The following is a 56,191-nucleotide window of genomic DNA, read 5'->3' as shown; positions in this document are numbered from 1 at the left end:
ATGGCCGAAGGCAAGGCCTCGAAAGTCATCGCCCGCGAGCTCGGCATCAGCGACAAGACGGTGCAGGTGCACCGCCATAACGCGATGGAGAAACTGGGCCTGCATTCAGCAGCCGAGGTAGCCCGGCTGCTGATGGCGGGTGGGCAAATCTAAGCCCGCACGATGCGGGCAGGAAGCCCCTGCCGCACCGACGTGCCCGAGACGGGATCGACGAACACGTTCTTGTCGCCGCGGCTCGGATCCGTCAAGCCCAGGTCGTTCAGGTTGATGCCCGCGCCAATGGCCGGTTCGTCGGGCTGGCGCAGCTTGCCGATGCGGTGGGCGCGCGCGCCGTGTTCCTTGTGGCCGAAACTGTGTTCGACGGCGATCACGCCGCGCTGCACGCCATGGCGCAGCATCACCGTGGCCCTGGCCTTGCCGCCCGGCGTCTCCAGATAAATCTGGTCGCCATTTTCCAGCTTCAGGCGCGCCGCATCGTCGGGATGCACGGCGACCGGGTTGTCCGGATGGATGCCGCGCAAGCGCCGCGCACCGATGCTGTACGAGTTCTGCAGTGCCGATTTAAAACTGATCAACTCGAACGGCCATTCGCTGGCAGGGTAGGTTTTGCGCACGGGTGTGCCGTCGGCAAACGCCGCCACCCTCCAGGCGGGCGTACCGGGGAAACGCTTGCCGCTCAGGCTGTTCTTGCTCACGCCCAGGCCCTCGTTGTACAGCATCATCGGTTTCAGGTAGCGGTGCGTGGACCAGTCCTGCGGATACGGCGTCTCGTCGACGACCGGTGCGGCAGCCGCCGGTGCCTTGGCATTCGCCGGCGGCGGCAGGCGCAGGCCGAACATCTCGCCATAGCTCTGGTAGCGCCCTCCCCGCGCCAGCATGAAGGCCACCTTGCGCCACTCTTCCGGCTTCAGGGTGCGCTCCAGTTCTGGGCGGATGCGCGCCACGCCGGACAGCGCGATATCGTCGTCGCTCGCCTCAGGCACGGCCGTCTTGCCTTGCCAGGCGATGTTGGCGCCGCCGCGCAGATACCAGTCTTCCGCGCGCTGCAATGGGAAGCGCTGGCCCTCCATGTCCTGCAGGGCTTCCGGGCCGAAGCCGGGCAAGGCCATCGTTTTGGCCAGCGCGATGAAGAACGATTCCATGCAGATGCTCTGACCGTCCGGCGTTTTCTGCACGCGCGGTTCGACCACGGGCCAGCGCGCCGTGCTCATTTTGACGGGCATGCCGCCCCAGGCGCCGGCCCAGCCCCAGCTTTCATACAGCAAGGTATCGGGCAGCAGGTAGTCGGCAAACGCCGAGCTTTCATTGATGAAGGGATCGATGGCGACGATCAGGGGAATCTTCTTCGGATCGGCCAGCTCCTTGCCGATCTGCGCGCGCAAGCCCGTGATGCCGTAGACGGGATTGCAGCTCCACAGGATCAGCGCCTTCAGGGTGTACGGATAGCCGTTCATGGCGCTGGTGAGCCATTCGGTGGCCAGCGCGGGCGCGTTCGGATACCACGGCGCCCTGGCCGGATACGCCTTGCCCGCTTCCTTCTTCAGCTTGAATTCCGAGGTTTTTTCATACGGCACGTTGCGCCCGATGGGCATGCCGGCCGCCTTGATCTCGCCGTCGAAACTTTCGAGGTTGTAGCGCGGGCCGGGGCCCGCATCCTTGAAGCTGCCGCCGTTGATCAGGGTGCCGCCCTTGCGGTTCAAGTTGCCGATCAGGGTATTGAGCATGACCAGCGCATACGCGTTATAAAAGCCGGCGCCCGACATCATGCCGCCGTGCGCATTGACGGCGGCGCGCTTGCCGTGGCTGGTCAGTTCCCGCGCCAGGCCTTCGATGATGTCGCGGGGGATGCCGCAGGCGCTGGAATAGTCCTCCATGCTGTGGCGCTGCGCTTCTTCGTTCAGCATCGTCATGGCCGTCTTCAGGTGCAGCGGCGCGCCAGCCACGTCCAGCGGGCCGTCGAAGAACAGGCGCGCTTCGCCCTTGGCGGCATTGTGCGGCACGATCGCTTGCGTGGCCGCGTCGATCACGCAGAACGCGTCGCCATCCTTGTAGCGCTCCTCTTCCGCCAGTTCCACCGCGCCGATGTCCGACGCGCGCAGGTAGCGGCCGTCGCGCGGATGGCCCTTCTCGCTGATGATCAGATGCGTGGCGTTGCACCAGGCGGCTTCGCCTGCCGCTTCCGCCACCTTCAGGTTGGGCTGCACGAGGAAGTTGCGGTCATAGCGTTCGTGCTCGATGATCCAGCGGATCATGGCCATGGCCAGCGCGCCATCCGTGCCCGGCTTGATCGGCACCCAGCGGCTGCGGTCGCCCGCGGCCAGGCTGTCCGCATTCGTCAGCACGGGGTCGACGACGACGTAGCTGAATTCGCGCTTGCCCGAACGGGCTTTCGCGATCAAGGTGCCCTGGCGCTTGAACGGGTTGCCCGCATTACCGGGCGCCGTGCCGACGAAAATGCAGAACTCCGTGTTTTCCAGGTCCACTTTCGCATGCGGCATTTTCTTCATGTCGCCGAACATGGCGCCCGAGCCGCTGCGGTAGGCGCCGCCGCAATACGAGCCGTGGTTGACCAGGTTCAGACTGCCGTACGATTGCTTGAAAAAACGCGAGCCGAACGCCAGGCGGCCATCGTCGGTGCTGCACATCAGGCCCACCTGATTGACTTGCGGACCCAGTTCCGGCTGCGCCGGATCGATCGGTTTTTCCAGCTCGCGCAAGGCGCGCAAGCCCTGCACGTGGCCTTCGCCAAACAGGTCGCCGCCTTCCGTCACTTCCTTGACCAACTGGTCGAAGGCGATCGGCTCCCACTGGCCGCCGCCGCGCGGTCCCACGCGCTTCATGGGCGCCAGCACGCGGAAAGGCGACTCCATCTGTTCCAGCACGCCGTTGCCGCGGCCGCAAGCGGTGGAACGTCCCTTCAAGCCCTTTTCCTCGAAACGCGACAGGGAAATGAAGCTGTCGCGTATCGGGGTCTGGTACGGCAGCGCCGGATCGGCCGACAGGGGGCTGTACGGATTGCCCGCCACGCGCAGCACCTTGCCGCTTTTTTTATCCAGGCGCACGCGCACGCCGCAAAACGTGGTGCAGCCCATGCACATGGTGTAGCTGACCTGCTGGTCGGGATTGACCGTCAGTTTGCCCGTGGCCGTGTCGACGGAAAACTCGGGCGCCAGCGAATTGCCGTGCAAGCGCTGTACGGGTTTGTCCTTGCCCAGCGCGTGGTCGACCATGCGGCCGGCCGTGGTGGAAAAGCTGGCGGCAAAGGCGGCCAGCCCGCCGCCGATGGCGCCGTAGCGCAGCAGCTTGCGGCGTTTTTCTTTTTCGTCTTCAGGGACGTCGTTGCGGTCGTCGTTGTGTATTTGATCGTTCATTGTTGACTCCTCAGTGCGTGGCCATGGCGGGACGGCTGCGTGCAGCGACGACGCGTCCAGCCCATGGCAAAAATTCCAGCATCAGCAACAGCAGCGCGATCCACAGGCCGGCCGTGCCGATAATCCCCATCAAGCCGTCGTTCCCCATCGGCAGGTGGTAGTCGTACAGGCCCGCGCCCGTCTTCGGGATGTTCTGCCCGCCGATGAAAATCGTCCAGCGCATCATCCAGGCGCTGTGCAGCGCGATCAGGCCGTTGACGAGGCCACTCGTGGCGGGACGCCAGATGGCCAGGGCCATCGGCACGATCGACGACAGCACGGCCCAGACTGCCGTGAACTGCCATTGCGGCATGCCCGCCACCTGGGTAAAGGCCATGCTGTGGCTGGCGCTTACGCCGGACAGGCTGACGAACAGCCAGCCGCCGCCCAATGCCAGCACCAGCGCCAGCGACAGCGCCAGCGCGCGGTTCAAGGACACTTCGAGCGCCATGTCGCGGCCCGGCAGGAAACGGTTGAACAGCAGCGCCAGGCCCACCGCCCCGACAAAGGCCGTGGCGGCAAATTGCGCCGGCAGGAACGGCGTGAACCACAGTGGACGGGCGCGCACCACCATTACTTCCATGCCCGTGTACAGCCCCACCACGAAGGCGGCGAGCAGGGTGAAAACGGCGGCGGCGATGATGGCCTGGCGCGATGCGGCGCCGCCACGTCCCAGCAGGCGATAGGCAAAGGCCAGGCGGTCCTGACCCTGCCCCCGCGCGGCGAAGTCCCCGCGCAGCGCCAGCCACGCGTACAGCATCAGACAGCCCAGATACAGGGGAATGAAGAACGAACCCCACGACATCCACGACTGCGGCTGGAAGTAAATGTAGAAATGGTAGAAGCGGCCCGGCCCGTGCAAGTCGGCCAGCAACGCCACGGGCGCAGTCATGCCGCACACGAGGGACGCGAGCAGCGCGATGCGTCCCAGGCGTTCATACGCCTTGCGGCCGAAGACGAAGTACGGCAGGGTCAGCATGAAGCTGCCGTAACTGAGGCCGATGAGGAAAAAATACTGCACCGCCCACGGCAGCCATGCCGCTTCGCGCGTGACGTTGACAATTTCGGTGATGTGGCTGTCCATGGTTTATTTCCCGTGTTTGCTCGGTTGCCAAAGTGTCGCTTCGCCCTCGACGTGACCGGCGAAGCGCGTGTCCAGTCCCAGGTAAAACACGTGGGGCTGTGTGCCCTGCTCAGGCTTGAGCACCTTCACCTTGTTCTCGCTGAGCAGCTGATGCACCATGCTGTCCGGATCATTGAGGTCGCCGAAGATGCGCGCGCCGCCCACGCAGGTTTCCACGCAGGCCGGCAGCAGGCCTTCATCGACCCTGTGCGCGCAGAACGTGCACTTGTCGGCCTTGCCCGTCTCGTGGTTGATGAAGCGCGCATCGTAGGGGCAGGCCTGCACGCAGTAGGCGCAGCCCACGCAGCGGTCGCCGTCGACGACGACGACGCCATCCTTGCGCTGGAAGGTGGCGCCCACAGGACAGACGGGGATGCAGGGAGGATTGGCGCAGTGGTTGCACAGGCGCGGCAGCATGTAGGTGCCGCAGCGGTTCTCTTCCTTGACTTCATAGGTCGAGACGACGGTGCGAAAGCTGTTTTCCGGCACGGCGTTTTCCATGATGCAGGAGACCGTGCACGCCTGGCAGCCGATGCACTTCTGCACGTCGACCACCATCGCCCAGCGCTGGCCGCCTTCGCCCCTGGTGGCGGCCTTGCCTGGCAGCGGCGCGATGGCCGCCCCGATGGTAACGGCGGGCAAGGCGCGCAAGAAACTGCGGCGCGATTCGATCATGACACTCTCCTTGACGATGGGCGGCAAGCCCTTGTTGACTTGCTGCCATGATAGAAAAGAAGTTGCCGTACGGATATTGGGGTGATCGTGCGGGGGCCTAGATGATCATGCCGATTGACAGGACCGACAATGCGGAGTAGGTCGGATTAGCGGGGCCGCCGAGGCGCGCCAGCGCGTAATCCGACAACATTGTTGGCATGAAGTGTCGTGGTATCGCGCAGACATGTCGGATTACGCTGCGCTAATCCGACCTACGTCAGATTCCCCATGACCGCTTGCATAGGTAGGTCGGGTTAGCCGGCACGGCGTAACCCGACATGAAGCGTCGCGCGGGCATGTCAGTCCACGCAGTGACCGTTACAGCTCGTCGAGCGAATACAGCCGGCGATGCTCGCGGATCGCGTAGCGGTCCGTCATGCCGGCGATATAGTCGGCGATCTTGCGCGCCTGCTTTGTCACATCATCGCCGCTGATCTGATAATCGGGCGGCAGCAGGGCCGGTTCGGCCATGAAGCTGTCGTACAGTTCGCGCACGATGCGGCTGGCCTTCACGCGCATGCGGTTGACCTGGTAGTGGCGGTACAGGTTCGCGCGCAGGAAGCGCTTCAGCTCCGTCGCGTCCGTGCGCATGGCGTCCGAAAAACGGATCAGCGGCGGACTGGCGCGCACTTCGCTGACGTCGCGGGGAGCGGCGTCCGCAATCAGGGCCGTCGACGTGACGATCAGATCGTCGGCCAGGGCCGTGATCAGGCGGCGCAGGGTTTCGTAGATGGCGCGCCGGCCCGACAGACCTGGAAACGCCTGCTGCACGTCGCGCCACAGGCGGCCGAAGAATGCCACTTCTTCCAGCTGGGCGATGGTGATCAGGCCCGAGCGCAGGCCATCGTCGATATCGTGGCTGTTGTAGGCGATTTCATCGGCCAGGTTGGTCAGCTGCGCTTCCAGCGTCGGTTGCGTGCGGTCGATGAAGCGCTGCGCCACGGGACCCAGTTCGCGCGCATGCGCGAGCGAGCAGTGTTTTAATATGCCTTCGCGCGTCTCGAACATCAGGTTCAAGCCATCGAAGGCGCCGTAGTGCTCTTCCAGGGTATCGACCACGCGCAGGCTTTGCAGGTTGTGCTCGAAGCCGCCGTGCGCCTGCATGCACTCGTTGAGCACGTCCTGGCCCACGTGGCCGAACGGCGTGTGGCCCAGGTCATGCGCGAGCGCGATGGCTTCGACCAGGTCTTCGTTCAGGCGCAGGTTGCGCGCGATGGAGCGGCCCACCTGTGCCACTTCCAGGCTGTGCGTGAGGCGCGTGCGGAACAGGTCTCCCTCGTGATTGAGGAAAACCTGGGTCTTGTATTCGAGGCGGCGGAAAGCCGAGGAATGGATGATGCGGTCGCGGTCGCGCTGGAACTGGCTGCGCGAGGCGTGCGCCGCCTCGGCAAAGCGACGTCCCTGCCCCTGTGCCGAATGGGCGGCATAGGGGGCTAGCCATCCTTGGGCGAGGGCGTCTTCCGGCGTCATGGCTATTGCACTCCGGCGGCCAGGGTGGCCAGCACCAGTTCGTGCGGCGCGGACGTGATGCACGGGCTGCCCAAGGGTTTCAACAGGATGAACTTGATGGCACCGCCCTCGTTCTTCTTGTCCACTTCCATCAATTCCAGCCAGCGCTCGACACCGAGGTCCGGCGCTTTCACCGGCAGGCCGGCGGCGGCGACGAGCTTGCGCACGCGCTCGACGGCCGCCTGGTCGATATAGCCCATGCGGCAGGACAGGTCGGCCGCCATCACCATGCCGCAGCCGACGGCTTCGCCGTGCAGCCAGTGGCCGTAGCCCAGGCCCGCCTCGATGGCGTGGCCGAAGGTGTGTCCGAAGTTCAGGATGGCGCGCAAACCGCCTTCGCGCTCGTCCTGACGCACGACGTCGGCCTTGATTTCGCACGAGCGGGCGATCGCATAGGCGAGCGCACCCTTGTCGCGCGCCATCAGCTTGTCCATGTTCGCTTCGATCCAGTCGAAAAACGCGGCATCGATGATGGCGCCATGCTTGATCACTTCGGCCAGGCCCGCCGACAGCTCGCGCGCCGGCAGGGTTTCCAGGGTCGAGGTGTCGGCGATCACGGCGCGCGGCTGGTAGAAGGCGCCGATCATGTTCTTGCCCAGCGGGTGGTTGATGCCCGTCTTGCCGCCGACGGAAGAATCGACCTGCGCCAGCAGGGTGGTCGGCACCTGCACGAAGCCGATGCCGCGCATGTAGCTGGCCGCCGCGTAGCCGGTCAGGTCGCCGATCACGCCGCCGCCCAGCGCCACCAGCGTGGTCTTGCGGTCGCATTTATTGGCCAGCAGCGCATCGAAGATCTGCATCAGGCTGGCCCAGTTTTTATATTCTTCGCCGTCCGGCAGGACGATGCAGATCACTTCGCGGCCATCGCTGGCCAGCGCCGCCTGCAGGCGGCCCAGGTACAGCGGCGCGACGGTGGTATTGGTGACGATGGCCACCTTGTGGCCGCTGATATGGCGCAGCAGCGCATCGGCGTCGGCCAGCAGGCCGGGACCGATGGCGATCGGATAACTGCGTTCGTCGAGGTCTACGCTCAACAACATTTTGGATTGCTCGTTCATCGAAGGCTCTGCATGAATGACGCAGTTGGGCGAGGCCTCGCATTCGAGACTGGCCAGCTGCATCAGGATGGTCTGAACCATCGATTGTACGTTAGGACGGCCCGTGTCGATCACAATGTCGGCCACTTCCATGTAATGGGGCTCACGTTGCGCCGTCAATTCTTCCAGCTTCTTGCGCGGGTCGGCCGTCTGCAGCAGGGGGCGGTTCTTGTCGTGGCTGGTGCGCGCCAGGATGTTGCTGACGCTGGCGCGCAGGTACACGACCGTGCCCCGCTCCTTCAGGTAGGCGCGGCTGTCGGCGTTGAGGATCGCCCCGCCGCCCGTGGCCATGACGATCCCTTCCTGGGCGCTCAGGTCGCGGATGACCTCGGCCTCGCGCCGGCGAAAGCTGGCCTCGCCCTCGATCTCGAAGATCCACGGGATGGTCGCTCCCGTGCGTGCCTCGATTTCGTGGTCGGAATCGACAAAGCGCAAGCCCAGCTTGCGGGCCAGGATGCGCCCGATCGTGGTTTTGCCTGCGCCCATGAGGCCGACAAGAAAGATATTACTGTTGGAAATTTCGGACACTTTTTATATCAATCAGAAAATAAGCAGGCGCCGCCTCTACGGCGCCCGTTTCCCCTTACGTCAAGGACAGGAGAATGTCAGTCTAAACGGGTAACTGGTGGCGTTACCCAGCGGCGTCGTCACTGTTACATTAAACGTGCTGACCACATTCGCTACACAATTTGTCGGCGTCAGACTGTTAATTGTAACGGCATGCCGGCCTCCCTGGTTACCTTGAATGTTGCCTCCGGTACGGTCATCCACGCCAAGCGTGTTGTGCGGATAGATATTTTGTATGCTGTCCGGAGTAATGGATCCAACGCCATTGATCATATTCGTAATCGCGACCGTGGTCCCAGAGGGCATGGGGTTTTGATGCAAATCGCTGAATCCCAAGCTGAATTGACGCACTGCAGCGGCTGAAACGCTTCCAAGATCATAGGTGCTGCGATCCAGGCTTACCTGGGCCGACTGATCGAACAGCATGACATTCTCGGGACGGCTGCCGCTCAGGAAGATGGCGATCTTCGCGAACAACGTCTTGTTGCCGTCCGAAGTGCTGGCGCAGACGGTAGCAAGACCGGGCCACAGGCTGTCGGCCGTGCCGCCATTGCTGACATCATTGCAGGGCGTGACAGGTGGATTGGTCGCCACACGCGGGTTCTGGCTGCGGAAGTCGACCGAGCAGCCACCATTCATGGTAGTGCAGCCGCCCATGCTGGACGAGCCGATGGCGCCCAAATTGCTCTGAAATACCACCGGCGTGCCGTCAGGAACAGGGTTGCCCGCTTGGTCTGCCAGCAAGATAGTGACGGTCGTGGCAGGGGTGCTTAAGGGGCTGTCATACGACCAGCCTTCCACGCTAGACTTGACGGAGCTGAGCGAAAACGCCGTTTGCACAGGCAAACCCGTCGTTACTAGGATGGAATCGGACAAGGTGGAAATGCCAGAGGCCAGGCTGGCCTTAACACGGAAGGTGGTCGGGGTGGTGCCGGAATTCACGGTGGTGATGACGTCACCATTGGCATCCGTGGTGTCTTTCACTTTATTGAGCGTCATGCCAGGGCCGTTCAACAACGAAAACGTCACTTCCTGGCCGACCAGAGGTTTGTTGAAAGTATCGAATACGCGGAAAGTGAGCGTAGCCATTTCCGTGCGCGCTATGCCGCCCTGCCCTTGAATCACGATCGATTTTCCTACCGGACTGACGCTGGAAAATTGTACCGATGCCGGCGCGACGCGGCCGATCGGCAGCGTCGCGTGATACATGGAAGCGCTGCCCGCCACTGTGGCATTGACCATATCGTAGTCATTGCAACCCAGGTCGCGGAAAACAGCTGTGGCCTTGCCATTGACTACCGGCACGCCGCTGGTCACACTAGCCTTGCCGGCCTGCACGCAAGTCGAACTGAAATTTACCGTCTGGCCTGATCCTGTGTACAGGCTGGTGCCAGCCATGACATCAACCGTGACGTTGGTGGTGCCATAGGCCGGGATGCCGGCGGGCGAAAACCGCATGTTCTCGGCACTCAGGTCGGTGGCTCCCAGCACATAATTGATCTGGCTGCTGGCAACGGCACCATTGGCCGTCGTGGTCGCCCGCAACGTGGCGGCGCCGCTGGCCGACAGACTGAAAGGACGCAGCGTTACGCTGGCCGTACCTGTCGCATCGGTCAGTGCCGTCCCTACCGATGGTGACATCACTGCCATGGTATTGTCAGTCGAGAATGCCACCAACACGTCGCTGATCGGTTTTCCGTTCAAATCGGTCACCAACGCCTTGGCCGTTAGCGGCATGGCGCTCGACAGCGCGTTACTGGCGCTGCCGCCATTGAGCAGCGCCAGTGTCATTTTGGCGCCCGATGCCTGGGCCGTCTTGATTTCATAACTGGCGTCGCCGGTGACCATAGCGGTGCCTGCCGCGACAGTGGCCGTCAGCTTGCCGGCACCGGTGACCGTCGCATTCAAGGCCGAGACGGTGATACTGGCATAGCCCTTGGCGTCGGTCAGCGCCGTGCCGTTGGTCGATGACAACGTTACCAGCGCGGGGTCGGCCGAAAACGTGACCACGGCATTGCTGATAGGAACGCCATTTTTATCGTTGACGAGCGCCTTGGCCGTCAGCGGCGTCGTGCTGCTCAATGCATTGCTAGGCTGGCCAGCGGCGTTCAACAGGCTCACCATGACCGTCGCGGCCACGCCGCCCGTCGTGCCGCCGCTGCTGCCGCCATCGAGGGTCGGATCACCGCCGCCGCCGCCGCAGGCGGCCAGCAAAGAGCCCAGCGCCAGCATGACCAGCCAATTCGATACCCTACTCCAAGAAGTATTGCCAAAAGAAAAATTCCGCATAGTCGCCATCAGTCCGCTTTCGTTTGCATTGTTACTTAAACGTAAAGATGTGACATTAACGTGTTGCTGGCCGATCTGCCACTATTTTCGGCGTAATAAACACCATCAGTTCCGTTTTTTCTTGACTGCGGCCCGTGCTGCGGAAAAAAACACCAAACACGGGGATGTCGCCCAGCAGCGGCACCTTGCTGTCCGTGCCCCGTTCCGATTGCTGATAAATACCGCCCAGCACCACGGTTCCGCCGTCTTCCACCATCACTTGCGTGCGCACGTGCTTGGTGTCGATGGCGAAACCGGAGCGGGTTTCCTGGCCCACACTGTCCTTGTTGACGTCCACTTCCAGCACCACATTGCCGTCCGGCGTGATCTGCGGCGTCACTTCCAGGCGCAGGTTCGCCTTGCGAAACGTGATCGACGTGGCGCCGCTGCTGGTGGCCACCTGGTACGGCAGCTCGATGCCCTGCTCGATCAACGCCAGCACCTTGTCGGCCGTCACCACGCGGGGGCTGGAAATGATCTTGCCCCTGCCGTCCGCTTCCAGCGCGGACAATTCCAGGTTCAAAAAACGGTTGGCGGCCGCCGAAAACAGGCTCAGGGCGAAACTGGCCGGCTGCAAGCCGTTGATACTGGCGGCCGGCAAGTTGACGAATTGCGTGTTCGGCACGAAGGCGCCGCTGCCTGCCACCGTTTGCCCCGTCGCCTCGCCCACGCCCTGATACGTGCCGCCGATGGCCGCGCGGCGTCCGCTGCCGCCCAGCGAAAAACCGGGCACCTGGCCCGCCGCCAGCCGCTGGTCCGTAAAACCGAGGCGCGCGCCCAGGTTGCGGCTGAAACTGTCGTTCGCCTCGACGATGCGCGCCTCGATCATGACTTGTCGGGTTGGAATATCCGTCTTGGCGATCAGCTGACGGATCTGTTCCAGGCGCGCCGGCACGTCGGTGACGAACAGCTGATTCGTGCGCGGCTCGATCAGCACGCTGCCACGGCGCGACAGCAGCCGGCTGCGCCCTTCCCCCGCGTCCAGGCCGAACACGGTACGGAACGCTTCGGCTTTCTGGTAATTGAGCTGGAAGATGTTTGATTGCAAGGGTTCAAGTTCCGCGATCTGCGCGCGCGTTTCGAGCTCCAGTTTTTCGCGCGCGAGGATTTCCTCACGCGGCGCAATCCACAGCACGTTGCCATTGCGCCGCATGTCCAGGCCCTTGGCCTGCAGCAGCACGTCGAGCGCCTGGTCCCACGGCAAGTCGCGCAGGCGCAGGGTTACATTGCCCGCCACGCTGTCGCTGGCGATGATGTTTTGCCCGGACGCATCGGCCAGGATGTGCAAGGCCGCGCGCACGCCCACGTTCTGGAAATCGACGGAAATTTTGTCGCCCGCATACAGACGCGGCGCCGTCACCTGCACCACCGCCTCCTGGGCAAGGACACCGGCATGCAGACACAGCATGGCGGCCACGAGCATGCGGAGCGGCCTCATGGCGCCGCCTCGGGCAGGCTGGCCTTCGCCCCTGCCACCTGCAAGGCCAGGCTGCCGCGCCGCTCGCGCCAGGGGCCATCCGCCTCGCGCAGCAATTCACGGTACTGCACGGCCTGTTCACTGATGCCCGTCACCACACCGTGGTCTTGCCCCAGATACTGGCCCACGGCCACCCGGTACATGCGCTGGCCCGCCAGCAGCAGCGCGTTCAGGCGCCCGTCCTGTTGCACGCTGCCGACCATGGTGATGGCAGGCAAGGCCACGCTTTCCAGCGGCTCGCGCACCCGGCGCGGATCGGGTCCCGCCACGCCCCCACGCTGTCCGGGCGCGGGCGGCAAGGCATTAAATGGATCGGCCAGGGCGGCCGCCTCGTAAGGATGCGGCGCGACAGCGGCAAGCGGGCGCCATGCCGGCGCACTGCCCTGTGAAGGCAATGCCGCTTGCGCCGCCAGCTCCCCCGCTTCGGGCAAACGATACGCCTGCAGCACGGCATCCAGGGTCAACAAGCGATCCTTGCCAAGGGTCAAGGCCAGCGCATGCACCGTGACGATGCGCGGCAGGCGCGCCAGGTCTGCCAGCAGCGCGCCCATGGCGTGGTAGCCGCCACGCAACTGTATCGTGATCGGCAAGGCGACATACGGCGCTTGCGGCCGCGCCGCGCCCGGCTTGAACAGTGAAAATTGCAGCCCGCGCGACTGGCCGGCGGCATTAATGTCCGTCAACAGCGCCGCCATCGCCTGCTGGTCAGGCAGTTGCTGTTCCAGCAGGGCCAGCTCGGCGCCGGCCTGACGCTGCTCTGCACGCCACCGTGGCAACTGCTTTGCCCTGGCCTGCGCCGCCAGATAATCGGCGCGCAAGCGGGCTTCCTCACTGTGCGCCAATCGCACGGCCGCCATCAGTCCATCGAGCCATGTGGCATGCAGCAGGGCAGTCACCAGCATGCCGGCCAGCGCAGCGCAAGCAAGGCGCGCCGGCAGCGGCCACAGTGACGCGGTCTTCAAGCTCAGCATGATCAACCTCCACGACTAAGAGCCTATCCCAGTAGATGAATACATCTCTTGCAAGCGCCCCTCGGAAGCGGGGAGTCGTCGCATGGCTCGCCACGCGTCCTCCTCGGGCCTTGTCCGCGCTCCTGATGTGCTGCCTGCAAAAGACGCTCCCTACTGGGATAGGCTCTAAGATTGTCCAGCGGGTGCCAAAGCCAGCCGTATCGTCCATTCCACGGCGCCATCGGCCGCGCCGCGCACTTCCATCACTTCCGGCCGGGACCAGGGCGCGGCCTGCGCCAGCGCCAATAATAGTGCCGCGACCTTTTCCTGCGAAACGGCCTGCCCTTGCAGGCGCACCATCGCCGTTTCCTGGCGCACACTGTGCAGGGCGACGCCAGCCGGCATCGCCTGGGCCAGGGCCGCCAGCATGCGCACCCAGGCATCGCGCTGCTCTTGCAGACTGGCAATGGCTTGCTGGCGCAGCAGCAGGGCCGCCGTCTCGCCCTGCACGCGCTTGCCTGTGACAAGGACCGTATTGACTTGCTGCATGGCATGGCGCCAGCCCTCCTGGCGGTACAACTGCACGTCGAGCTGGTGCTGCAGCCAGGCGCCCGCCGCCAAGGCCGTCAGCAATCCCAACAGCGCCCCACCGGCCAGTTGCCACAGCAGCCGCTGAATACGCCTGCGGCGTGCCGCCTGGCGATACGGCAAAAGATTGATGCATGGCACTTCCGCCACGGCCTTCATCGGGCGTACCGGTGCATGGCCAGGCCCCAGGCCAGTTGATAGTTCAGGCCGCCGCCGGGCAAGGCTTGCCAGCCGCCCTGCGCGAGCGCCGCCTGCAAGGCAAGCGCCTCGCTATCCATAATGACGGGCGTCAAGCCGGCCGCCTTGGCCGCATCGAGACGGCGCTGCACGCTGGCGCGCCGCGCCGCCACCAGTAGCACGTCGATCTCGCTGCCGGTCTGGCCGGCAAGCGGCGGCGCAGGGCCGAGAATGAAAAAATCCAGGTTGGCGTCTTCCAGCGCAAACGGCATGTATTGTCCCGCTTCCAGTTCCACGAGGATTTCCAGTTGTTCCTCCGGCAATCCGGCAGGCAGGCGGATCGCATGCGTGATCAGGGCCGTGGCCGGCATGGCCAGCGCCACGCGCGTGCAGCCGCTGCCACTGTCGCGGCATGCCAGGCGCACGGCGGCAGCCAGGCCCTGCAGATCTTCGATCATGCCTTCACGCATTACTCCTGCCGCCAGCGCGGCGCTGCCGCAATGCCGGCACGCCAGTGTTCCCCGCCGGCGTATCAACTCGACCACGCGCACGGCGTCGTCCGCGATGTCGACGCCCAGCAAGCCGGTGCCAAGAAGACTGCTGATGGACATGTTTTTCATAGAGAAACGTCAGCGTGGAAGGAAGTCCTGCCATCCGCAAGCCTAGTCCCGGCAGCGCTGGCTTGTAAACGGATTTCACGCTGGTGTCTGCGGCGCGCGGCGCCTATCTGGCGGGGCCGTGATCTGGCGCAGGATAATTGTTACCAAATCCTGGTTGCCAGCGGGCCAATACACGCTTATATAGAGTATCGGCAAGTTTCAACACTCCCCCGGCAAGCGCCACGGCGCGCTGCCACCCCGGCAAGCTCGCTTATAATTGGCCGGCATAATTAACCGAAAGACATACGACGCATGACATCTTCAAAATCCGCTGGCCCCGCTGGCTCGAAGCCGCCCACCAAGGGCAGCAAACCCAAACGTTTCCTGCTGATGGCCCTGGCATCGCTGCTGGGCCTGGGCATCGTCGGCGTGTTGCTGGTGGTCTTCGGCCTGGCCATGGCCTATCCGAACCTGCCGGCGCTCGATACCTTGACCGATTACAAGCCCAAGATGCCGCTGCGCGTGTTCACGTCCGACAGTGTGCTGATCGGCGAGTTCGGCGAGGAACGGCGCAACATGGTGCACATCAAGGATATTCCCGATGTCATGAAGAAAGCCGTGCTGGCCATCGAAGATGACCGCTTTTATGAGCATGGCGGCGTCGATTACCTGGGCATCACCCGTGCGGCCCTGCACAACCTGACGGGCGGCGCCAAGCAAGGCGCCTCGACCATCACGCAGCAGGTGGCGCGCAATTTCTTCCTGTCCAGCGAACAGACCTTGAAACGCAAGGCGTATGAAGTCTTGCTGGCATGGAAGATCGAGAAAAACCTCAGCAAGGACCAGATCCTCGAAGTGTATATGAACCAGATTTATCTGGGACAGCGTGCCTACGGCTTCGCCTCGGCCGCGCAAATCTATTTCGGCAAGAATATCCAGGACCTCACCGTGGCCGAAGCGGCCATGCTGGCCGGCTTGCCGAAAGCGCCGTCGGCCTACAATCCCGTCGTCAATCCGAAACGCGCGCGCATGCGCCAGCAATACATTCTGCAGCGCATGGCGCAACTGGGCTACATCACGCCGGCGCAGTACGAAGAAGCGAAAAATGAAGAGCTGAAAGTGAAAACCGACAGCAGCGCCTTCGGCGTACACGCGGAATATGTGTCGGAAATGGCGCGCCAGCTGGTCTACGAGCAATTCAAGGAAGACACCTATACGCGCGGCCTGAACGTCTACACCACCATCACCAAGGCCGACCAGGACGCCGCCTACATCGCCTTGCGCAAGGGCGTCATGGATTACGAAAAACGCCACGGCTACCGCGGCCCGGAAGCGTATATCGAGATTCCGAAGACCAAGGCCGAAGCCGATGACGCGATCGAGACGGAGCTGGCCGACCACCCGGACAGCGACGACATCATCGCCGCCATGGTGCTGCAAGCATCGCCCAAATCGTTGCAGGCTGTCACCTCGGCCGGCGAGGAAATCACCATTACCGGCCCCGGCCTGACCTTCGGCGCGGCCTGGCTGTCGGAAAAAGCGGCGCCGAACCGCCGCATCAAGCGCGGCGCCGTGATCCGCGTCATGCAGGAAAACAACGCCTGGGTCCTGACGCAGATGCCGGAAGTGCAATCGGCGTTCATCTCGGCCAGCACCACGGACGGCGCCATCCGCGCCATGGTGGGCGGCTTCGATTACAACCGCAACAAGTTCAACCACGTCACGCAGGCGTGGCGCCAGCCCGGTTCCGCGTTCAAGCCCTTCATCTATTCCGCCTCGCTGGAACGGGGCCTGTCGCCGGCCACCATCATCAACGATGCGCCCATCTCGTTCGACGCGGGCCAGACGGGCGGCCAGGCGTGGGAACCGAAGAACTACGACAGCAAATACGATGGCCCGATGACCATGCGCAAGGGCTTGATGAAATCGAAGAACATGATTTCCATCCGCATCCTGCACAAGATCGGCGCCAAGTATGGCCAGGAATACGCGACGCGCTTCGGCTTTGACGCGGACAAGAACCCGCCGTACCTGACCCTGGCCCTGGGCGCCGGCAACGTGACGCCCCTGCAGATGGCGGGTGCCTACGCCGTGTTCGCCAACGGCGGCTACAAGATCAACCCGTACCTGATCGCCAAGGTGACCGATAGCGACGGCAATGTCCTGTCGCAAGCCAAGCCGGACCTGGCGGGCGAGGAAGCCAACCGCGTTATCGACGAGCGCAATGCCTTCATGATGAATAGCATGCTCAACGACGTCGTACGCTTCGGCACGGCAAACAAGGCCATGGCCCTGAAGCGCCCTGACCTGGCCGGCAAGACGGGTACGACCAACGATTCCATCGACGCGTGGTTCGCCGGCTACCAGGCCAAGCTGGTGGGCATCGCCTGGATCGGCTACGACCAGCCGCGCAACCTGGGCAACCGGGAAACGGGCGGCGGCCTGGCCTTGCCGATCTGGATCAGCTACATGGCGAAAGCCCTGAAAAGCATTCCCGTCGAGGAGCGCGCCGTGCCGGAAGGCCTGATCCGCGTGGGCGATGAGTACTACTATGCGGAAAATCCGCCGGGCACGGGCGTCGGCAGCCTGGAAGGCGCGGCGCGCGGTACGCCGGAAGAAGAAAAGGCGAAAGAAGCCGTGAAGAACGAGTTGTTCTGACGGCAGCGCATGGAGTAGGTCGGGTTAGGCCGCAGGCCGTCACCCGACACCACGCCGGCGCCAAATGTTGTCGGATTACGCAAGCAAAAAGGGCAGCCCATGCAGGCTGCCCTTTTTTATTGCGCGCGGCTAAAACAATTACTTCAATACCACCGGTGCGCCCGCCTGCTCGCTGGCCATGCCGGACAAGGCCGCAAACAGTTCCGAGCCGTCGCGCGTGTTGATCCACTCGTCGCCCACGCGCTTGTAATGAAAACCGCCGGAACGGGCGGCCACCCACATTTCGCGCATGGGGGCCTGGCTGTTGACGATGATTTTCGTGCCGTTGTCGATGAATTCGATTTCCAGCACATTGCCGCTGCGGCTGCATTCGACGTCGAGCACGTCTTCATCGTTCAGCCGGTCCAGTGCCGCCTCGATCTGGGTCAGGGTGGCTTCGGCCAGGGCCAGGAATTCCGATTCGCTCATGCTACACTCCAAAGATCTTAATCAAACCGTGATTCTAATCGTGAAGTCATCCTCAGCGTTTTATATCGGCATCGCCATTGTGGTTTCTAGCGTCCTGGCCGGCTGCGGCCAGCCCGGCCCCCTGTATCTGCCCAAGCCGCCAGCGGCCAAGGGTGCACCGGCCAAAGGCCCCGTCGAACCGGCCCCCGTGCCGCCGCCGCCCGTGATCGTGCCGGCGACCTAAACGGAGCGCACCGGGGCGGTGGCATGCGCCGCCCTGGCGTTCTTGACGCGCTTGCTCCAGGCGAAAACCACGCGGATTAACAGCAGTAGCGCGACGATACTGCCGAACAGGATCGGTTGCGCGAAATTGTGCTTGCCCGCCTTCATCCACCAAAAGTGCAGGATGCCGAGCGGCGCGATCACATAGATCAACCGGTGCAGCCACTGCCAGCGCTTGCCGCCCAGCCGCTTGACCATGCCGTTCGTGCTCGTCACGGCCAGCGGAATCAGCAAGACAAAGGCAATAAAACCCACCGTGATGAACGGCCGCTTGAGCACATCCTTCCACATTTCCTGCAGATCGAAAAAGTGATCGAACCATAAAAACGTGGTGAAGTGCAGCGCCGCGTAAAAAAACGCGAACAGGCCCAGCATGCGCCGCAGCTTGATCAGCCAATTCCATTGGGTGAAGCGCCGCAAGGGCGTCACCGCCAGGCTGATGCACAGGAAATACAGGGTCCAGTCGCCCGTGCCGCGCGTGATGAATTCCAGCGGCTCCACCAGTTGCCCCGTGTACGTCAGCCAGACCATGCGTGCAAATGGCAGCAGCGCCAGCAAAAAGATCAGGCTTTTCAGCAGCGACAACTGCCTGGTCGAGAGATTGAGGACCATGGTCTTTCCTTAAAAGAACTTCTTCAGATCCATGCCCGCGTACAAGGAAGCGACATCGTTGTAGCCGTTGAACATCAGGGTCTTGCGCTTGCGCGCGAGAAAACCGTCTTCGCCGATGCGCCGTTCGGACGCCTGCGACCAGCGCGGATGATCGACGTTCGGGTTCACGTTGGAATAAAAACCGTATTCGGACGGCGCCGACAGATTCCAGGACGTGCGCGGCTGTTCCTTGACGAAACGGATCTTGACGATGGATTTGGCCGATTTAAAGCCATATTTCCACGGCAAGACCATGCGCACGGGCGCGCCGTTCTGGTTCGGCAAGGTTTCGCCGTACATGCCCAGAGTCAGCAGCGCCAGCGGATGGTTCGCTTCGTCGATGCGCAAGCCTTCCGTATAGGGCCACTGCAGTACGCGGCTGCCCACGCCCGGCATCTGCTTCTTGTCGGCCAGGGTGATGAATTCCACGTACTTGGCATTGCCCGTCGGCTCGACCTTCTTGATGATTTCCGAAAAGGAATAACCGACCCACGGGATCACCATCGACCAGCCTTCCACGCAGCGCAGCCGGTAGACGCGCTCTTCCAGCGGCGCCAGCTTGAGCAACGCATCGAGGTCCAGCGTCATCGGCTTTTTCACTTCGCCTTCGATGCTGACCGTCCACGGCCGCGTGCGCAGGGTGCCCGCGTTTTGCGCCGGGTCGCTCTTGTCTGTGCCGAATTCGTAGAAATTGTTGTAGCTGGTGGCGTCTTTATAGGCCGTCTGCTTGTCCAGCGCCGAATAGGCGGGATTGAGCTTGGCTGCCAGCTTGGGATTCGTGCCTTGCGCGAACGCTTCGCGGCTGGCCATTTCCAGCAAGGCCGCGCTGGACATCGAGCCCAGCGCCACTTGCTTGATGAAGCTGCGGCGCGATTCGAACACAGCGCGCGGCGTGATTTCGGAAGAGTACGGCAACTCAATGCCGTTGGGACTGCGCTTGATCAACATGGCGGCTCCGGAAAAAGGTGATTGGATATACCTTACACCAGTTTTTCCGGGCCGTTCATGACGCTTCTGTCATGCAAAAATGAATTACAGCTTGCCGTAAGAGTGCAAACCTGAAAGGAACATGTTGACGCCCAGGAAGGCAAACGTCGTCACCAGCAAGCCCACCAGCGCCCACCACGACGCGACGCGGCCGCGCAAGCCCGTCATCAATCGCATGTGCAGCCAGGCTGCATAGTTGAGCCAGACAATCAGCGCCCACGTTTCCTTCGGGTCCCACGACCAGTAGCCGCCCCACGCTTCGGCCGCCCACAGGGCGCCCAGGATGGTCGCTACCGTGAAGAAAGCGAAGCCGACGGAAATGGCCTTGTACATGACGTCGTCGAGCACTTCCAGCGACGGCAGCCGGTCGACCAGGTAGCCGCTCGACTTGAGCAGGTAGGCCGCAGCCACCATGGCCGACAGGGCAAACGTGCCGTAGCCGATGAAGTTGGCCGGTACGTGGATCTTCATCCACCAGCTTTGCAGGGCCGGCACCAGCGGCTGGATTTCCGCCGCGTCGCGCGTGACCGTGTACCACATGAGGAACACGACGGCCGCCGAAATGACGAGCATGACGAAGGCGCCCAGCTGGCGCGTCGCATAATGCTGCTCATAATACAGGTAGAACATGGCCGTGATCAGGGAAAACAGGATGAACACTTCATACAGGTTCGACACGGGAATGTGACCCACGTCGGCGCCGATCAGGTAAGACTCGTACCAGCGCACCAGCATGCCCGTCAGGCCCAGCACCACGCCGGCCCAGCACAGCAGGGAGCCGACGGACGAACCGAATTCAGAACGCGCCACCAGGCCGATCCAGTAGAACAGGGTCGACAGCACGAACAGGGTGCCCATCCACAGGATGGCCGATTGGCTCGACAAGATGTATTTCAGGAAGAATTTCTGGTTCGCCATCTCCAGGTGGCCGCTATACAGTTCGATGGCGAACAGCGACAGCACGGCCGCCAGCGGGATCAGCCAGCGCACGGGCTTCCAGTACCAGCCCAGCCACGCGAACGTGGGTGCCGCGGCCAGCAGGATGGCCTTTTCATAGATATCCATGAAGGCGCCAAAGCGCATCAGGCCGAACAGTGAGGCCGCCAGCAAGCCGGCGCCGTACAGCCAATCGATCAGGCTCAGGCGCTTGAAAAATCCTGCTTCCTGCGTATATATTTGCTTGTTTGCCAATTCCATCATTTTCTCCATTCCCGGCGACGCGCAAGCGTCCCGAAACTCAGCCAATCCAACTCAGCGCAGCTTACGCCGATTGCGGCAGCTTTGCCTTCAAGTTCTCAAATTCTTTTTCAAAATCCAGCGTCTTGCGCTGCGTGCTCATGGCCATCAGGGCCTCGCTGCCGCCCTCGCCATCCTTGATCCACACCCACAGGCGGCGCTCGCGGATATAAAACATGGAAAATACGCCGATCACGAGGAACAGGCAACCGAGGTAGACCACGCTCTTGCCCGGCGAACGCGTCACCTGCAGCACGGAGGCCTTGATTTCCGTAAAGTCGTCAAGCTGCAGGTACACGGGCGCGCCATAGAAGAAGCTGTCGGACAGCGCATTCGTGGCCAGCTGCAGGAAGCGGCCGTGCTTGTCATCGGCCTCGACGGCTTTCAAGCCATCCTGGGCGCGTGCCGCCTGCCACAAGTCCCACAGGCTGCCATTGAGGATTTTCATGAAGATATCGGCCGCTTTTTCTTGCTCGGCGGCAGGGATTTTCTCCAGGAAACGAGAAATGGCGAGGAAACCGCCCTCTTGCCCGTTGCCGGCAAAAATGCCCAGGCTTTTCGCCGCCGATTCCTGCAACTGGCCGCGCAAGGCTTCCGCGTTCGCCTGCGGCATGGCGCGCGCCGCATAGCGGGCGGCGGCCTGCTGGCGCAGCGCTGGATCTTGCAGCGCGGCACGCAAACGCATCCACTCATTCACGCTGACATTGTCGTCGGCGGGAATGCGCAGATAGCTGAACGGGTCGCTGGGGTTGACGCGCATGCCGGCCAGGAACACCGTCGTGCCATCGACCGTGACGGGCTGCATATAGTTCTGGTACTCGCGCGCCTGGCCCGTCTTGTCGCGCAATTTGTATTGCACCGACGGCCCCACGTTCTTGAGATCCTTGTTGTTGGCGTTTTTCGCGGCCGATCCGAGGCGCTTATCGAGGCCGACGGCGAATTTATCATTGAAACTTTCCGCCTTGTTGACGGCGCGCACGTCCTGGCCGGCGCTGAGGTTTTCCACGTTAAACGGACGGAAACCCGACCATTCCACCGTGTAGGAATTGCCGTCGCTGCGCTCGAGCGGCGTGCTGCCGCCCACTTCGCCGCCGATATCGAAGCGTTTCGTCGTCTTGCCCGTCATGGGAAAACCCGTCAACTTGAGCTTGCTGCCGCCATCCTCAAAGCTGGACTGGTACAGGGCCAGGCCCTTGTACAGCAGCGGCTGGTTGACTTTGATGGTTGCAGGAAAACTTTCTCCCGTTGCATGGTCGGTGATGACGACATCGCTGGCGAACAGCTTGGGCATGCCCGTGCTGTAGAAATCGATGTGGAATTTCTTCAGCAGGATGGTGATGGGCAGATCCTGGATCAGCACGCCATCGGCCTGCGGAATGATGGCCGTGTTGCTCGACGAGCCTTCCGGGATCATGGTGTTGCCGCGGAAAGTAGGATTCGACAGGCTCAGACGGTGCTGGGCGGGAATGTCGGCGATCACGCCGCTGCCGGAAAACGGCGTCTTGCCAAAGAACCATTGCTGTACGCGGATCGGCATTTCCGAATCGAGCAAGCCGCCCACGCAAATGATGACGATGGCGCCATGGGCAAAGATATAGCCCCATTTATTCGCCGCGCCCCGCTTGGCCGCCACCAGGGTGGCGTTGTCCTTCTCGACCACCTTGGCCCCGTAACCGGCGTCTTTCAGGCGCATCACCATCTGCTGCGCCAGCACGGCGCGCGGCAGCGGCGCCTGCCATTCCAGCTTGTGGTGGAAATTGCGCAAGGATTGCTCGCGCACGGTTTCGCGCCAGCTGCGCATGTCCTTGAGCATCTTCGGCGCATTGCGCACGATGCACAGCGAGGTCGAGGCGACCAGAAAACCCATGATGACGAGGAACCACCAGGCCGAATACACGGAATACAGGCTCAGCTTGTCGAAGACGGCAAACCAGAACGGACCGAACTGGTTCACATAATTGGGCATGGGCTCGTTTTGCTTGAGCACGGTGCCGATGATGGAGGCGACGGCGATCAGGGTCAGCAAGCTGATGGCAAAGCGCATCGACGAGACCAGCTCGACGAATTCAGCCAGGCTGCGGCGTTGGGTCTTTAACTCGATTCCGGTCGTGCCAGTGCTCATACGTGGATACTCATACGGGATATGCAATCTTCAAGGAAATGTAGGCATGGAGCAGAGTGTTTCTCCGCGCAAGGCGGCAGCATACTCCTGTTTGGCCCCTGCCATGAAAAAGGGCAGCCTGTGGAAACGGCCGCCCTTGTTCACGCGCGCTGCTGCGCCTGGCAATCTCTTGCCACTATGGAAACTTACTTCAGGCCAGCGATATAATCGGCCACGGCGGCGATTTCGTCATCCGACATGCGGGCGGCGATGGTGTGCATTTGCGCGCTGTTCTTGCGGGCATCGGCCTTGGTGCTGCGGAACATCGTCAACTGGGCCACCGTGTAATCCTGGTGCTGGCCGGCGATGCGCGGATACTGGACGGGAATGCCATTGCCCGTCGCGCCATGACAGCTGGCGCAGGCGGCAACTTGCTTGGAAGCAATGCCACCACGGTAGATTTTCTTGCCCAAATCAATCGTATCCTTGTTTTTCGCGGCACCCGGCTTGGACAGCTGCGCGCCCAGGTAGGCGGCGATATTCTTCTTGTCGGCGTCGCTGAGCATCTTCGCGTACGTCGTCATAACGGGCTGGTTGCGTTCCGGCGTAGTGAAGTCGACCAGTTGCTTGTAGATATAGCTTTCGTGCTGGCCGGCCAGCTTCGGATTGACCGTGATGGTCGAATTGCCGGCCGCGCCATGGCAGGAGACGCAGGCAGGCAAGCCGCGCGCCGCATCGCCATCGGCGTACAGGGTAGCGCCCTTGGCAGCGTCGGCCTTGACGGCCGGTTTTGGTGCTTCGACCGCAGAGGCAGTTGCCGATACAGCCAGCAAAGCGAGCAGCATGGATTTGAACAACGGTGAAAACGCACGATTCATTCAGGCACCCTGAGACAGTGAGAAATTAGTGGTGGACATTGCCGCGCCCTGTGGATTTTTGCTTTATTTTCAGGGCCGCAAGCCGCATCGCTGCTACGCCGGCAACAATAAACAACCCCTTATTGTACAATAGCTTCTTGGCGTTATCGCTCCCTTATCGCTCCCTTTTGTTGCTTTACTACTCCCATGTCAAAACTCTGGCAAGCCCGCTTCTTTACGACCGTCAACCAATTGCGTGACCTGCCCGATACCACGGTGCCGGAAATCGCCTTTGCCGGCCGCTCCAATGCCGGTAAATCGACCGCCATCAACATCTTGTGTAATCAGAAAGGCTTGGCGTTCGCCTCCAAGACACCTGGCCGTACCCAGCACATCAACTACTTCTCCATCGGCGGCGCCCACGTGGCGCAGCACCGCAAGGATGCCACCATCGTCGAAGAGATCGAATGCCTGCTGGTCGACTTGCCGGGCTACGGCTACGCGGAAGTGTCGGGCTCGGCCAAATTGCACTGGCAGCGCCTGCTGGGCGATTACGTGCAGCGCCGCGAGCAATTGGCCGGTTTGATCCTGATCATGGATTCGCGCCGCCCGTTCACCGACCTGGACATCCAGATGCTGGAATGGTTCGCCCCGACGGGCAAACCGATTCACTGCATCCTGACGAAAGTCGATAAACTGAACCGTAATGAATCCGTGAATGCCTTGCGCCAGGCGAAAGCCAAGCTCGACAGCTACGTGGATGAAGACGGCGTCGGCTTCCCGTTCACCGTGCAACTGTTCTCGGCCCTGAAAAGAGTCGGTATCGACGAAGCCAACGACAAGATCATGGAACTGGCCGGCATCAGCGAAGACGGCGCGGCCCAGATGGTCGACCTGATCGAGATGGAAGACGACGTCGAGCCGCAATCCGACAAGCCGGCTTGATCGACATCAACGCTGCGTAAAAAAAGGCTGCCCGTTCACACGGTACAGCCTTTTTTATTGCGCGGGCGCCGGGCGCCTAGCGCCGTCCCGGGCCCGGGCGCTTCTCGGAAAAGAATTCCTGGCGCAGGAAGGCGCTCAGCTCGGCCGTGTCTTCCACGCGGGCGCTGAGGTTGACGTTACGCCCCAGGCGCCGTGATTCCCAGACGAAATCGCCGGGCTTTTCGGCACGGATCAGCTGGATCATCTTCTTGATGATGGCCGTCTCGATATCAGGCTCGTTGCCCAGTTCCACTTTTTCCTGCTTCAGCCAGTTGCGCTTGAAGTTGCCGTTCCAGCCCTTGAACTTGACTTCGGCACTGAACGAGGTCTGGTTGACGATGGAAAACACGCCGCCCGAATCCTCGCGGTCGCTGCCGGAATTGCGTCCCTGCGCGCCGGCGATATTCGCCTTGGCCACGCGCATGGCGCGGTCGTTTTCGCTTTCCTCGGCCGGCGGCGCGGGGTTCTGCGCCTCGCGCTGCTTGCGGCGCTGCTCGATCATCGAACTCATGTCTTCAGCGGGCGGCGGCGGCAACGGCACTTTCGATACCAGCGGCGGCGTGTACGTTTCCAGTTTCGGTTTATCGCGCGGCACGTCTTTTGTGACCACGCGCTTGCTCGGGGCCGGCGGCGGTTTCACCTTGGCCACTTTCGTGTCCTTCGGCTTGGGTGTGGGCTTGGGCTGCGGCTTCGGTTGCGGCTTGTCCTTCAGCGGCGCGATGTAGACCATCGCGCTTTCCTTCTTCGGCGGCGGAATCTTTTCGATGGTGTCACTGCGCAACAGGACATAGGCCGCCAGCAGCACGTGCAGCAAGACGGACACGCCGAGCGCAACCTTGCGCGTGGTGCTGGTCTTGGACCCGTAGGCCGGAGGTGGCTGGATCACTTGCCCGCAGGTGGGGCAAACATCGGAATCGGCAGCCAACAAATGGGTCGTGTCATGCAAAATGAATCGTGCTTTCTGTGTAGCGAAGAAATAACATTACAGGGCAGCCATAGTGCCAGAGTCCCTTGCTTTTGGGAACACTTCCTCGGCCTTTCCAACCCGAAGCGTACAGGATAGCGACATTCCTTGCAGCGCTGACCAGAGTACCCGAGCCGTCCCTTGACGGTTGTTACCGTATGTATCACTGCCCATACAAAACCGGCGCCCCATTCACGCAGAAATGGGGCGCCGGTCACGGGTCATCAGTCACGCATGCGCTCAAGCCTTGTTGTCGAGCGCCACCAGTTGCTCGTCCGTCATCGGCCCCGTGCCGCTGTACTTGTCCAGGAATAAATAGATGACCGGGGTGATGAACAGGGTAATCACTTGTGAAAACAGCAATCCGCCGACCACGGCCAGCCCCAGCGGCTGGCGCAGCTCGGCGCCGGCGCCCAGGCCCAGAGCGATCGGCAAGGCGCCCATCAGGGCCGCCGCCGTGGTCATCATGATGGGACGAAAACGCAGGATGCAGGCCTGGCGGATGGCCTCTGCCGGCGCCAGCCCCTCGTTGCGCTGCGCATGCAGGGCGAAGTCGATCATCATGATGGCGTTTTTCTTGACGATACCGATCAGCATCAAAATGCCGATGATGGCGATCATGGTCAGGTCCATGCCGAACAGGCGCAAGGTCAACAGCGCGCCCACGGCCGCCGACGGCAAGCCGGCCAGGATGGTGAGCGGGTGGATATAGCTTTCATACAGCACGCCGAGCAGCACATAGATCACGCCCAGCGCGGCAATGATGAGGATGATCTGACTCGATTGCGAGCTCTGGAACACGGCCGCGTCGCCGCCGTAGCGCGTGATGATGGAGGCCGGCAAGCTCATGTCCTTGGCCATTGCGTCGATCTTGCCCGTGGCGATCCCCAGCGGCACGTCCGGCGCCAGGTTGAAGGCGATGGTGACGGCCTGCAACTGCCCCTGGTGGTTGACGGAGGTGGGGCCGATCGTGCGTTCCACGTAGGCAATGCTCGACAATTTCACCAGTTCGCCCGACTTGCTGCGCACGGACACGCGCGTGAGCGCATCGTCATACTGGCGGTCCGCCGTGGCCGCTTCCAGGATCACGTAATAGCTGGCCGCCGACGAATAGATGGTCGACACTTGCCGCTCGCCAAAGGCGCTGTACAGTGCCGTGCGGATATCGGACATTTGCACGCCCAGCAGGTTGGCCTTGTCGCGGTCGATCCGGAGCGATGCCTGCAAGCCCTTGATCTGCGAATCGCTGGTGACGTCGCGGAAGGCGGGATCGGTGCGCATGCCTGCAATGAACTTTTCCGCCCAGTCATTCAGGGCGTCGGGACTGACGCTTTGCAAGGTGTACTGGTAGCGGCTCTTGCTCTGGCGCCCGCCCAGCTGCAAGTTTTGCACGGGCCGGAAATACACGGCCATGCCGGGCACGGTGCCCGCCGCGCGGCGCAGGTTTTCCAGCACCACGGGCATTTTCGGGCGCTCGCTGCGCGGTTTCAAGACCATGAACATGCGGCCCGTGTTGCCGCCGCCGACGAACGATGTCACGTCCTGCACGCTTGGGTCCGCCTTGAGCACGGCCGCCACGCGGGCTTGCAAGTCCTGCAATGCCGCGGACGAAATATCTTCCGACGCTTCCGTATTCACCTGGATCTGGCCCAGGTCTTCCTCGGGGAAGAAACCTTTGGGAATGGTCGCGTACAGCAGCACCGTCAGCGCAAAGGTGCACACGGCAACGAACAGCACCACATTGCGGTGCGCCAGAGCCTTGTCGAGCAGATGCACATAGCCGTTGCGCAATTTCGTAAAGCCGGCTTCGAAATGGCGGCCGATAAAGGTTTTCTCGCCATGACTGGGGTCGCTGTCATTGTGCTCGCGCGAGTCGGCCGGCAGGAAGCGGCTGGCCAGCATCGGCACCAGGGTCAGCGACACGACGGCGGACACCAGCACGGCCAGCGAGACGACGACGGCGAACTCGTGGAACAGCAAGCCGATCACGCCCGGCATGAAGAAAATGGGGATGAACACGGCCACCAGCGAGACGGAAATCGAGATGATGGTAAAGCCCATCTCTTTCGCCCCTTCCAGGGCCGCGCGTATCGGTTTCTTGCCCATCTCGATATGGCGCACGATGTTTTCCAGCACCACGATGGCATCGTCGACGACGAGACCCACGGCCAAGGTAATGCCCAGCAGGGACACGTTGTCGAGGCTGTAGCCGAGCCAGTACAGCAGGGCCAGCGCACCGAGCAGCGAGATCGGCATGGTGACGGCCGGAATGAAGGTCGCGGCCGCGCGGTGCAGGAACAAAAAGATCACCAGCACCACCAGCACCACCGTCAGCGCCAAGGTCAGATTGACGTCGTGGATGGCTTCGCGGATCGACAGCGAACGGTCGTTGACCAGGCTGATTTGTATCGACTGCGGCAATTGCTCCTTGAAGCCCGGCAGCAGACGGCGCACGCCATCGACCACTTGCACGGTATTGGCGTCCGGCTGGCGCTGCACCATCAGGCTGATCGAGCGCTCGCCGTTGAAACTGCCGACGGACTTGATCGATTGAAAGCTGTCTTCCACCTCGGCCACGTCTTTCAGGCGCACGGGCTGGCCGTTGCGGCTGGCGATGATCAGTTCGGCAAAATCAGCAGCCTTCATCATTTGCGGATTACCCTGGATAGTCAGGGTCTGGCTCGGACCGTCAAGGATGCCCAGCGGGGAATTCGTGTTCGAGGTGCGCAAGGCAACAGCCAGCTCGTCCATCGTCAGGTTGCGCGCATTCATCAGGTCGGCACGGGCGCGCACGCGCACGGCGAAGCGTTTCTGGCCATTGACGATGACCTGGGCGACGCCGGGCAGGGTCGACAGGCTGGGCGCGATCAGGTTTTCCGCATAATCATTGAGATCCGACAAGTTCAGCGAGGGCGACGTCATCTGGATGAACAGCACCGGCGCATCGGCCGGATTGACCTTGCGGTAAGACGGCAAATCCGTCATTTCCGTCGGCAACTGTCGCTGCGCGCGCAGCAGGGCCGCCTGCACATCGACGGCCGCCTCGTTGACATTGATGCTGGCGTCAAACTCCAGGGTCAGCGAGGTATTGCCCAGGGTACTCGTGGACGTGATCAGGCTCAGGCCGGAAATGGTGGAAAATTGTTTTTCCAGCGGCAAGGCCACCGACGAGGCCATGGTTTCCGGGCTGGCGCCGGCCAGGTCGGCGCTGACGTTGATGACGGGCGTGTTGTAGCTCGGCAAGGCCGCCACGGGAATTTGCAGGTAGGCCAGCACGCCGGCCAGGATGATGGAGAGGGACAGCAGCACCACCATGACGGGGCGGCGGATGCTCAGTTCGGACAGGTTCATGCTGGCTTGCCCTGCGCTGCGGCGGCGCCATCGGCGGCCTTGTGTTTTTCCGCCAGGCGCACCTTGCTACCCGGGCGCAAGTTTTGCTTGCCATCGACGATGACTTTTTCATCGCCCGCCAGGCCGGTGACGACGGCGCTCGGTCCGAATGCATACACACGGGTAATCTTGCGCATCTTGGCCGTGTTGTCCGCCTCCATCGAGTACACGAAGGTGCCGGCGGTACTCGTGATGATGGCGTTTTGCGGGATCACCAGCGCATCCTTGAGCGTGCGCACGGTCAGCTGCGTATTCACGTACTGGCCAGGCCACAGGTCGGTGCCGCCATTGTTGAAGCGCGCCTTGACCTTGATGACGCCCGTAGCGGGGTCGACGGCATTGTCGATAAAGTTCAGTTTGCCATCGAGCTGCTTGCCGCCCGCGTCCGACAACAGGGCCGTGACGGGTACCTCGCCCGCCTTTTGCGCCGCCAGCAAGCCCGACAGGCTGCTTTCCGGCAAGGTGAAGACCACGTCGATCGGGTCGAGCTGGGTGATACTGGTGAGCGATGTGGCCGGCTGCACCAGGCTGCCCGCGTAGACATTGATGGCGCCCACCCGGCCCGCCTGCGGCGCGCGCAGGACCGTGTAGCTGGAGTCGACCTGGGCGGCGCGCAAGGCGGCCTGGTCGGCGGCCAGCAAGGCGCGTGCCGCGTCGAGCTGGCTTTGCAGCGTGTCCACGGCGCCCTGGGCGATGAAATTCTTGCTCAACAAATCCTGGTTGCGCTTGAGCTGGCGTTCGAGATCGGCTACCGAGGCGCGGTCGCGCAAGACCTGCGCCTGCGCCTTGTCGACGTTCGCATGCTCGCTGCGCGCATCCAGCGTAAACATCAGCTCGCCCTGCTTGACGAACTGGCCTTCGCGGAGGTGCACCTTGGTAATCGTGCTGGTCGTCTGCGGATGCAAATCGACGCTGCTGATCGGCGTCACGCTGCCATTGGCTTGCAGCAGCATCGGCACATCCTGGCGCACCGGCGCGACCACGCTCACCGTCGTCGGCGCCTGCCCGCCCTTGCCCCCTTTGCCATCCTGCCCACCGGCCGCTTTGCCTGGCTGATGATTGAAATACCAGATGCCGCCACCGATACACAGGGCCGCACCCACGAGGATTGCCAGACTAGTCTTTTTCATTGTTCTGTCATGCTGTCGCAGCGCGGGGCTGCAGGTTGAATGTAGGTGCCAGGGAGCCTAAAGCACAATATTGTCGCACGGAAATGATCACTTTCCTGCGTAATACTCTGGCACGATGAGGGTGACTTCCAGTCCACCGTCGACGTGATTGGCCAGCAAAACCGTGGCGCCGTGCTGCTCGGCGATATTGCGCGCGATGGTCAGGCCCAGGCCCGTACCGCCCGATTCGCGCGAACGCGAGGTCTCGATGCGGTAAAACGGTTCGAACACCTTGGCCAGCTGATCTGGCGCAATCCCCGGCCCGCCATCGCGGATGCGGATGCGTGCCGCACCGGCGATGCGCTCGACGGTCACCTGCGCGTACTGGCCATATTTGACGGCATTGTCGATCAGGTTCACCAGGCAGCGCCGCATGGCGATCGGGCGCGCCATCAAGGCCATGCCGGCCTGCCCGGCCAGGGTCACATTCTGGCCCGCATCGGCCGCGTCGGAGCAGACGCTATCCAACAGCGAATCGAGATCGAGCGCCTGCATCGCTTCCGTGCTATCCATCGAACGGGCCAGGTCCAGCCCCTCCTTGACCATGCTCTGCATGGCCGACAGGTCGCCCACCAGACGGTCATACAATTCCGTATCGGCCACTTTTTCCAGGCGCAGGCGCAAGCGCGTCAGCGGCGTCTGCAAGTCGTGCGTGATGGCAGCGAGCATCTGTGTACGCTGGGAAATATGCTGACGGATACGCGCCTGCATGGCATTGAAGGCGGCGCTGGCCTGGCGGATCTCGCTGGCGCCCGACAGGGTCAGCGGCGGATGGTTGATGTCGTTACCGAGGTCTTTTGCCGCCTGCGCCAGTTGCTTGAGCGGGCGCATGGTCATGCGCGTGACCAGGTAGGCGAGGATGGCGATGCTGATCAGGAAAGGCAGCAGAGTCATCCAGTCGTTATGTTCATTGAACGGCGGCTGCTGGCGCGGCGGCAAGACCATCAGGCGCAACACGTGGCCATCCTGCATGCGCACGTCGAGGTTTTCGCAGGTACCGCCCCATGGCTTGGCGGAAAACATGCCCGGCGACTGGCGCGGCTTGACACAGGCTTCCGGGCGTTCGGCCAGCGCGCTGACCTTGAAGCCTTCGCCCAATTTGGCTTGCAGGGCGGAGGAAAATTCCGTCGGCTTGCCCGGCACATGCTCGACGTCGGGACGCAATTCCAGGCGTACGCTGCCCTTGTTGGCCACCTTCAGGTACGCGGCGCGCGAGGCCAGCGGCACCACGTCGGCCGCCATCACCAGCTGCTCGGCCCGCTCGACGGCGTGGTAGTCGCGGTATTGCTCGATGGCGCGCTGGCGTTCGCCCACGGCCAGCCACTGCGTCAGCGCGGCCGAAGCGACGATGCCGATCAGCAAAAACATAAAGACACGGCCCGTCATCGATCCCAGGAAGGCCTTCACGCGTGCGGCTCCACATTGACCTGGCCGGCCAGCACGTAGCCGCCGTTGCGCACGGTCTTGATGATTTGCGGCAAGCGGGCATCTTCACCGAGCTTTTGCCGCAGGCGGCTGATCTGGATATCGATCGAGCGGTCGAACGGGTCCGCGTCGCGGCCCTGCGTCAGGTTCAGCAGCTGGTCGCGGTTGAGCACGCGGTTCGGGTGCTCGAGGAACACGCGCAGCAAGCGAAATTCCGCGCCCGACAGCATGATTACCAGGCCGCTGGGATTGAGCAGGTGGCGCGCCGTCAAGTCGAGGGTCCAGCCGGAAAAGCGGATTTGCTGCGCCTTGTCCGACGGTACGTTCGACGGCATGGCATGGCTGCGGCGCAAGACACTGCGTATGCGCGCCAGCAATTCGCGCGGCTCGAACGGTTTCGGCAAGTAATCGTCGGCGCCCATCTCCAGGCCCAGGATACGGTCCAGCGGCTCATTGCGCGCCGTCAACATGATCACCGGCACCGTCGATTGGGCGCGCAGCTTGCGGCACAGGGTCAGGCCGTCGTCGCCGGGCAGGTTCAAGTCGAGCACGATCAAATCGGGCCGCGTTTCATCGAGGATTTTCCACATGGCCGTGCCATCCGCCGCGCCCAGGGTGCGGTAGGCGTTCGTTTCCAGGTAGTCCGCCAGCAAGCTGCGGATATCGCGGTCGTCGTCGACGATGAGAATTGTAGAAGTGGGTTCCATGGTACGAATTATCCCCACTTCCCCCACCCTTGCACAACGCATTTGTATCGTCTTGTATATAGAAGACCCGAAGAAACATATAGATACAAACTGTCTGGCAGCGGACACTTCGGGGAAACATGGGGCGTCCAACATGGATTCATGTGCAGCAACATGTACATCCCTCACTTTTACAAAGGAATCCAGATGAACGCCTCAATGACAACCTTGCGCAAGAATTTGATCATCGCCATGAGCGTACTCGGCATGGGTGCGGCATCGCTGACCGTCCACGCCCAGGAAGCGGCCGCCAGCGCGCCTGCGGCCAGCACCAAGATGCAACATGAAGGCCAGCGCGGCCAGCACCGCGATGGCAACCCGGCCGAGCGCATGGCCAAGTACCAGGGCCGCCTGCATGACAAGCTGAAGCTGACGGCCGCCCAGGAACCGGCCTGGGCCACGTTCACGGCCGCCAATGCGCCGAAAAAACCGATGGGCGACTGGAAAGCCAGGCACGAAGCGATGGCCAAGCTGTCGGCGCCGGAACGCATGGAACAATGGATCGCCATGTCGAAGGAACGCATTGCAGACCAGGAAAGCCGCCTGGCTGCACTGAAGACTTTCTACGCCGTGCTGACGCCGGAGCAAAAGAAAGTGTTTGATGACAGCGTGCCGGCCGGCCGGCACGGCGGCCATCGCGGTGGCCACCATGGCATGCAGCAGCATCCGAAAGCAGGGTAAATCGTAGGTCGGATTAGCGGCAACGCCGCGTCATCCGACAACATGGTTGACGTATGCGGTGGCGTCGGGTTACGCCCTGACGGGCTAACCCGACCTGCCCCCCCTACGGCTCGAGCTTGCGCAACGAAGTCAGGAAGGTGGCAGCGTTCTGGAAGCCGATCACGCGCGACTGGGCGATTTCCTGCCCCTGCGGGTTGAACATGATGATGCCCGGCGGGCCGAACAGCTGAAAACGTTTCAGCATGGCCTTGTCGTCCGCGTCATTGGCCGTCACGTCCACCTGCAGCAGCACGGCTTGCCCCATCTTCGCGCGCACGGCGGGGTCGACGAAGGTCAGCTTTTCCATCTCGATGCACGACACGCACCAGTCCGCATAAAAGTCCAGCAAGGCCGGCTTGCCACCCAGCTGCGCCAGTGCCGCATCGAGCTGCGCCACGGTCTTTACCCGCGTAAACGGTTGTGCGTGCACCTGGCCACCGCCGAGGTGTGCCAGCGGCGCCAGCGGATCGCGGCCACCGCTGGCCACGCCGACCAGCTGCATCGCGCCCAGCACGGCAAATACGAGGCCGAAGGCCTTGGCCAGCCAGGCGTGTTGCGCGCCGCTCTTGCCCACCAGCAGATACATGCCGTAGCCGACGAACAAGACCGTCCAGCCCAGCATTTGCACGGCACCCGGCAGCACGGGCGAGACCAGCCACCAGGCCACGCCCAGCTGCAGCACGCCAAAGAAGCGTTTGACGGCATCCATCCACGCGCCGGCGCGCGGCAGCAAGGTGCCGGCCGACACACCCACCAGCAGCAGCGGCACGCTCATGCCCACGGCCATGGCAAACAGGGCGCTGCCGCCGATGACGACGTCGCGCGTCTGGCTGATGTACAGCAAGGCGCCGGCCAGCGGCGCGGCCACGCAGGGCCCCACGATCAGCGCGGAAATGGCGCCCATGACGAACACGCCCGCCAGGCGGCCCGACGATTGCTGGTTCGATACGCTCGTCAGCTTGCCTTGCAGGAAAGCCGGCACTTGCAGCTCATAAAAACCGAACATCGACAAGGCCAGGCCCGCCATCAGCAAGGCAAAGAAGCCCAGCACCCACGGGTTTTGCAGTTGCGCCGCCAGGCCTTCGCCCGCCAGGCCAGCCGCCACGCCCAGCGCCGTGTAGACGATGGCCATGCCCAGCGCGTAGGTCAGCGACAGCAGCAAGCCGCGTGAGCGGCTGACCTTGGCGCCATCGCCGATGATGATCGACGACAAAATCGGCACCATCGGCAGCACGCACGGCGTAAACGCCAGCCCCAGGCCCAGCAGCATGAACAGGGGCACGATGACGAGCAGCTTGCCGCCCTTCAGGGCCGCCTCGATCTTGCCCATCTCGCTTTGCGCGGGCGCGGCGCTTGCCGCCACGGGCGCCGCCGCTACCGGCTCGGACGTGCTGGTGATATCGGCCTGGGGAATGCTCAGCACGGACACACCGGGCGACGCCTGCGCCTGCGGACCGTTGATGGCAGCCGTGTCGACTACGGGCGCGGCGGGCAAGGCGAATTTCGACGGCAGGCCGGCGCCGGGCGCCACGCTCTGGCCGCCGCCCCCGCCCACCAGCTGGGCTGTCGCATCCTGCGGCGCATAGCACAGGCCCTTGTCGGAGCAGCCCTGGCCTGTCGCCTTCAGGGTGAACGCGCCGGCCGCCACAACGGGAATGGTGATGGTCAGGGTCTTGCGGAAGGTTTCCACATTCTTCTGGAAGGTGTCGTCAAACTTGACCTTGCCAGCCGGATACACGGGCGTGCCCAGCTTGGCGCCCACGGCCTCGAACTTGAAGCGCTCGTGGTACATATAGTAGCCGTCGGCGATCACGTAGGTGACGGCGATGGTGGACGGATCCTGCATGCGGGCGGAAAACTTGAACGCCAGTTCCGGATCGAGGAACTCATCGTCAGCGCGGGCATGACTGGCGCCGAAGACGGCCATGGCCAGCAGTAAACAGGCGGCAAGCCAGATCAGCAATTGATGTAATGGAGCGGCGCGCGCGGAGGCGCTGGAGGGGAAACGGGACATGAACTACCTTTTCGACCATTCGACAGAGGACGCGCGGAGCAGGCAGCGCTTGTGCCGGGCCGGCGCGAAAGAAGAATAGTACACCGCTGAAAGGATAGCTGCAGCAGAAAACAAAAAAGCCAGGCTAGGCCTGGCTTTCTCAGATGCAATTACTGGGATTACTCGCCAGCAACTTCAACTGCTTCGGTCGTATCTGGACGATCCATCAGTTCAACGAACGCCATAGGAGCGTTATCGCCGACGCGGAAGCCCATTTTCAGGATACGCACATAACCACCGTTACGGTTGGCGAAACGTGGGCCCAGTTCAGCGAACAGTTTGACGACCATTTCACGGTCGCGCAGGCGGTTGAAGGCCAGACGCTTGTTTGCCAGGGAGTCGGTTTTGCCCAGGGTCAGAATTGGCTCGACAACGCGGCGCAGTTCTTTTGCTTTTGGCAGGGTGGTTTTGATCGCTTCGTGACGCAGCAGCGATACTGTCATGTTGCGCAGCATTGCCAGACGGTGGGACGAGGTACGATTCAGTTTACGGAGGCCGTGACCGTGACGCATGATAAATCCTTTCGGTGAGTGTTTAAATTCCAGCTCTTCGATCAATGAGGCAGAAGCTTCATCGCGGGCCGGTTTGGTACTACAAAATAAAAGCCTGGGACACCTGTCCCAGGCAGTTTGCTACAACTACGAATTACTTTTCCAGGCCGGCAGGCGGCCAGTTTTCCAGCTTCATGCCCAAGGTCAAGCCGCGCGATGCCAGCACTTCCTTGATTTCGTTCAGGGACTTGCGGCCCAGATTTGGCGTTTTCAGCAGTTCGTTTTCCGAACGTTGGATAAGGTCGCCGATGTAGTAGATGTTTTCCGCTTTCAGGCAGTTTGCCGAACGCACGGTCAACTCCAGGTCGTCGACTGGACGCAACAGGATAGGATCGACCAGCGGAGCGCGCGATGGCGCTTCGGCGGCAGCTTCCGTGCCTTCCAGGGCAGCGAACACATTCAACTGGTCCACCAGGACGCGGGCCGACTGGCGGATCGCTTCTTCCGGCGAGATCACGCCGTTGGTTTCGATGTTGATGATCAGCTTGTCCAGGTCGGTACGCTGTTCAACGCGGGCCGATTCAACGAAGTACGATACACGGCGCACTGGCGAGAACGATGCATCGAGAATGATGCGGCCGATGGTCTTGTTCGTGTCTTCCGACAGGCGACGCACGTTACCAGGAACGTAGCCGCGGCCTTTTTCAACCTTGATCTGCATGTCCAGCTTGCCACCAGCGGTCAGGTGGGCGATCACGTGGTCAGGGTTGATCAGTTCGACGTCATGCGGCAGGTCGATGTCGGAGGCCAGGATCGCGCCTTCGCCTTCTTTTTTCAGGGTCAGGGTTACCGAATCGCGGTTGTGGACTTTGAAAACCACACCCTTCAAGTTCAGCAACAGATCGACGACGTCTTCTTGCACGCCATCGAGGGAGGAATATTCGTGGACGACGCCAGCGATCGTCACTTCGGTCGGCGCGTAGCCTACCATCGACGACAGCAGAACGCGGCGCAACGCGTTACCCAATGTGTGGCCATAGCCGCGCTCGAACGGTTCCATCACGACCTTGGCGTGACCTGCACCGAGAGCTTCAACATCGATAATACGTGGCTTCAACAAACTGTTTTGCATGAAATGTCCTTTTCAATACCCTCGGCTCATTACACCGATAAGGCTGATGGCATTAGTGAAACGCCCACTTTACAAAAGCAAAGTGGGCGGAGATCTTGCTACTGACTACTATTAACGCGAGTACAGCTCGACGATCAGCGATTCGTTGACGTCGTTAGCGATTTCGTTACGCTCTGGCAGGGACTTGAAGGTACCTTCCATTTTCTTGGCATCAACCGAAACCCAGCTAGGCATACCAACTTGTTCAGCCAGCGACAGTGCTTCAACGATACGCACTTGCTTTTTCGATTTTTCACGAACAGCAACGATGTCGCCAACCTTGACTGCGTACGAAGCGATGTTCACAACGATACCGTTCACGGTGAACGCTTTGTGGCTGACCAATTGACGCGCTTCAGCGCGGGTCGAGCCAAAGCCCATGCGGTAGCAAACGTTGTCCAGACGCGTTTCCAGCAACTTCAACAGCGTTTCGCCGGTGTTGCCTTTACGACGGTCTGCTTCAGCGAAGTAGCGGCGGAATTGACGTTCCAGCACGCCGTACATGCGCTTGACTTTTTGCTTTTCGCGCAGTTGGTTACCGTAGTCCGAGGTGCGGGCGCCGGATTTGACACCGTGCTGGCCTGGCTTGACGTCCAGTTTGCACTTGCTGTCCAGCGAGCGACGGGCGCTCTTCAGGAACAGGTCTGTACCTTCACGGCGGGAAAGTTTTGCTTTAGGTCCGATATAACGTGCCACGATACTTCCTTTTTTTAAATGATAACGCCCCAGCCACATGCATGATCAAACACACTGATGCGGTTAGGCGCTAGTCTGATTTGGTTTCAATCAGACGGTGGCTGAAAACGAAAAACCCGTCAAACAGAATTTGACAGGCAAGAACAGCCGGGCAGTATAACCGTTTCCGGCTCCCTGCTCCAGCGTTTTCACACAACTGTACTGAGTTACAACAGACAGCAAAGCAGCTGGCGCCGAAGCGCCCTCTGCAACACTATCTTAGATACGACGACGTTTCGGTGGACGGCAACCGTTGTGCGGTACCGGCGTCACGTCCTGGATCTCGGTGATCTTGATGCCCAGGTTGTTCAGCGCGCGAACGGCGGATTCACGACCAGGACCTGGGCCCTTGATACGTACTTCCAGGTTCTTGACGCCACACTCAACAGCCACTTTACCAGCGGCTTCCGCGGCGACCTGCGCTGCGAACGGGGTCGATTTGCGCGAACCCTTGAAGCCTGCACCGCCGGAGGTAGCCCACGACAAGGCATTGCCTTGACGATCGGTGATGGTAATGATGGTGTTATTGAACGATGCGTGGACATGTGCGATGCCTTCAGCGACGTTCTTTTTAACTTTTTTACGCACGCGTGCTGATGCGGCGTTATTTTGCGACTTAGCCATAATTATTCCCTAGCGGATTATTTTTTCAGCGATTGAGCGGCTTTACGCGGTCCCTTGCGGGTACGTGCGTTCGTACGCGTACGCTGGCCACGGCAAGGCAGACCCTTACGATGACGCATGCCGCGGTAGCAACCCAGATCCATCAAACGCTTGATGTTCATGGACAGTTCACGACGCAGATCGCCTTCGACGATGAATTTACCTACTTCATCGCGCAGCTTTTCCAGTTCGCTGTCATCCAGATCTTTGATCTTTTTGTTGGTTGCTACACCGGTCGATGCACAGATTTTCTCTGCGCGTGGACGGCCCACACCGTAGATGGCCGTCAGGCCGATAACGGTATGCTGATGATTTGGGATATTAACCCCTGCAATACGTGCCATTTGTTATTCCTCGATTAACCTTGACGCTGCTTGTGACGTGGTTCCACGCAGATTACGCGGACTACGCCTTTGCGCTTGATGATCTTGCAGTTGCGGCAGATCCGCTTGACTGATGCGAGAACTTTCATTTTGGGGCTCTTTCTTTCGCTTCTTTGGTTTGATTCAGTGTGTTACTTGGTACGGAACACAATGCGGGCTCGGCTCAGGTCGTACGGCGTTAACTCCACCGTCACCTTGTCTCCAGGGAGAATGCGAATATAGTTCATCCGCATTTTACCTGAAATATGCCCGAGCACCACGTGTCCGTTCTCCAGCTTCACTCGAAATGTTGCATTTGGGAGATTCTCAAGAATCTCGCCCTGCATCTGTATGACGTCGTCTTTTGCCATTCGGTATGTTTACCGCGCTTAACGCGTCGGAATTCCGCCCTTGAAATTTGCTTTGCGCAGCAGTGAATCATATTGCTGCGACATCACGTAGTTCTGTACTTGCGCCATGAAATCCATGGTGACAACTACAATAATCAATAAAGAAGTACCGCCGAAATAGAATGGTACTTTCCACTGGGCTTGCATAAATTCCGGCAATAAACACACCAGGGTGATGTAGACTGCGCCGGCAAGTGTCAAGCGTGTCAGGATCTTGTCGATGTAACGGGCTGTCTGCTCGCCTGGACGGATCCCGGGAATGAACGCACCGCTTTTCTTCAAGTTATCCGCTGTTTCCTTGCTGTTAAATACCAGCGCTGTATAGAAGAAACAGAAAAACACGATCGCCACTGCGTACAACAGCGCATGGATAGGCTCACCAGGCCCCATCGATGCTGCCAAATCTTTCAAGAACCGCACCGCAGGGTTAGCGTTGTCGGCGCCCTTTGAAAACCAGTCCACGATAGTGGCCGGGAACAAGATGATCGAAGAAGCAAAGATCGGCGGGATCACGCCGGCCATGTTCAGCTTCAACGGCAAATGGCTGGTTTGACCGCCATAAATCTTGTTGCCTACCTGGCGCTTCGCGTAATTGACCAATATTTTGCGCTGACCACGTTCAACGAATACAACGAAGTACGTTACCAGTGCTACCAGAATCACGATGAAAATCGCGCTGAAGCTGCCGATCGAACCATTCGACACCTGAGTGAACAAGCCACCCAACGCCGACGGCAGACCTGCTGCAATCCCGGCAAAAATGATGATCGAGATGCCATTCCCCAAGCCACGCTCGGTAATTTGCTCACCCAACCACATCAAAAACATTGTTCCGGTCAACAAAGTGACGACCGTCACGAAGCGGAATGCAAGACCAGGTTCCAACACCAGACCAGCTTGCGACTCCAGTGCGACTGCAATGCCTAACGCTTGGAACAGTGCCAGGGCAACCGTGAAATACCGGGTGTACTGGGTGATCTTGCGACGACCTGCTTCGCCTTCTTTTTTCAACGCTTCCATCTGCGGTGACACGATCGACAGCAATTGCATGATGATCGAGGCCGAGATATAAGGCATGATACCCAGCGCAAACACTGTAAAACGAGACAAGGCACCGCCCGAGAACATGTTGAACATGCCCAGGACGCCGCCTTCGTGCTCCTTGAACAGCGAGGCTAATTGTGTCGGGTCAATCCCGGGAACCGGGACGTGAGCACCGATACGATAAACCACCAATGCGCCAAGCAAAAACCAGAGCCGTCCCCAAGGGAAACCGGCCGCTGCACTTTTAGCAAGTTGTGGATTAGTCGCCAATTTTCGCTCCGATCAAGCTGTTAGCGGTCAACTCAGGCTACCGAGCCGCCGGCTGCTTCGATGGCGGCTTTCGCGCCAGCGGACACTTTCAAGCCCTTCAAATTCACCGCTTTGGTGATTTCGCCGGACAAGATCACGCGCACGTCACGGGCCAACACGCCCAGAACGCCAGCTTGCTTCAAGACCAGAATGTCGACATCGCCAACAGCCAGGTTGTTCAGATCGGACAGGCGCACTTCAGCTTTGAAGGTTGCGTGCATCGATTTGAAACCGCGCTTAGGCAGACGGCGTTGCAGAGGCATCTGACCGCCTTCGAAACCGACTTTATGAAAGCCGCCCGAACGCGATTTCTGACCTTTGTGACCACGACCCGAGGTTTTACCCAGGCCGGAGCCGATACCGCGACCGACGCGACGCTTGTAGTGCTTAGCGCCTTCGGCTGGTGCAATAGTATTCAATTCCATGATTTGCTCCGTTCGTGTAAGCCCGAAGGCTTACCCGACAACTTTAACGAGATACGATACTTTATTGATCATGCCGCGTACGGATGGGGTGTCTTGCAATTCGGAAACCGAATTTACACGACGCAGACCCAGACCGCGCACGGTAGCGCGATGCGATTCGCGCGTACCGATCAAGCCCTTGACCAATTGCACTTTGACTGTGTTTGTCATTTTGTCCACCTTAAGCCAGAATGTCTTCGACCGACTTGCCGCGTTTGGCAGCGATATCGGAAGCAGTGCTCATTTTCGACAGGCCGTCCAGCGTAGCGCGTACCAGGTTGTATGGGTTGTTCGAACCGGTGGATTTCGCCACCACGTCCGTCACGCCCATCACTTCGAAGATAGCGCGCATTGCGCCACCAGCGATAACGCCAGTACCAGGCTTAGCTGGGTTCATCAGGACCTTGGAGGCGCCGTGACGACCAACAACCGTGTGATGCAAGGTGCCGTTTTTGAGCGGTACTTTGATCAGGTTGCGACGGGCTTCTTCCATTGCCTTCTGCACGCCAACTGGCACTTCTTTCGATTTGCCCTTGCCCATGCCGACGCGGCCATCGCCATCACCAACTACGGTCAGCGCGGCGAAACCCATGATACGACCACCCTTGACCACTTTGGTCACGCGGTTGATCGCGATCATTTTTTCGCGCATGCCATCATCCGGCTTGTCGCTTTGCATTTTTGCTTGCATTTTTGCCATGATTGATCCTTAGAACTTCAGACCGGCTTCGCGTGCGGCTTCTGCCAACGCTTTCACACGGCCGTGGTAACGGAAACCGGAGCGGTCAAACGCAACTTCGGTAATCCCTGCTTTCAACGCTTTTTCAGCGACGCGCTTGCCGATCAAGGCTGCAGCAGCGGCATTGCCGCCTTTGCCGGATTGGCCTGCCAGTTCAGCGCGAACTTCCGCTTCAGCCGTCGAGGCCGAAACCAGGACTTTAGCGTCCGGGCTGATCAGGTTGGCGTAAATGTGCAGGTTGGTGCGATGCACCGACAAGCGATTTACTTTCAATTCCGCAATCTTGATGCGGGTTTGGCGTCCGCGGCGAAGCCGTGATTCTTTCTTATCCATCGTCAGCCCCTAATTACTTCTTCTTGGTTTCTTTAAGCTTAACCACTTCGTCCGCATAGCGAACGCCCTTGCCCTTGTAAGGCTCAGGGGAGCGGTAAGCACGAACTTCAGCGGCTACCTGGCCAACCTGTTGACGGTCGATACCTTTAATCAGGATCTCGGTCGGGGTTGGTGTTGCGCAGGTAACGCCAGCTGGCATGTCATGCACTACAGGGTGCGAGAAACCCAGGGACAGATTCAACTTGTCGCCTTGAGCTTGCGCCTTGTAACCCACGCCTACCAGGTTCAGCTTTTTCTCGAAACCCTTGGTGACGCCAACAACCATGTTGTTGACCAGTGCGCGCAGCGTGCCGGACATGGCATTGGCTTCGCGGCTGTCGTTCGCCACGTCGAAACTCAGGGTTCCTGCATTGTTTTCCACTTTGACCTGGCCGGTGAGGGCCTGGGAAAGTACGCCCAGCGGGCCTTTTACGGTGATCGCTTGTGCGGAGATGGCGACTTCGGCGCCAGCTGGCACTACGATAGGCATTTTAGCTACTCGAGACATGTGTAACTCCTTAAGCCACGTAGCAAATAACTTCGCCGCCGACACCGGTAGCGCGTGCTTTGCGGTCAGTCATGACGCCTTGCGGAGTCGACACGATCGCCACACCCAAGCCATTCATCACAACAGGGATCTCGTCTTTACCCTTGTAGACGCGCAGACCCGGACGGGACACGCGCTCCAAGCGCTCAATGACGGGACGGCCAACATAATACTTCAAACCGATTTTCAGTTCCGCTTTGCCACCAGCTTCGGCAACAGCGAAATCTTCAATGTAACCCTCGTCCTTCAGGACGCTGGCAATCGCAATTTTGACTTTCGACGATGGCATGGCCACGGTCGTCTTTTGCACGCCTTGTGCATTGCGAATGCGGGTCAGCATATCGGCGATAGGATCGCTCATACTCATTGCATATTCTCCTATTACCAGCTTGCTTTTGTCATACCCGGAATTTCACCACGCATGGCGAATTCACGGAGCTTGATACGACCCAGACCGAATTTACGGAATGTGCCGCGCGGACGACCAGTGATGGCGCAACGGTTACGTTGACGCGTCGGGTTCGAGTTACGTGGCAGCGCCTGCAATTTCAGGCGAGCTTCGTAGCGCTCTTCTTCCGATTTCGATTGGTCATCGACGATGGCCTTGAGAGCTTCGCGCTTAGGGGCGAATTTCGCCACCAGGTCAGCACGCTTGATCTCACGATTAATCAGTGACAGTTTGGCCATGATCAGTTCCTGAAAGGGAATTTAAAGGCGGCGAGCAAAGCTTTGGCTTCGTCATCGGTCTTAGCGGTTGTCGTGATGCTGATATTCATACCGCGCAACGCGTCAATCTTGTCGTATTCGATTTCAGGGAAAATGATCTGTTCCTTGACACCGATGTTGTAGTTGCCACGACCATCAAATGCACGGCCGTTCACACCACGGAAATCGCGTACGCGCGGCAGAGCCACGGTAATGAAGCGATCCAGGAACTCGTACATGCGAGCGCCGCGCAGGGTGACCATCGTACCGATCGGGTAACCTTCACGGATTTTGAAGCCTGCGATCGCTTTGCGGGACTTGGTGGTCACTGGCTTCTGGCCGGCGATCTTGGTCAAGTCAGCAACTGCGTGCTCGAGAACTTTTTTATCCGCGATAGCCTCACCAACACCCATGTTCAGGGTGATCTTGGTCAGGCGTGGAACTTCCATTACCGACTTGTAACCAAACTTGCTGGTCAGGTCGGCAACGACTTTTTCTTTATAGAATTCTTGGAGACGTGCCATGATTTCTTAAGCCTTCACTACTTCGCCGGAGGATTTAAAGATGCGAACTTTCTTGCCGTCCACTTCTTTGAAACCCACGCGATCTGCCTTGCCAGTCGCTGCATTAAACAATGCAACGTTGGACACGTGAATTGGCATGGTCTTATCGACGATACCACCAGTTACGCCAGTCATCGGGTTTGGCTTAGTCGCTTTTTTAGCGATGTTAATGCCGTCAACCACGATATGTTCAGCATCGATACGCTGCTGTACCACACCACGTTTGCCCTTGTCTTTCCCGGTCAGAACGATGACTTCGTCGTTTTTACGAATCTTATCCATTACGACTCCTTACAGGACTTCCGGTGCCAGGGACACGATTTTCATGAACTTCTCAGTGCGCAGTTCGCGCGTGACAGGTCCAAAAATACGGGTACCGATCGGTTCCAGCTTGGCGTTCAACAGAACGGCGGCGTTGCCGTCGAACTTCACCAGGGAACCGTCTTGGCGGCGAACACCTTTAGCGGTGCGCACAACCACGGCGTTATAAATTTCACCTTTTTTGACACGGCCACGTGGCGCAGCAACCTTAACGGTTACCTTGATCACATCGCCAATGCCAGCATAACGGCGCTTGGAGCCGCCCAATACCTTGATGCACATTACTTCTTTGGCACCGGTATTGTCAGCCACTTCGAGCCGGCTTTCAGTTTGAATCATAGTATTCTCTTTCCCAACTTAAGCCGAAGAATCCACACAATGTAGACCCACGGTCAGTCTTGGTCCCGCCAGAGCCGCCCTGCTGGGCTTCACTGTTTGGGTGCATGACCTTCATACATCAACTGACCGCGAATGCTACTGTCTGTGGCCAGACACTTTGCGGCGTTACATGAACGAAGCCCGCAAGTATTACATACAATTTGCGGGCCTGCAAGTACTAATTAAAAGCCACCGCCGAAACGGTGGTTTTTATTTAAACGGTTGGTGCGGCTTGAACCACACGTGTCACCGTCCATGCCTTCGTTTTGGAGATCGGGCGACCTTCCTGGATCTCGACCGTGTCACCGGCCTTGACTTGGTTGGTCTCGTCATGCGCGTGATACTTGTTCGAGCGCATGATGATCTTGCCATACAAAGGATGTTTTACGTGGCGCTCGATCAGAACGGTAACGGTCTTGTCCATCTTGTCCGAAACCACTTTACCGATCAGCGTGCGCTTGAGCGACTGTTTCACTGGTTCGTTCATTTGGCTTCCTTCAGATTCATTACCGTCTTCACACGCGCGATATCGCGGCGTACCTTCTTGAGCTGCGAAGTGTTGCTCAGCTGCTGCGTAGCGATTTGCATGCGCAGGCCGAACTGTGCCTTCAACAGGTCATTCAGCTCTTTTTGCAGAGCTGGCTGGTCCTTGCCGCGGAGTTCAGATGCTTTCATATACAACTCCAATTATTGGCCGACTTGGCGGATGACAAACGTCGTCGCCAGTGGCAGTTTAGCGGCGGCAAGACGGAATGCTTCCCGTGCCAGCGCTTCATCAACGCCATCCATTTCGTACAGTACTTTGCCTGGCTGAATTTCAGCGACGTAGTACTCAGGATTACCTTTACCGTTACCCATACGGACTTCAGCCGGTTTGTTCGAAATCGGTTTGTCCGGGAAAATACGGATCCAGATACGGCCACCGCGCTTGATGTGACGCGTCATTGCACGACGCGCCGCTTCAATTTGACGCGCAGTGATACGACCGCGCGCAACTGCCTTCAGACCGAATTCGCCAAACGACACGGCGGTGCCGCGGCTGTGCGAAATACCGGTGTTACGGCCTTTCTGCTCTTTACGATACTTTCTGCGTGCTGGTTGCAGCATGATTATTCTCCTGCTTTCTCAGCTGGTGCTGCTGCGGCGGCCGGTTTAGCGGCGGTACGCACACGTGCACCTGGTGCTGTGGATGGTTTCGCACCGGCACCGGCTGGACGTGGACGGCCAGCTGGCTTGCCATCGTCACGGCGTGGGCCGCGGCTTTTCTTCTCGTCAGCTGGGGTATCGATGACTGGTGCATCGCCGTTAGGCGCGCGGTCACCTTTGTATACCCACACCTTGACACCGATGATGCCGTAGGTGGTCGACGCTTCGCTGGTACCGTAGTCGATATCGGCGCGCAGGGTATGCAGAGGCACGCGGCCTTCGCGGTACCACTCTTTACGCGCGATTTCGATACCGTTCAGACGGCCGGACGACATGATCTTGATACCGAGAGCACCCAGGCGCATTGCATTTTGCATTGCACGCTTCATGGCGCGGCGGAACATGATCCGTTTTTCCAGCTGCTGAGCGATCGAATCGGCGATCAGTTGCGAGTCGATTTCTGGCTTGCGAATTTCTTCGATGTTCACGTGAACAGGCACGCCCATGATCTTGGTCAGCGCGGACTTCAGTACTTCGATGTCTTCGCCTTTTTTACCAATGACCACGCCTGGACGCGAGCTGTAGATCGTGAAGCGCGCGTTCTTGGCTGGGCGCTCGATAACGATGCGGCCAACGGAAGCGTTCTTCAGTTTCTTTTTCAGGTAAGCACGTGCTTTCAAGTCTTCGTTCAGCATGGCAGCGAAATTACCGTTGCCTGCATACCAGCGCGAAGCCCAGTTACGGGTGACCGCCAGACGGAAACCGGTTGGATGAATTTTCTGACCCATCGTGGCTCCTTAGTTACCGACAGTCACGTAAACGTGACAGGATTGTTTCGAAATACGGTCGCCACGGCCTTTTGCACGCGCGGTGAAGCGCTTCAGGACCGGGCCCTTTTCGACGTAGATCGTTTTCACGAACAATTCGTCGATGTCCGCGCCATCATTGTGCTCGGCATTCGCAATAGCGGATTCCAGAACGCGTTTGATGATCGCAGCACCTTTTTTCGGGCTGAATTGCAAGATGTTGAGTGCAGCGTCAACTTTCTTGCCACGGATCAGGTCAGCAACCAGGCGGCCCTTTTGGTCCGACAGGCGCACACCTTTGAGGATAGCTTTAGTTTCCATTATTTCTTAGCCTTTTTGTCAGCTGCATGGCCCTTGAACGTACGGGTCAGTGCGAATTCGCCGAGCTTGTGACCAACCATGTTTTCGGAAACATAAACCGGCACGTGCAGCTTGCCGTTATGCACCGCGATCGTCAGGCCGATGAAGTCAGGCATGATTGTCGAACGACGCGACCAGGTTTTGATTGGCTTTTTGTCTTTGGCTGCTTGTGCGGCTTCAACTTTTTTCACCAGGTGGGCGTCACAGAACGGCCCTTTTTTCAATGAACGTGTCATGTGCTACCCCTTATTTCTTGCCGCGGCGCGAGACGATCATGGAAGTAGTACGCTTGTTGCTGCGTGTCTTCTTACCCTTGGTCTGTTGGCCCCATGGCGAAACTGGATGACGACCAGCTGCTGTTTTACCTTCACCACCACCGTGCGGGTGATCGACCGGGTTCATGACCACACCGCGAACGGTAGGACGAACACCGCGCCAGCGCATCGCACCAGCTTTACCGATTTTACGCAGGCTATGCTCGGCATTGCCGACTTCACCAACCGTTGCACGGCACTCGATGTGCACGCGACGTACTTCACCCGAGCGCAGACGCACTTGAGCGTAGGTACCTTCACGTGCCATCAGCACAACGCCAGCGCCGGCGGTACGTGCCATTTGGGCACCTTTACCTGGCAGCATTTCAACGCAATGCATCACGGTACCGACTGGGATGTTACGGATTGGCAAGCAGTTACCCGATTTGATCGGTGCTTCCGAACCGTTCATCACGCTGTCGCCAACGGCCATGCCTTTGGTTGCGATGATGTAGTGACGTTCGCCGTCGGCGTAGCACAACAGAGCGATATTCGCGGTGCGGTTTGGATCGTATTCGATACGTTCCACTTTCGCTGGAATACCATCTTTGGTGCGCTTGAAGTCGATCAAGCGGTAGTGTTGCTTATGACCACCACCGATATGACGGGTGGTGATGTGACCGTTGTTGTTACGACCAGCGGTCTTGGATTTCTTTTCAACCAGGGCAGCGAACGGACGACCTTTGTACAGGTCGGCATTCACCACCTTCACCATGCCGCGACGGCCTGGCGAGGTTGGTTTCATCTTAACGAGTGCCATTATGCAGCCTCCTCGGAGAAGTTGATTTCCTGGCCAGGCTTCAGGCACACGAAAGCACGCTTGGTATGGTTACGACGACCGTTGAACTTGCCGGTGCGCTTTTGCTTACCTTCGCGGTTTGCAGTTTGCACGGACAGAACTTCAACCTTGAACAGCAGTTCGACCGCTGCCTTGATTTCAGGCTTGGTTGCATCCGGCAGTACGCGGAATACAATTTGCTCGTTCTTTTCCGCGACCATGGTGGCCTTTTCGGAAATCACGGGCGCCAACAGCACCTTCATCAAGCGTTCTTCGCTATGTTTCAAAATCGCGCTCATGCCAGCATCTCCTCAATCTTGGCCAATGCAGCTTTGGTGACCAGGATCTTCTTGTAGAACACCAGGGACATCGGGTCTGCGTGACGTGGCTCAACGACGAGTACGTTAGGCAGGTTGCGCGATGCCAGTTCCAGGTTTTCGTTCAGAACGTCGGTGATGATCAGAACCGAATCAAAGCCCAGGCCGTTCAATTTTTGCGACAGCAGCTTGGTTTTTGGCGCGTCGATCGTCAGATCGTCGATGACGATCAGGCGCTCTTCGCGAGCCAGCTGCGACAGGATCGAGCAGATACCTGCGCGATACATCTTTTTGTTCACTTTGTGGGTGAAGTTTTCGTCAGGCGAGTTCGGGAAAATCCGACCACCGCCGCGCCACAGTGGCGACGACGACATACCAGCACGAGCGCGGCCGGTACCTTTTTGGCGCCATGGCTTTTTCGTCGTGTGGTGAACTTCTTCACGATCTTTTTGCTTGCGGTTACCACTACGTGCATTCGCTTGATAAGCGATGACGACTTGGTGGATCAGCGCTTCATTGTAGTCACGGCCGAAAATCGTATCGGCTGCAGCAACGTTCGAGGCGGCTTGACCTTGCGCATTCAGAAGCTTGAGTTCCATCGTTTAAGCTCCCTTCTTGGCTTTGGTTTTGATGGCTGGCGAGACAACTACCTGGCCATTTTTCGCACCTGGAATCGCGCCTTTGACCAGCAGCAGCTGACGGTCGGCATCGATACGGGCGATCACGAGGTTCTGGATCGTACGGTTAACGTCACCCAGATGACCGGTCATGCGCTTACCAGGGAAAACGCGACCTGGATCTTGTGCCATACCGATGGAACCTGGAACGTTGTGCGAACGCGAGTTACCGTGCGTTGCACGGCCAGAAGCGAAGTGGTAACGTTTGATAACGCCTGCATAGCCTTTACCGATGGTAACGCCTTGCACGTCGATCTTTTGACCGACTTCGAACAGGGAAGCAGCGACAACATCGCCAGCTTTCAGTTCAGCGGCTTTGGCAGCGTCGACACGGAACTCTTTCAACAGAGTACCGGCTTCAACGCCAGCTTTAGCGTGATGACCAGCAACAGCTTTGGTCACGCGGGAAGCGCGACGTTGACCGAATGCGACCTGAACAGCGGAGTAGCCATCTGTTTCAGGGGTTTTGATTTGCGCAACACGGTTGTTCGATACGTCCAACACGGTGACCGGGATCGAATCCCCTTCATCCGTGAAAATGCGCATCATACCAACCTTGCGACCGAGAAGGCCTAGGCTCATTTTTTCTCCATTCCCACCTGCGATTGGGCGGGGCTTGTTTAACTACAAAGTAACGTAGGACTCAAAAAAGACGAATCCATACCGAAGCCGGCTAGTATATAGCACAAAAACCCTTGACGCAACAAGTTAACACGAGGTATGTCAAAGTGTTGCGCGACGCCCCTGCGGGAGTTGTCGGCACCCCTGAAAAACGCTGCCGCAAGGCAATTTAACAGGCGCAAAGCACGGCGGCATGCGCCCTTGCGGGCGATGGCAGAAAGACACAGGGCGCGCCATGGCATGCGCGCCCTGCTCCACTCATCCTGGGCGTGGCACCCGGAAAAGCTTATTGCTGGCAGTTGATCAGGCAATGTTCGTACAGGTCCTCGCAGATCGGGCTGCCGCCGAGGTGCGCCCGGCAATTCGCCACTTTTTGCCCGCACTCGCTATAGCACTGCGTGACGTCGCCGGCGGCAAACGCGTACGAGGCGCTCAGGCCCAACGCAAACAGAAAAACCATCGTCTTCTTGATCATATTGCATCTCCGTTTTATCGGATGGACAAACAACCAGGACGCCACGCCATCCTCGCACCGCCCCGGGCAGACGCCACGGCGCCCGCCATTCCCTAAAAAGCAATGCCAATAGCATACCGCAAACAATACCAACCAACTACCAATTAATGCTGCAGTTCTTTCCCCGCGCAAAATGCAAAAGCCAGCCCGGGCATATCACTGTCCGAGCTGGCTGCAAGGTGGCGCATGGCGCCCAGGTAAGTCTTACTCTTGCGGCGCTCCTTTGCCAATCTGATACCAGTCCACCTTGCGCGTCGCCACCATGATGGCGGCCAGCACGGCAAACAGCAGGATGCTGCCCATCACCAGCGCATTGTTTTCCGAGCTCAGCAAGCCATACAGGGCGCCATATAGCATGGTCAGCCCCACGCCGAAGCCGATCCCGCGCCAGGCGTTGTGCAGCACGTGCACCAGATAAAAGCTGGTCAGCACGATACAGGCGGCGCTGGCGATCAGGTAGGCGGCCAGGAAGGCGATGTGTTCCGCCAGGCCCACCAGCAGCAGGAAGAAGATCACCAGCGACAGGCCCACCAGCAGGTACTGCACCGGGTGGATCGGCAGGCTTTTCAGGATTTCAAAGATGAAGAAGGCGGCAAAGGTCAGCGCCACGAACAGCAAGCCATATTTGGTGGCCCGGTCCGATTGCGAATACACGTTCACCGGCTCGATGAAGCCCACGCTGAAGCGGTCGATCTGGCCCAGCGGCGCACTGTCGGGCACCTTGAACTCGCCCTCGATCGTGCTCAGCTGCGTTTGCGCATTGGTGGCCAGCGAGGAGATGCTCCACTCGACCTGAAAGCCATCGGCGTTGATCTGGCGGAATTTCGGCGACGGCAGGAAGCGCCCGCCAAACTGCGGATGCGGCCAGTTCGACTTGATGCTGATCTGACTGTTTTTCGCCACCGGCACGAAGTGCTGGCGTTCGATGCCGTCGAGGCCCAGATCAAAACTGAAGTGCACCTGCTGCGGTGCCGTCAAAGGCATGGCGCCCAGCGGCGCATGCAGGCCGCTGCGGAAGGCAAACAGGTCGGTGCCCTGCTCGAACTCGATCTTCTGGCCGCCCCAGTCGATTTTCGGAATATTACGGATACCGCGCACGTCCTCGATGGACAGGGCCACGAACGGCGCACCCAGGGTCACGCGCGAATCCGGCGACTTGCGCGGCAGCTGGCTGCCGGCAGGCACCGTGAAGTCGCCCTTGAACGCGTGCTGGCCGCTGTAGACCAGCACCTGGTGGATGCCGCGGTAGCGGCGGTCCGTGTCGATGTTACCGTTGAGCAGTAAATTGTTCGGGTAGACAAGCAGACGGCGCTGCACCGTGCGGCGCAACAACTCCGTGCGCACCGCCGATTTCGCTTCCTTGTCATCGCCCTTGGCCACCTCCACGCGCTCTTCATACTGCTCCGTGTAGGGAATCACCAGGATGGGGCCGATGATGGTTTGTTCGCGCACCGAATCGGCGGCGATGCTGTTGACGGCTTCCTGGCGGAATTCCATCCGCTCCTTGATCGTTTCCTGAATCATCAGCAAAGGCAGGCCGATTATCAGCATCAGGCCGAACACGATCAACGCTTTGACTAACAGAGTTTTTTGCATGGCGCATCCTTGAAGTAAGGCGGCCAGTGTAAAAAAGCTGTATGCGCTGACGATGCAGTCCGTGTGAAGCGGGCAAATAAAATGCGCTAAGAGTGTGCTAGGCCAGCGGCAGGCACAGGCGCGCGCAGGCGCCACCGTCCGCATGATTGAGCACCTCGACCGTGCCGCCGTGCAAGGAAGCGACCTCGCGCACGAAGGGCAGGCCCAGGCCCGTGCTCTTGCCAGTGCTCGGGCGCGGCAGAGAGTAGAAACGCTCGAAGACGCGCTCCAGCGCATACGCGGGGATGCCTGCGCCGCGGTCGCGCACGGCGATTTCCACGTGCGTGCCCTGGCGATGCGCCGTCACATCGATGCAGCTGCCCGGCGGCGCAAAGCCGGCCGCGTTGTCGAGCAGATTGCCCAGCGCCTGGCGCAGCAGCAAGGCATCGCCGTCCACACTCGCCTCGTCCGCCTGAAGCTGCAGGCGCACGCCGCGCGCCGCCAGCGTGGCGGCCGCATCCTGCGCCACTTGCGCGAGCAGGGGCCCCAGCGCGATGCGCTCGGGGTGGTCGAGGCGCTGCTGCTTCTCCACGCGCACGAGGGCCAGCAGCTTGTCGATCAATTGCCGCTGGCGCGCGTTCTGCTCGAGGATACTGGCAAGGAACTGGCGCCGCTCGGCCGGCGGCATGTCTTCCTGCAGCAACTCGGCCGAGGCCTGGATGGCGGCGATCGGGCTTTTCAATTCATGCGTCAGCGTATGCATCAGCTGCTCCACGTATTCCTTGCCTTCCAGGCGCGTGCGCATCGCTTCCAGCGCCCGTCCCAGGGTGCCGATCTCGTTCGTGCCCAGCGCCGGCAGCGCCACCTTGCGCCCCGCTTCCACATCGCCGATATAGGTCATCAGCTTGCCCAGCGCATGGTGCAGCCACCACGCGAACGCCAGGCCGATCAGCAGCGACAGCAGCAACAGCACGGCACCGCGCTGCAGGATCTTGCGCTGGCTGCGCTCGACAAACGCTTGCACGCTGGCGTTCGGCTTGGCCACCGTCAGCACGCCGATGACCTCATTGCCGTCGCGAATCGGCGCGGCCACGTGCATCACGGTCGACATCTCGTCGTCGGGCCGGCTGCGCGTGCTGCGCGCGCCATACTTGCCCTGCAAGGTCAGATACACGTCATTCCAGCGCGAATAGTCGCGCCCCACGTCGCGCCCGCTGGAATCGAACAGCACAATGCCGTGCCGGTCCGTGATGGTGATGCGGTAATCGAGCGTGCGCTTGCGCACGCCATTGATATTGACGTCCACGCCATGGCGCGCGTAATCCTGCATGCGCGCGGCCACGGGCGACTGCGCCAGCGTGCCCGCCTTCACGTCGGGCGCCACCAGGCTGGCCAGAAGCTGCGAGGTGTCGACCAGGGTGTCTTCCAGGGTCGAGCGCACGCCCGGCTTGACCTGCTCCATGAAGACATTCAGCAGGAACCACGCGGCCAGTCCGACGATCAGGAAGTAGCCGAGCAGAATGCGCAGGCCGATCTTCATGCGCCGGCCAGGCTGTAGCCGAGGCCACGGTGGGTGTGGATGGGATCGGCCTGCGCATCGACGGCGCGCAGCTTGGCGCGCAGCGATTTGACATGCGCATCGACCGTGCGCTCGAGCGTGTCGGGCGCCCCGCTCCACACGCGCTCCATCAGCTGCGCGCGCGACAGCACGTGGCCCGGATGCGCGAGCAGGGTTTTCAGCAACAGGTATTCATAGCGGGTCAGGTCCAGCGGCTGGCCGTGAAACAGTACCCGCGCCTCGAGCGCGCGCAACTCGAAGCGCGCCGGCGCGGTCGCGACGACAGGCGCAGCTATCGTCATGCCCGCCTCGCGCGGCGCCTGGGCGACGCCTGCGCGGCGCAGGATGACGCGGATGCGCGCCACCAGTTCGCGCGGCGAAAACGGTTTGGTGACGTAATCGTCGGCGCCGATTTCCAGGCCGACGATACGGTCGATCTCGTCGCTGCGGGCCGTCAGGAAGATCACGGGCACCTCGGAAAACTGGCGCAGCCGGCGGCATACTTCCAGCCCGCTCATGTCAGGCAAGCCCACGTCGAGCACCACGAGAACAGGCGTCTGAGCGTCTTCGCCGGACATGGGGCGCAGCGCGGCCAGGGCGTGCTCGCCCAACATCACATGGCGCGGCGTAAAGCCGTCCGTGCGCAGGGCATAGGCGATGCTGTCGGCAATCGCCTGTTCATCTTCCACGATCAGGACAGTCTTGGACATGGCGGCGGCACGCATTAGTGGACAAGCCCGGAGTATCCCTGAAGCATGCAAGCGGCGTCAATCCGGCGTCCATCGCGTGCGCCGGCGAAAAGCCACCCGCCCCAAAAAACTTGGAGTATATTTATTACGGCATGACTCCGCCGATACACCGTGTTTGACACCCGTCCGAGGAGACTATGAAGACCCATACCATCAGCCTGCTATGCGCTGTCAGCCTGCTGGCCGCCTGCGCGGCGCCAGCGACACTCGCCACCTCCAACGCACAACAAGATGCCTGTAACGCGGCCGAACGCAAGGGCCAGTTTGGCGAAGCGGAACTGGCTTGCGTACAGGCGCTGCGCAGCGCCGAGCAGGCCGGGGCCGGCGCGGACATCGTCTCGCAGCGCCAGTCCAACCTGGGCCGCATCAAGCGCTTGCAGGGCAAGAATGCCGAAGCGGAGCAACTGTACCGGCAAGCCCTGGCCACGGAGGAGGCGGCGCAGCCGCGCAGCGATGCGCGCGTCGGCCGCCGCATGGTGGAACTGGCGTCGGCCCTGGCCGCGCAAGGCAAATGGCAGGAAGGCACGGGCTATCTGGAACGCGTGCTGCCGCTGCTGCCGAAGCTGTCGCCCGGCTCGCGCACGTATTCGGCGGAAGTGCTGCGCCAGTACGCCAAACAGCTGCAGGGCGGCCCGCAAGCAGCGCTGGGCGCGCGCTTCGAGGCGGTGGCGGCCAGCCTGTAATAAGCGACTGCCTGCGCCTAAGGCTGGGCCACGTGGATGCTGGCCTTGATGTGCTTGAGGTGGGCCACGATGGTGAACGTCATCACCACCAGCAGCGACCATGAGCTCCATTTGCTGACGTGCACCACCGACCACGCGCCAAGCTGGTTCGGATAGCGCCACACGCCCCAGAAGGTGCTGATGTTTTCGGCCAGCCAGATGAAGAAGCCGACCAGCACGAAACCGAGCAGCAGGGGCATGCTGCGGTCGCGGTCGAGCGGGCGGAACACCACGGTGGTGCGCGCATACAAGCCCAGCGCACAGGCGGCCAGGTACCAGCGATAGTCGCCGATGTAGTGGTGGGTAAAGAAGTTAGCGTAGATCAGCAGCGCGATCAGCACCGCCATCCAGTACGGCGGATGGTGGCGGATCCGCATGTCGAGCAGGCGCCAGGTCTGGATGATGTAGCTGCCCACGGCCGCATACATGAAGCCGGAAAACAGGGGAACGCCAAACACCTTGGTGTAGGCAAAGTCGGGATAGCTCCACGACTGTATCGTCCCCGACACCTTGAACACCTCCAGCGCGAAGCCGACCGCATGAAACAGGCAGATGGCTTTCAATTCATCCCACGTTTCCAGCCCGCTCCAGACCATCGCGCCCTGGATCGCCAGCGCTACCAGCAGCAGCACGTCATAGCGCGGCAGGCCGAACAGGCCGGCGCGCGGCACCAGGAACACGGCAGCAAAAAACAGTCCCACAAACAGGCATGACCTCGCCTCCTTGATGCCGAAATACAAAAATTCGGTCAGGAAGCGCGGCCAGCCGCGCAGGCGCTGACGGGGAGTTGCATTGAGCAGGTGGGTATCGAGGGCGTTGAGCATGCGGCAACTTTATCGGGCGGGCGCGGCACTGTAAAGTGGTTTTGCACGGCACAAAAGCAATGGGGCCGGGCGCACTCACGATCGTGAGCAGGCCCGGCCCCATCTCAGGCGGCGGGATACCCCGCCAGCCTTCTTAAAAACGATTATTGCAGTTTGATTTCGACATCAACACCAGCTGGCAGGTCCAGCTTCATCAGCGCGTCAACGGTTTTGTCCGTTGGGTCAACGATGTCCATCAGGCGTTGGTGCGTACGGATCTCGAACTGATCGCGCGAAGTTTTGTTGACGTGCGGGGAACGCAGCACATCGAAACGCTGAATACGGGTAGGCAGTGGTACTGGGCCTTTGACGACAGCGCCGGTGCGCTTCGCGGTCTCAACGATTTCCAGAGCGGACTGGTCGATCAGCTTGTAATCGAAAGCCTTCAGGCGGATACGGATTTTTTGGTTTGGTGCCGACATGATATTTCCTTAAAAGAACGAACCGCGCGGTTTGCACGGCAATGAGGTCATACGGGAATTTCTGACGCAACAACCGTCAGGGTCGACATGATAGCACCAAAATGCTTGCCAACCCCGGCAGTTGAATAAAAAGAAGGGCGCCGGGCGACGACGCGTCTTCTTTTATATTCGCTCAATAATTAAGCGATGATTTTTGCAACAACACCAGCGCCGACGGTACGGCCGCCTTCGCGGATAGCGAAGCGCAGACCTTCTTCCATCGCGATCGGGTTGATCAGCTTGACGG

61 protein-coding genes and 2 pseudogenes (1 of these 63 cut by a window edge) are annotated in these 56,191 nt (G+C 60.4%); 6 read left to right on the top strand and 57 right to left on the bottom strand.

Translation table 11 applies throughout. The features are described 5' to 3' along the window. Positions 1–153: the 3' portion of a response regulator gene (locus JAB8_RS26960; RefSeq protein WP_070292342.1), read on the top strand. It extends 471 nt beyond the left edge of the window; the window shows 153 of its 624 coding nt (coding positions 472–624); the start codon falls outside the window, past its left edge; its stop codon occupies positions 151–153. Here JAB8_RS26960 and JAB8_RS26955 read toward each other — a convergent pair. The 10 genes and pseudogenes from JAB8_RS26955 to pilM all read right to left on the bottom strand — a co-directional run bounded on the left by JAB8_RS26955 (position 150) and on the right by pilM (position 14,551). Then, positions 150–3,371: a molybdopterin dinucleotide binding domain-containing protein gene (locus JAB8_RS26955; protein ID WP_070292341.1), complete on the bottom strand. Its 3,222-nt coding sequence runs from the start codon at positions 3,369–3,371 to the stop codon at positions 150–152. The two genes, JAB8_RS26960 and JAB8_RS26955, sit on opposite strands and share 4 nt — an antisense overlap. 10 nt (positions 3,372–3,381) lie before the next feature. Then, positions 3,382–4,494, bottom strand: a complete 1,113-nt coding sequence (nrfD, locus tag JAB8_RS26950) for an NrfD/PsrC family molybdoenzyme membrane anchor subunit (RefSeq protein WP_070292340.1) — start codon at positions 4,492–4,494, stop codon at positions 3,382–3,384. Between the two features lie 3 nt (positions 4,495–4,497). Next, positions 4,498–5,208, bottom strand: coding sequence for a sulfate reduction electron transfer complex DsrMKJOP subunit DsrO (gene dsrO, locus JAB8_RS26945; protein WP_070221683.1), 711 nt, complete (start codon positions 5,206–5,208; stop codon positions 4,498–4,500). Between the two features lie 357 nt (positions 5,209–5,565). Then, entirely contained in the window at positions 5,566–6,717 is a 1,152-nt protein-coding gene (locus JAB8_RS26940) for a deoxyguanosinetriphosphate triphosphohydrolase (RefSeq protein WP_070292339.1), read from the bottom strand. Between the two features lie 2 nt (positions 6,718–6,719). Beyond that, positions 6,720–8,381 carry a bifunctional shikimate kinase/3-dehydroquinate synthase AroKB gene (gene aroKB / locus JAB8_RS26935; RefSeq protein WP_275528113.1) on the bottom strand — a complete coding sequence of 554 codons (1,662 nt, stop codon included), beginning with the start codon at positions 8,379–8,381 and terminating at the stop codon, positions 6,720–6,722. Positions 8,382–8,441: 60 nt separating this feature from the next. Then, the gene (locus JAB8_RS26930) at positions 8,442–10,652 is read right to left on the bottom strand and encodes a hypothetical protein (RefSeq protein ID WP_070292338.1); all 2,211 of its coding nucleotides are present in this window, start codon (positions 10,650–10,652) and stop codon (positions 8,442–8,444) included. Between the two features lie 112 nt (positions 10,653–10,764). Further along, positions 10,765–12,096, bottom strand: a pseudogene (locus JAB8_RS26925) (type IV pilus secretin PilQ family protein); the annotation flags it as partial. An 86-nt stretch (positions 12,097–12,182) separates the two neighbouring features. Then, entirely contained in the window at positions 12,183–13,196 is a 1,014-nt protein-coding gene (locus JAB8_RS26920) for a pilus assembly protein PilP (RefSeq protein WP_070292337.1), read from the bottom strand. A 165-nt stretch (positions 13,197–13,361) separates the two neighbouring features. Beyond that, on the bottom strand, positions 13,362–13,913 hold the full coding sequence (locus JAB8_RS26915; protein ID WP_175445265.1) for a PilN domain-containing protein: 552 nt from the start codon (positions 13,911–13,913) through the stop codon (positions 13,362–13,364). Positions 13,914–13,918: 5 nt separating this feature from the next. Then, a complete protein-coding gene (gene pilM, locus JAB8_RS26910) occupies positions 13,919–14,551 on the bottom strand; it encodes a pilus assembly protein PilM (protein WP_070292335.1) in 633 nt (210 codons plus the stop codon). A 300-nt stretch (positions 14,552–14,851) separates the two neighbouring features. Between pilM and JAB8_RS26905 the strand changes: the two genes are divergently transcribed. Continuing rightward, positions 14,852–17,197, top strand: coding sequence for a penicillin-binding protein 1A (locus JAB8_RS26905; protein ID WP_070221690.1), 2,346 nt, complete (start codon positions 14,852–14,854; stop codon positions 17,195–17,197). A 138-nt stretch (positions 17,198–17,335) separates the two neighbouring features. Here the strand turns inward: JAB8_RS26905 and cyaY are convergent, their stop codons facing one another. Continuing rightward, positions 17,336–17,665, bottom strand: a complete 330-nt coding sequence (gene cyaY, locus JAB8_RS26900) for an iron donor protein CyaY (protein ID WP_070221691.1) — start codon at positions 17,663–17,665, stop codon at positions 17,336–17,338. Positions 17,666–17,705: 40 nt separating this feature from the next. On the opposite strand from cyaY, the gene JAB8_RS26895 reads away from it, so the two are divergent. Further along, positions 17,706–17,888: a lipoprotein gene (locus tag JAB8_RS26895; protein WP_070221692.1), complete on the top strand. Its 183-nt coding sequence runs from the start codon at positions 17,706–17,708 to the stop codon at positions 17,886–17,888. On the opposite strand, the gene JAB8_RS26890 is transcribed toward JAB8_RS26895, so the two are convergent. The 5 genes from JAB8_RS26890 to JAB8_RS26870 all read right to left on the bottom strand — a co-directional run bounded on the left by JAB8_RS26890 (position 17,885) and on the right by JAB8_RS26870 (position 23,779). Further along, positions 17,885–18,538: a protein-methionine-sulfoxide reductase heme-binding subunit MsrQ gene (locus JAB8_RS26890; RefSeq protein WP_070292334.1), complete on the bottom strand. Its 654-nt coding sequence runs from the start codon at positions 18,536–18,538 to the stop codon at positions 17,885–17,887. The genes JAB8_RS26895 and JAB8_RS26890 overlap by 4 nt on opposite strands. A gap of 9 nt (positions 18,539–18,547) precedes the next feature. Beyond that, a complete protein-coding gene (msrP, locus tag JAB8_RS26885; RefSeq protein ID WP_070221694.1) occupies positions 18,548–19,525 on the bottom strand; it encodes a protein-methionine-sulfoxide reductase catalytic subunit MsrP in 978 nt (325 codons plus the stop codon). A gap of 84 nt (positions 19,526–19,609) precedes the next feature. Further along, on the bottom strand, positions 19,610–20,761 hold the full coding sequence (gene ccsB / locus JAB8_RS26880) for a c-type cytochrome biogenesis protein CcsB (RefSeq protein ID WP_070221695.1): 1,152 nt from the start codon (positions 20,759–20,761) through the stop codon (positions 19,610–19,612). 64 nt (positions 20,762–20,825) lie between these two features. Beyond that, positions 20,826–22,922, bottom strand: coding sequence for a cytochrome c biogenesis protein ResB (locus JAB8_RS26875; protein ID WP_070221696.1), 2,097 nt, complete (start codon positions 22,920–22,922; stop codon positions 20,826–20,828). 185 nt (positions 22,923–23,107) lie between these two features. Then, complete coding sequence (locus JAB8_RS26870; protein ID WP_070221697.1) at positions 23,108–23,779, bottom strand: c-type cytochrome; 672 nt, start codon at positions 23,777–23,779, stop codon at positions 23,108–23,110. A gap of 186 nt (positions 23,780–23,965) precedes the next feature. Here JAB8_RS26870 and yihA point away from each other — a divergent pair, with 186 nt between their 5' ends. After that, the gene (gene yihA, locus JAB8_RS26865; RefSeq protein ID WP_070292333.1) at positions 23,966–24,703 is read left to right on the top strand and encodes a ribosome biogenesis GTP-binding protein YihA/YsxC; all 738 of its coding nucleotides are present in this window, start codon (positions 23,966–23,968) and stop codon (positions 24,701–24,703) included. Between the two features lie 76 nt (positions 24,704–24,779). On the opposite strand, the gene JAB8_RS26860 is transcribed toward yihA, so the two are convergent. From JAB8_RS26860 to JAB8_RS26840, 5 genes are all read right to left on the bottom strand, one after another. Then, positions 24,780–25,628, bottom strand: a complete 849-nt coding sequence (locus JAB8_RS26860) for a hypothetical protein (RefSeq protein ID WP_083287974.1) — start codon at positions 25,626–25,628, stop codon at positions 24,780–24,782. 318 nt (positions 25,629–25,946) lie between these two features. Then, positions 25,947–29,057 carry an efflux RND transporter permease subunit gene (locus JAB8_RS26855; protein ID WP_070292331.1) on the bottom strand — a complete coding sequence of 1,037 codons (3,111 nt, stop codon included), beginning with the start codon at positions 29,055–29,057 and terminating at the stop codon, positions 25,947–25,949. Further along, entirely contained in the window at positions 29,054–30,226 is a 1,173-nt protein-coding gene (locus JAB8_RS26850; protein WP_070292330.1) for an efflux RND transporter periplasmic adaptor subunit, read from the bottom strand. Before JAB8_RS26850 ends, JAB8_RS26855 begins: the two co-directional genes overlap by 4 nt. Positions 30,227–30,313: 87 nt before the next feature. Further along, positions 30,314–31,672, bottom strand: a complete 1,359-nt coding sequence (locus JAB8_RS26845; protein WP_070292329.1) for an ATP-binding protein — start codon at positions 31,670–31,672, stop codon at positions 30,314–30,316. Continuing rightward, positions 31,669–32,397, bottom strand: a complete 729-nt coding sequence (locus tag JAB8_RS26840; protein ID WP_034753223.1) for a response regulator — start codon at positions 32,395–32,397, stop codon at positions 31,669–31,671. Before JAB8_RS26840 ends, JAB8_RS26845 begins: the two co-directional genes overlap by 4 nt. 186 nt (positions 32,398–32,583) lie before the next feature. On the opposite strand from JAB8_RS26840, the gene JAB8_RS26835 reads away from it, so the two are divergent. Continuing rightward, positions 32,584–33,117: a Spy/CpxP family protein refolding chaperone gene (locus JAB8_RS26835; RefSeq protein ID WP_175445264.1), complete on the top strand. Its 534-nt coding sequence runs from the start codon at positions 32,584–32,586 to the stop codon at positions 33,115–33,117. Between the two features lie 103 nt (positions 33,118–33,220). Here JAB8_RS26835 and dsbD read toward each other — a convergent pair whose 3' ends face one another. From dsbD to creB, 33 genes are all read right to left on the bottom strand, one after another. After that, the gene (gene dsbD, locus JAB8_RS26830) at positions 33,221–35,170 is read right to left on the bottom strand and encodes a protein-disulfide reductase DsbD (RefSeq protein WP_083287958.1); all 1,950 of its coding nucleotides are present in this window, start codon (positions 35,168–35,170) and stop codon (positions 33,221–33,223) included. 158 nt (positions 35,171–35,328) lie between these two features. Beyond that, on the bottom strand, positions 35,329–35,721 hold the full coding sequence (rplQ, locus tag JAB8_RS26825) for a 50S ribosomal protein L17 (RefSeq protein WP_034753219.1): 393 nt from the start codon (positions 35,719–35,721) through the stop codon (positions 35,329–35,331). A gap of 133 nt (positions 35,722–35,854) precedes the next feature. Next, positions 35,855–36,832 carry a DNA-directed RNA polymerase subunit alpha gene (rpoA, locus tag JAB8_RS26820; RefSeq protein ID WP_008444343.1) on the bottom strand — a complete coding sequence of 326 codons (978 nt, stop codon included), beginning with the start codon at positions 36,830–36,832 and terminating at the stop codon, positions 35,855–35,857. A gap of 111 nt (positions 36,833–36,943) precedes the next feature. Continuing rightward, the gene (gene rpsD, locus JAB8_RS26815) at positions 36,944–37,567 is read right to left on the bottom strand and encodes a 30S ribosomal protein S4 (protein WP_010394478.1); all 624 of its coding nucleotides are present in this window, start codon (positions 37,565–37,567) and stop codon (positions 36,944–36,946) included. A gap of 258 nt (positions 37,568–37,825) precedes the next feature. Next, a complete protein-coding gene (gene rpsK / locus JAB8_RS26810; protein WP_010394475.1) occupies positions 37,826–38,230 on the bottom strand; it encodes a 30S ribosomal protein S11 in 405 nt (134 codons plus the stop codon). 17 nt (positions 38,231–38,247) lie between these two features. Continuing rightward, the gene (gene rpsM / locus JAB8_RS28420; RefSeq protein ID WP_046681666.1) at positions 38,248–38,613 is read right to left on the bottom strand and encodes a 30S ribosomal protein S13; all 366 of its coding nucleotides are present in this window, start codon (positions 38,611–38,613) and stop codon (positions 38,248–38,250) included. Between the two features lie 14 nt (positions 38,614–38,627). Continuing rightward, positions 38,628–38,741, bottom strand: a complete 114-nt coding sequence (gene rpmJ / locus JAB8_RS28415) for a 50S ribosomal protein L36 (protein ID WP_010394471.1) — start codon at positions 38,739–38,741, stop codon at positions 38,628–38,630. 42 nt (positions 38,742–38,783) lie between these two features. Further along, the gene (gene infA, locus JAB8_RS26800; protein WP_005663428.1) at positions 38,784–39,002 is read right to left on the bottom strand and encodes a translation initiation factor IF-1; all 219 of its coding nucleotides are present in this window, start codon (positions 39,000–39,002) and stop codon (positions 38,784–38,786) included. An 18-nt stretch (positions 39,003–39,020) separates the two neighbouring features. After that, a complete protein-coding gene (secY, locus tag JAB8_RS26795) occupies positions 39,021–40,355 on the bottom strand; it encodes a preprotein translocase subunit SecY (protein WP_010394438.1) in 1,335 nt (444 codons plus the stop codon). A 32-nt stretch (positions 40,356–40,387) separates the two neighbouring features. After that, complete coding sequence (gene rplO, locus JAB8_RS26790) at positions 40,388–40,819, bottom strand: 50S ribosomal protein L15 (protein WP_034753211.1); 432 nt, start codon at positions 40,817–40,819, stop codon at positions 40,388–40,390. 30 nt (positions 40,820–40,849) lie between these two features. Beyond that, the gene (gene rpmD / locus JAB8_RS28410; protein ID WP_010394435.1) at positions 40,850–41,029 is read right to left on the bottom strand and encodes a 50S ribosomal protein L30; all 180 of its coding nucleotides are present in this window, start codon (positions 41,027–41,029) and stop codon (positions 40,850–40,852) included. A gap of 10 nt (positions 41,030–41,039) precedes the next feature. After that, positions 41,040–41,558 (bottom strand): 30S ribosomal protein S5, encoded by a 519-nt coding sequence (gene rpsE, locus JAB8_RS26785; RefSeq protein ID WP_010394433.1) that lies wholly within the window; start codon positions 41,556–41,558, stop codon positions 41,040–41,042. Positions 41,559–41,567: 9 nt separating this feature from the next. Then, complete coding sequence (gene rplR / locus JAB8_RS26780; RefSeq protein WP_010394431.1) at positions 41,568–41,930, bottom strand: 50S ribosomal protein L18; 363 nt, start codon at positions 41,928–41,930, stop codon at positions 41,568–41,570. Positions 41,931–41,943: 13 nt separating this feature from the next. Then, the gene (gene rplF, locus JAB8_RS26775; RefSeq protein ID WP_065310145.1) at positions 41,944–42,477 is read right to left on the bottom strand and encodes a 50S ribosomal protein L6; all 534 of its coding nucleotides are present in this window, start codon (positions 42,475–42,477) and stop codon (positions 41,944–41,946) included. Positions 42,478–42,487: 10 nt separating this feature from the next. After that, a complete protein-coding gene (gene rpsH, locus JAB8_RS26770; RefSeq protein WP_034753208.1) occupies positions 42,488–42,883 on the bottom strand; it encodes a 30S ribosomal protein S8 in 396 nt (131 codons plus the stop codon). A gap of 14 nt (positions 42,884–42,897) precedes the next feature. Beyond that, positions 42,898–43,203 carry a 30S ribosomal protein S14 gene (gene rpsN / locus JAB8_RS26765; RefSeq protein WP_010394423.1) on the bottom strand — a complete coding sequence of 102 codons (306 nt, stop codon included), beginning with the start codon at positions 43,201–43,203 and terminating at the stop codon, positions 42,898–42,900. Positions 43,204–43,205: 2 nt separating this feature from the next. Beyond that, a complete protein-coding gene (gene rplE / locus JAB8_RS26760; protein WP_010394421.1) occupies positions 43,206–43,745 on the bottom strand; it encodes a 50S ribosomal protein L5 in 540 nt (179 codons plus the stop codon). A gap of 6 nt (positions 43,746–43,751) precedes the next feature. Beyond that, positions 43,752–44,066: a 50S ribosomal protein L24 gene (gene rplX, locus JAB8_RS26755; protein WP_034753204.1), complete on the bottom strand. Its 315-nt coding sequence runs from the start codon at positions 44,064–44,066 to the stop codon at positions 43,752–43,754. A 9-nt stretch (positions 44,067–44,075) separates the two neighbouring features. Further along, complete coding sequence (rplN, locus tag JAB8_RS26750; RefSeq protein WP_008444317.1) at positions 44,076–44,444, bottom strand: 50S ribosomal protein L14; 369 nt, start codon at positions 44,442–44,444, stop codon at positions 44,076–44,078. Positions 44,445–44,697: 253 nt separating this feature from the next. Further along, on the bottom strand, positions 44,698–44,970 hold the full coding sequence (rpsQ, locus tag JAB8_RS26745) for a 30S ribosomal protein S17 (protein ID WP_010394415.1): 273 nt from the start codon (positions 44,968–44,970) through the stop codon (positions 44,698–44,700). After that, positions 44,967–45,158 (bottom strand): 50S ribosomal protein L29, encoded by a 192-nt coding sequence (gene rpmC / locus JAB8_RS26740; protein WP_010394412.1) that lies wholly within the window; start codon positions 45,156–45,158, stop codon positions 44,967–44,969. The genes rpsQ and rpmC overlap by 4 nt, the downstream gene beginning before the upstream one ends. A 12-nt stretch (positions 45,159–45,170) precedes the next feature. Next, positions 45,171–45,590: a 50S ribosomal protein L16 gene (gene rplP / locus JAB8_RS26735; RefSeq protein WP_034753201.1), complete on the bottom strand. Its 420-nt coding sequence runs from the start codon at positions 45,588–45,590 to the stop codon at positions 45,171–45,173. Between the two features lie 2 nt (positions 45,591–45,592). Then, a complete protein-coding gene (rpsC, locus tag JAB8_RS26730; RefSeq protein WP_034753199.1) occupies positions 45,593–46,417 on the bottom strand; it encodes a 30S ribosomal protein S3 in 825 nt (274 codons plus the stop codon). A gap of 9 nt (positions 46,418–46,426) precedes the next feature. After that, entirely contained in the window at positions 46,427–46,759 is a 333-nt protein-coding gene (rplV, locus tag JAB8_RS26725) for a 50S ribosomal protein L22 (RefSeq protein WP_170840583.1), read from the bottom strand. Beyond that, positions 46,756–47,031, bottom strand: a complete 276-nt coding sequence (gene rpsS / locus JAB8_RS26720) for a 30S ribosomal protein S19 (RefSeq protein WP_008444295.1) — start codon at positions 47,029–47,031, stop codon at positions 46,756–46,758. The genes rplV and rpsS overlap by 4 nt, the downstream gene beginning before the upstream one ends. A gap of 10 nt (positions 47,032–47,041) precedes the next feature. Next, on the bottom strand, positions 47,042–47,869 hold the full coding sequence (rplB, locus tag JAB8_RS26715) for a 50S ribosomal protein L2 (RefSeq protein ID WP_034753198.1): 828 nt from the start codon (positions 47,867–47,869) through the stop codon (positions 47,042–47,044). Beyond that, the gene (gene rplW / locus JAB8_RS26710; RefSeq protein ID WP_010394398.1) at positions 47,869–48,186 is read right to left on the bottom strand and encodes a 50S ribosomal protein L23; all 318 of its coding nucleotides are present in this window, start codon (positions 48,184–48,186) and stop codon (positions 47,869–47,871) included. Before rplW ends, rplB begins: the two co-directional genes overlap by 1 nt. After that, complete coding sequence (rplD, locus tag JAB8_RS26705; RefSeq protein WP_034753197.1) at positions 48,183–48,803, bottom strand: 50S ribosomal protein L4; 621 nt, start codon at positions 48,801–48,803, stop codon at positions 48,183–48,185. The genes rplW and rplD overlap by 4 nt, the downstream gene beginning before the upstream one ends. Before the next feature lie 3 nt (positions 48,804–48,806). Beyond that, complete coding sequence (gene rplC / locus JAB8_RS26700) at positions 48,807–49,463, bottom strand: 50S ribosomal protein L3 (protein WP_010394393.1); 657 nt, start codon at positions 49,461–49,463, stop codon at positions 48,807–48,809. Positions 49,464–49,788: 325 nt separating this feature from the next. Then, positions 49,789–49,977, bottom strand: coding sequence for a hypothetical protein (locus tag JAB8_RS26695; RefSeq protein ID WP_070221705.1), 189 nt, complete (start codon positions 49,975–49,977; stop codon positions 49,789–49,791). 243 nt (positions 49,978–50,220) lie between these two features. Beyond that, positions 50,221–51,612 carry a cell envelope integrity protein CreD gene (gene creD, locus JAB8_RS26690; RefSeq protein ID WP_070292327.1) on the bottom strand — a complete coding sequence of 464 codons (1,392 nt, stop codon included), beginning with the start codon at positions 51,610–51,612 and terminating at the stop codon, positions 50,221–50,223. Between the two features lie 97 nt (positions 51,613–51,709). Continuing rightward, positions 51,710–53,131: a two-component system sensor histidine kinase CreC gene (creC, locus tag JAB8_RS26685; protein ID WP_070292326.1), complete on the bottom strand. Its 1,422-nt coding sequence runs from the start codon at positions 53,129–53,131 to the stop codon at positions 51,710–51,712. Beyond that, positions 53,128–53,859 (bottom strand): two-component system response regulator CreB, encoded by a 732-nt coding sequence (gene creB / locus JAB8_RS26680; protein WP_070292463.1) that lies wholly within the window; start codon positions 53,857–53,859, stop codon positions 53,128–53,130. Before creB ends, creC begins: the two co-directional genes overlap by 4 nt. A gap of 176 nt (positions 53,860–54,035) precedes the next feature. On the opposite strand from creB, the gene JAB8_RS26675 reads away from it, so the two are divergent. Beyond that, positions 54,036–54,581 (top strand): tetratricopeptide repeat protein, encoded by a 546-nt coding sequence (locus tag JAB8_RS26675; RefSeq protein ID WP_070292325.1) that lies wholly within the window; start codon positions 54,036–54,038, stop codon positions 54,579–54,581. Positions 54,582–54,598: 17 nt separating this feature from the next. Here JAB8_RS26675 and JAB8_RS26670 read toward each other — a convergent pair whose 3' ends face one another. The 3 genes and pseudogenes from JAB8_RS26670 to JAB8_RS28405 form a co-directional block, all read right to left on the bottom strand. After that, on the bottom strand, positions 54,599–55,444 hold the full coding sequence (locus tag JAB8_RS26670) for a DUF817 domain-containing protein (protein WP_070221709.1): 846 nt from the start codon (positions 55,442–55,444) through the stop codon (positions 54,599–54,601). A gap of 143 nt (positions 55,445–55,587) precedes the next feature. Continuing rightward, a complete protein-coding gene (gene rpsJ / locus JAB8_RS26665) occupies positions 55,588–55,905 on the bottom strand; it encodes a 30S ribosomal protein S10 (RefSeq protein ID WP_010394389.1) in 318 nt (105 codons plus the stop codon). Between the two features lie 179 nt (positions 55,906–56,084). Further along, positions 56,085–56,191, bottom strand: a pseudogene (locus JAB8_RS28405) (elongation factor Tu); the annotation flags it as partial.

Source organism: Janthinobacterium sp. HH106 (assembly GCF_001758725.1).
GTDB lineage: Bacteria > Pseudomonadota > Gammaproteobacteria > Burkholderiales > Burkholderiaceae_D > Janthinobacterium.
Note: the sequence above shows the minus strand (reverse complement) of the source record. Positions and strands in the feature narration are given on the sequence as shown.

Coding starts and splice junctions, on each gene's coding strand:
- rplP (WP_034753201.1), bottom strand. CDS start 45,590: ATGCTGCAACCAGCACGCAGAAAGTATCGTAAAGAGCAGAAAGGCCGT.
- dsrO (WP_070221683.1), bottom strand. CDS start 5,208: ATGATCGAATCGCGCCGCAGTTTCTTGCGCGCCTTGCCCGCCGTTACC.
- rpmD (WP_010394435.1), bottom strand. CDS start 41,029: ATGACAAACACAGTCAAAGTGCAATTGGTCAAGGGCTTGATCGGTACG.
- creD (WP_070292327.1), bottom strand. CDS start 51,612: ATGCAAAAAACTCTGTTAGTCAAAGCGTTGATCGTGTTCGGCCTGATG.
- JAB8_RS26905 (WP_070221690.1), top strand. CDS start 14,852: ATGACATCTTCAAAATCCGCTGGCCCCGCTGGCTCGAAGCCGCCCACC.
- JAB8_RS26835 (WP_175445264.1), top strand. CDS start 32,584: ATGAACGCCTCAATGACAACCTTGCGCAAGAATTTGATCATCGCCATG.
- rpsM (WP_046681666.1), bottom strand. CDS start 38,613: ATGGCACGTATTGCAGGGGTTAATATCCCAAATCATCAGCATACCGTT.
- JAB8_RS26940 (WP_070292339.1), bottom strand. CDS start 6,717: ATGACGCCGGAAGACGCCCTCGCCCAAGGATGGCTAGCCCCCTATGCC.
- JAB8_RS26930 (WP_070292338.1), bottom strand. CDS start 10,652: ATGCTGGCGCTGGGCTCTTTGCTGGCCGCCTGCGGCGGCGGCGGCGGT.
- creC (WP_070292326.1), bottom strand. CDS start 53,131: ATGAAGATCGGCCTGCGCATTCTGCTCGGCTACTTCCTGATCGTCGGA.
- JAB8_RS26855 (WP_070292331.1), bottom strand. CDS start 29,057: ATGAACCTGTCCGAACTGAGCATCCGCCGCCCCGTCATGGTGGTGCTG.
- rpmC (WP_010394412.1), bottom strand. CDS start 45,158: ATGAAAGCATCTGAACTCCGCGGCAAGGACCAGCCAGCTCTGCAAAAA.
- creB (WP_070292463.1), bottom strand. CDS start 53,859: ATGTCCAAGACTGTCCTGATCGTGGAAGATGAACAGGCGATTGCCGAC.
- JAB8_RS26695 (WP_070221705.1), bottom strand. CDS start 49,977: ATGATCAAGAAGACGATGGTTTTTCTGTTTGCGTTGGGCCTGAGCGCC.
- rplB (WP_034753198.1), bottom strand. CDS start 47,869: ATGGCACTCGTTAAGATGAAACCAACCTCGCCAGGCCGTCGCGGCATG.
- cyaY (WP_070221691.1), bottom strand. CDS start 17,665: ATGAGCGAATCGGAATTCCTGGCCCTGGCCGAAGCCACCCTGACCCAG.
- rplR (WP_010394431.1), bottom strand. CDS start 41,930: ATGGATAAGAAAGAATCACGGCTTCGCCGCGGACGCCAAACCCGCATC.
- rpsK (WP_010394475.1), bottom strand. CDS start 38,230: ATGGCTAAGTCGCAAAATAACGCCGCATCAGCACGCGTGCGTAAAAAA.
- nrfD (WP_070292340.1), bottom strand. CDS start 4,494: ATGGACAGCCACATCACCGAAATTGTCAACGTCACGCGCGAAGCGGCA.
- JAB8_RS26840 (WP_034753223.1), bottom strand. CDS start 32,397: ATGGAACCCACTTCTACAATTCTCATCGTCGACGACGACCGCGATATC.
- rplE (WP_010394421.1), bottom strand. CDS start 43,745: ATGGCACGTCTCCAAGAATTCTATAAAGAAAAAGTCGTTGCCGACCTG.
- JAB8_RS26675 (WP_070292325.1), top strand. CDS start 54,036: ATGAAGACCCATACCATCAGCCTGCTATGCGCTGTCAGCCTGCTGGCC.
- JAB8_RS26875 (WP_070221696.1), bottom strand. CDS start 22,922: ATGAGCACTGGCACGACCGGAATCGAGTTAAAGACCCAACGCCGCAGC.
- rpsH (WP_034753208.1), bottom strand. CDS start 42,883: ATGAGTATGAGCGATCCTATCGCCGATATGCTGACCCGCATTCGCAAT.
- msrP (WP_070221694.1), bottom strand. CDS start 19,525: ATGTTGATCAAGCGCAGTCCCAACGGCATTGAGTTGCCGTACTCTTCC.
- rpsC (WP_034753199.1), bottom strand. CDS start 46,417: ATGGGTCAGAAAATTCATCCAACCGGTTTCCGTCTGGCGGTCACCCGT.
- rpsJ (WP_010394389.1), bottom strand. CDS start 55,905: ATGTCGGCACCAAACCAAAAAATCCGTATCCGCCTGAAGGCTTTCGAT.
- JAB8_RS26670 (WP_070221709.1), bottom strand. CDS start 55,444: ATGCTCAACGCCCTCGATACCCACCTGCTCAATGCAACTCCCCGTCAG.
- JAB8_RS26955 (WP_070292341.1), bottom strand. CDS start 3,371: ATGAACGATCAAATACACAACGACGACCGCAACGACGTCCCTGAAGAC.
- rplC (WP_010394393.1), bottom strand. CDS start 49,463: ATGAGCCTAGGCCTTCTCGGTCGCAAGGTTGGTATGATGCGCATTTTC.
- rplN (WP_008444317.1), bottom strand. CDS start 44,444: ATGATTCAAACTGAAAGCCGGCTCGAAGTGGCTGACAATACCGGTGCC.
- rpsQ (WP_010394415.1), bottom strand. CDS start 44,970: ATGAACGAACCAGTGAAACAGTCGCTCAAGCGCACGCTGATCGGTAAA.
- rplF (WP_065310145.1), bottom strand. CDS start 42,477: ATGTCTCGAGTAGCTAAAATGCCTATCGTAGTGCCAGCTGGCGCCGAA.
- rpmJ (WP_010394471.1), bottom strand. CDS start 38,741: ATGAAAGTTCTCGCATCAGTCAAGCGGATCTGCCGCAACTGCAAGATC.
- rpoA (WP_008444343.1), bottom strand. CDS start 36,832: ATGCAAAACAGTTTGTTGAAGCCACGTATTATCGATGTTGAAGCTCTC.
- ccsB (WP_070221695.1), bottom strand. CDS start 20,761: ATGGAATTGGCAAACAAGCAAATATATACGCAGGAAGCAGGATTTTTC.
- rpsS (WP_008444295.1), bottom strand. CDS start 47,031: ATGACACGTTCATTGAAAAAAGGGCCGTTCTGTGACGCCCACCTGGTG.
- rplX (WP_034753204.1), bottom strand. CDS start 44,066: ATGGATAAGATTCGTAAAAACGACGAAGTCATCGTTCTGACCGGGAAA.
- rpsN (WP_010394423.1), bottom strand. CDS start 43,203: ATGGCCAAACTGTCACTGATTAATCGTGAGATCAAGCGTGCTGACCTG.
- rplO (WP_034753211.1), bottom strand. CDS start 40,819: ATGGAATTGAATACTATTGCACCAGCCGAAGGCGCTAAGCACTACAAG.
- rplQ (WP_034753219.1), bottom strand. CDS start 35,721: ATGCGTCACGGTCACGGCCTCCGTAAACTGAATCGTACCTCGTCCCAC.
- yihA (WP_070292333.1), top strand. CDS start 23,966: ATGTCAAAACTCTGGCAAGCCCGCTTCTTTACGACCGTCAACCAATTG.
- JAB8_RS26850 (WP_070292330.1), bottom strand. CDS start 30,226: ATGAAAAAGACTAGTCTGGCAATCCTCGTGGGTGCGGCCCTGTGTATC.
- rplD (WP_034753197.1), bottom strand. CDS start 48,803: ATGGAACTCAAGCTTCTGAATGCGCAAGGTCAAGCCGCCTCGAACGTT.
- rpsE (WP_010394433.1), bottom strand. CDS start 41,558: ATGGCAAAAATGCAAGCAAAAATGCAAAGCGACAAGCCGGATGATGGC.
- JAB8_RS26890 (WP_070292334.1), bottom strand. CDS start 18,538: ATGGTCCTCAATCTCTCGACCAGGCAGTTGTCGCTGCTGAAAAGCCTG.
- infA (WP_005663428.1), bottom strand. CDS start 39,002: ATGGCAAAAGACGACGTCATACAGATGCAGGGCGAGATTCTTGAGAAT.
- pilM (WP_070292335.1), bottom strand. CDS start 14,551: ATGTCCATCAGCAGTCTTCTTGGCACCGGCTTGCTGGGCGTCGACATC.
- rplW (WP_010394398.1), bottom strand. CDS start 48,186: ATGAGCGCGATTTTGAAACATAGCGAAGAACGCTTGATGAAGGTGCTG.
- JAB8_RS26870 (WP_070221697.1), bottom strand. CDS start 23,779: ATGAATCGTGCGTTTTCACCGTTGTTCAAATCCATGCTGCTCGCTTTG.
- JAB8_RS26920 (WP_070292337.1), bottom strand. CDS start 13,196: ATGCTGAGCTTGAAGACCGCGTCACTGTGGCCGCTGCCGGCGCGCCTT.
- dsbD (WP_083287958.1), bottom strand. CDS start 35,170: ATGTCCCGTTTCCCCTCCAGCGCCTCCGCGCGCGCCGCTCCATTACAT.